The sequence below is a fragment of the Paenibacillus sp. 79R4 genome, from assembly GCF_013393165.1.
GTDB lineage: Bacteria > Bacillota > Bacilli > Paenibacillales > Paenibacillaceae > Fontibacillus.
On record NZ_QJOT01000003.1, the window covers coordinates 345,293 to 402,963 of the forward strand.

40 protein-coding genes (1 of these 40 cut by a window edge) are annotated in these 57,671 nt (G+C 48.1%); 9 read left to right on the top strand and 31 right to left on the bottom strand.

Features of this window, described 5'->3' with window-relative positions; translation table 11 throughout:
* The first annotated feature begins 522 nt into the window (after positions 1–522).
* The 4 genes from DMN77_RS05575 (at position 523) to DMN77_RS05590 (ending at position 4,503) form a co-directional block, all read left to right on the top strand.
* Positions 523–1,803, top strand: coding sequence for a glycoside hydrolase family 125 protein (locus tag DMN77_RS05575; protein WP_179013904.1), 1,281 nt, complete (start codon positions 523–525; stop codon positions 1,801–1,803).
* A 204-nt stretch (positions 1,804–2,007) separates the two neighbouring features.
* Positions 2,008–3,189 (top strand): oxalate decarboxylase family bicupin, encoded by a 1,182-nt coding sequence (locus DMN77_RS05580; RefSeq protein ID WP_068782285.1) that lies wholly within the window; start codon positions 2,008–2,010, stop codon positions 3,187–3,189.
* Positions 3,190–3,361: 172 nt separating this feature from the next.
* Positions 3,362–3,958, top strand: coding sequence for a bifunctional transcriptional activator/DNA repair enzyme AdaA (locus tag DMN77_RS05585; protein ID WP_068782550.1), 597 nt, complete (start codon positions 3,362–3,364; stop codon positions 3,956–3,958).
* Positions 3,955–4,503 carry a methylated-DNA--[protein]-cysteine S-methyltransferase gene (locus tag DMN77_RS05590; protein WP_179013906.1) on the top strand — a complete coding sequence of 183 codons (549 nt, stop codon included), beginning with the start codon at positions 3,955–3,957 and terminating at the stop codon, positions 4,501–4,503. The genes DMN77_RS05585 and DMN77_RS05590 overlap by 4 nt, the downstream gene beginning before the upstream one ends.
* A gap of 62 nt (positions 4,504–4,565) precedes the next feature.
* Here the strand turns inward: DMN77_RS05590 and DMN77_RS05595 are convergent, their stop codons facing one another.
* Complete coding sequence (locus tag DMN77_RS05595; protein ID WP_068782287.1) at positions 4,566–4,967, bottom strand: DUF2871 domain-containing protein; 402 nt, start codon at positions 4,965–4,967, stop codon at positions 4,566–4,568.
* A gap of 170 nt (positions 4,968–5,137) precedes the next feature.
* Between DMN77_RS05595 and DMN77_RS05600 the strand changes: the two genes are divergently transcribed.
* Positions 5,138–6,061, top strand: a complete 924-nt coding sequence (locus tag DMN77_RS05600) for a YusW family protein (RefSeq protein WP_179013907.1) — start codon at positions 5,138–5,140, stop codon at positions 6,059–6,061.
* A 58-nt stretch (positions 6,062–6,119) separates the two neighbouring features.
* Here the strand turns inward: DMN77_RS05600 and DMN77_RS05605 are convergent, their stop codons facing one another.
* Together DMN77_RS05605 and DMN77_RS05610 are read right to left on the bottom strand one after the other, a co-directional pair.
* Positions 6,120–6,806, bottom strand: a complete 687-nt coding sequence (locus tag DMN77_RS05605) for a DNA alkylation repair protein (RefSeq protein ID WP_179013909.1) — start codon at positions 6,804–6,806, stop codon at positions 6,120–6,122.
* Between the two features lie 508 nt (positions 6,807–7,314).
* Positions 7,315–8,394 (bottom strand): Gfo/Idh/MocA family protein, encoded by a 1,080-nt coding sequence (locus tag DMN77_RS05610; protein ID WP_179013910.1) that lies wholly within the window; start codon positions 8,392–8,394, stop codon positions 7,315–7,317.
* A 369-nt stretch (positions 8,395–8,763) separates the two neighbouring features.
* On the opposite strand from DMN77_RS05610, the gene DMN77_RS05615 reads away from it, so the two are divergent.
* Entirely contained in the window at positions 8,764–9,573 is an 810-nt protein-coding gene (locus tag DMN77_RS05615) for a lipase family protein (protein WP_068782291.1), read from the top strand.
* 542 nt (positions 9,574–10,115) lie between these two features.
* On the opposite strand, the gene sigK is transcribed toward DMN77_RS05615, so the two are convergent.
* From sigK to DMN77_RS05700, 17 genes are all read right to left on the bottom strand, one after another.
* A complete protein-coding gene (sigK, locus tag DMN77_RS05620) occupies positions 10,116–10,814 on the bottom strand; it encodes an RNA polymerase sporulation sigma factor SigK (RefSeq protein WP_068782292.1) in 699 nt (232 codons plus the stop codon).
* 172 nt (positions 10,815–10,986) lie between these two features.
* Positions 10,987–11,505 carry a VanZ family protein gene (locus DMN77_RS05625; RefSeq protein WP_179013912.1) on the bottom strand — a complete coding sequence of 173 codons (519 nt, stop codon included), beginning with the start codon at positions 11,503–11,505 and terminating at the stop codon, positions 10,987–10,989.
* A gap of 149 nt (positions 11,506–11,654) precedes the next feature.
* Positions 11,655–13,082, bottom strand: a complete 1,428-nt coding sequence (locus DMN77_RS05630) for an amino acid permease (protein ID WP_068782294.1) — start codon at positions 13,080–13,082, stop codon at positions 11,655–11,657.
* A 651-nt stretch (positions 13,083–13,733) separates the two neighbouring features.
* Positions 13,734–15,401: a glycerol-3-phosphate dehydrogenase/oxidase gene (locus DMN77_RS05635; protein ID WP_218652863.1), complete on the bottom strand. Its 1,668-nt coding sequence runs from the start codon at positions 15,399–15,401 to the stop codon at positions 13,734–13,736.
* A gap of 164 nt (positions 15,402–15,565) precedes the next feature.
* Positions 15,566–17,056 carry a glycerol kinase GlpK gene (gene glpK, locus DMN77_RS05640; RefSeq protein ID WP_068782297.1) on the bottom strand — a complete coding sequence of 497 codons (1,491 nt, stop codon included), beginning with the start codon at positions 17,054–17,056 and terminating at the stop codon, positions 15,566–15,568.
* A gap of 78 nt (positions 17,057–17,134) precedes the next feature.
* Positions 17,135–17,947 carry an MIP/aquaporin family protein gene (locus tag DMN77_RS05645; RefSeq protein ID WP_068782298.1) on the bottom strand — a complete coding sequence of 271 codons (813 nt, stop codon included), beginning with the start codon at positions 17,945–17,947 and terminating at the stop codon, positions 17,135–17,137.
* A 138-nt stretch (positions 17,948–18,085) separates the two neighbouring features.
* A complete protein-coding gene (locus DMN77_RS05650; RefSeq protein ID WP_068782299.1) occupies positions 18,086–18,679 on the bottom strand; it encodes a glycerol-3-phosphate responsive antiterminator in 594 nt (197 codons plus the stop codon).
* 197 nt (positions 18,680–18,876) lie between these two features.
* Positions 18,877–19,278 (bottom strand): NUDIX domain-containing protein, encoded by a 402-nt coding sequence (locus DMN77_RS05655; RefSeq protein WP_068782300.1) that lies wholly within the window; start codon positions 19,276–19,278, stop codon positions 18,877–18,879.
* 77 nt (positions 19,279–19,355) lie between these two features.
* Complete coding sequence (locus DMN77_RS05660) at positions 19,356–20,153, bottom strand: carbohydrate-binding protein (RefSeq protein ID WP_179013914.1); 798 nt, start codon at positions 20,151–20,153, stop codon at positions 19,356–19,358.
* 215 nt (positions 20,154–20,368) lie between these two features.
* On the bottom strand, positions 20,369–25,039 hold the full coding sequence (locus DMN77_RS05665; protein ID WP_179013915.1) for a CBM96 family carbohydrate-binding protein: 4,671 nt from the start codon (positions 25,037–25,039) through the stop codon (positions 20,369–20,371).
* A 93-nt stretch (positions 25,040–25,132) separates the two neighbouring features.
* Positions 25,133–26,869: a hypothetical protein gene (locus DMN77_RS05670; RefSeq protein WP_179013917.1), complete on the bottom strand. Its 1,737-nt coding sequence runs from the start codon at positions 26,867–26,869 to the stop codon at positions 25,133–25,135.
* 85 nt (positions 26,870–26,954) lie between these two features.
* The gene (locus DMN77_RS05675; RefSeq protein WP_256872254.1) at positions 26,955–28,553 is read right to left on the bottom strand and encodes an extracellular solute-binding protein; all 1,599 of its coding nucleotides are present in this window, start codon (positions 28,551–28,553) and stop codon (positions 26,955–26,957) included.
* Between the two features lie 64 nt (positions 28,554–28,617).
* Positions 28,618–29,499 carry a carbohydrate ABC transporter permease gene (locus DMN77_RS05680; protein ID WP_179013919.1) on the bottom strand — a complete coding sequence of 294 codons (882 nt, stop codon included), beginning with the start codon at positions 29,497–29,499 and terminating at the stop codon, positions 28,618–28,620.
* A gap of 4 nt (positions 29,500–29,503) precedes the next feature.
* Positions 29,504–30,418: an ABC transporter permease gene (locus tag DMN77_RS05685; protein WP_068782306.1), complete on the bottom strand. Its 915-nt coding sequence runs from the start codon at positions 30,416–30,418 to the stop codon at positions 29,504–29,506.
* 202 nt (positions 30,419–30,620) lie between these two features.
* Positions 30,621–32,933, bottom strand: coding sequence for a helix-turn-helix domain-containing protein (locus DMN77_RS05690; RefSeq protein WP_179013920.1), 2,313 nt, complete (start codon positions 32,931–32,933; stop codon positions 30,621–30,623).
* A 183-nt stretch (positions 32,934–33,116) separates the two neighbouring features.
* Positions 33,117–33,917, bottom strand: coding sequence for a polysaccharide deacetylase family protein (locus DMN77_RS05695; protein ID WP_068782308.1), 801 nt, complete (start codon positions 33,915–33,917; stop codon positions 33,117–33,119).
* Positions 33,914–34,969 (bottom strand): glycoside hydrolase family 88/105 protein, encoded by a 1,056-nt coding sequence (locus DMN77_RS05700; protein ID WP_229521091.1) that lies wholly within the window; start codon positions 34,967–34,969, stop codon positions 33,914–33,916. Before DMN77_RS05700 ends, DMN77_RS05695 begins: the two co-directional genes overlap by 4 nt.
* A 229-nt stretch (positions 34,970–35,198) precedes the next feature.
* Between DMN77_RS05700 and DMN77_RS05705 the strand changes: the two genes are divergently transcribed.
* Complete coding sequence (locus tag DMN77_RS05705; RefSeq protein WP_068782309.1) at positions 35,199–36,089, top strand: helix-turn-helix domain-containing protein; 891 nt, start codon at positions 35,199–35,201, stop codon at positions 36,087–36,089.
* Positions 36,090–36,170: 81 nt separating this feature from the next.
* Here the strand turns inward: DMN77_RS05705 and DMN77_RS05710 are convergent, their stop codons facing one another.
* The 10 genes from DMN77_RS05710 to DMN77_RS05755 all read right to left on the bottom strand — a co-directional run bounded on the left by DMN77_RS05710 (position 36,171) and on the right by DMN77_RS05755 (position 54,579).
* On the bottom strand, positions 36,171–41,120 hold the full coding sequence (locus DMN77_RS05710; protein ID WP_179013922.1) for a sugar-binding protein: 4,950 nt from the start codon (positions 41,118–41,120) through the stop codon (positions 36,171–36,173).
* 53 nt (positions 41,121–41,173) lie between these two features.
* The gene (locus DMN77_RS05715) at positions 41,174–42,274 is read right to left on the bottom strand and encodes a TolB family protein (protein ID WP_179013924.1); all 1,101 of its coding nucleotides are present in this window, start codon (positions 42,272–42,274) and stop codon (positions 41,174–41,176) included.
* A gap of 94 nt (positions 42,275–42,368) precedes the next feature.
* Positions 42,369–43,787 carry an ABC transporter substrate-binding protein gene (locus DMN77_RS05720; protein WP_372775434.1) on the bottom strand — a complete coding sequence of 473 codons (1,419 nt, stop codon included), beginning with the start codon at positions 43,785–43,787 and terminating at the stop codon, positions 42,369–42,371.
* Between the two features lie 116 nt (positions 43,788–43,903).
* Positions 43,904–44,776, bottom strand: a complete 873-nt coding sequence (locus DMN77_RS05725; protein WP_068782313.1) for a carbohydrate ABC transporter permease — start codon at positions 44,774–44,776, stop codon at positions 43,904–43,906.
* Positions 44,773–45,690 carry a carbohydrate ABC transporter permease gene (locus DMN77_RS05730; protein ID WP_229521092.1) on the bottom strand — a complete coding sequence of 306 codons (918 nt, stop codon included), beginning with the start codon at positions 45,688–45,690 and terminating at the stop codon, positions 44,773–44,775. Before DMN77_RS05730 ends, DMN77_RS05725 begins: the two co-directional genes overlap by 4 nt.
* Before the next feature lie 131 nt (positions 45,691–45,821).
* Positions 45,822–47,597: a cache domain-containing sensor histidine kinase gene (locus DMN77_RS05735; protein ID WP_179013925.1), complete on the bottom strand. Its 1,776-nt coding sequence runs from the start codon at positions 47,595–47,597 to the stop codon at positions 45,822–45,824.
* A gap of 7 nt (positions 47,598–47,604) precedes the next feature.
* Positions 47,605–49,236: a response regulator gene (locus DMN77_RS05740; protein WP_179013927.1), complete on the bottom strand. Its 1,632-nt coding sequence runs from the start codon at positions 49,234–49,236 to the stop codon at positions 47,605–47,607.
* Positions 49,237–49,465: 229 nt separating this feature from the next.
* Positions 49,466–51,742, bottom strand: coding sequence for a beta-glucosidase family protein (locus DMN77_RS05745; protein ID WP_179013928.1), 2,277 nt, complete (start codon positions 51,740–51,742; stop codon positions 49,466–49,468).
* A gap of 41 nt (positions 51,743–51,783) precedes the next feature.
* Positions 51,784–53,154 (bottom strand): MFS transporter, encoded by a 1,371-nt coding sequence (locus DMN77_RS05750; RefSeq protein WP_372775437.1) that lies wholly within the window; start codon positions 53,152–53,154, stop codon positions 51,784–51,786.
* An 87-nt stretch (positions 53,155–53,241) separates the two neighbouring features.
* On the bottom strand, positions 53,242–54,579 hold the full coding sequence (locus tag DMN77_RS05755; protein ID WP_179013931.1) for a glycoside hydrolase family 30 protein: 1,338 nt from the start codon (positions 54,577–54,579) through the stop codon (positions 53,242–53,244).
* 124 nt (positions 54,580–54,703) lie between these two features.
* On the opposite strand from DMN77_RS05755, the gene DMN77_RS05760 reads away from it, so the two are divergent.
* Entirely contained in the window at positions 54,704–55,633 is a 930-nt protein-coding gene (locus tag DMN77_RS05760; protein WP_068782319.1) for a helix-turn-helix domain-containing protein, read from the top strand.
* 149 nt (positions 55,634–55,782) lie between these two features.
* Positions 55,783–56,655 carry a YitT family protein gene (locus DMN77_RS05765; protein WP_082790183.1) on the top strand — a complete coding sequence of 291 codons (873 nt, stop codon included), beginning with the start codon at positions 55,783–55,785 and terminating at the stop codon, positions 56,653–56,655.
* Positions 56,656–56,756: 101 nt separating this feature from the next.
* Here the strand turns inward: DMN77_RS05765 and DMN77_RS05770 are convergent, their stop codons facing one another.
* Positions 56,757–57,671, bottom strand: the 3' portion of a protein-coding gene (locus DMN77_RS05770; protein ID WP_068782320.1) for an ABC transporter substrate-binding protein. It continues 621 nt past the right edge of the window; 915 of the gene's 1,536 nt are visible here — the last part of the coding sequence; its start codon lies off the right edge, out of view; it ends in the stop codon at positions 56,757–56,759.

Here is a 57,671-nt window from a genome sequence, read left to right on the forward strand (position 1 = left end):
CTGAGCGTGAGATCCCTTGCTGGATAAGGATTTATGAGTTTTTTACATCCTGAGGTTGGCAGTGGTAAGCTGTCGCTGGAATTCATCACTATGTATTTTTTTCAGGTGGAGCTATGTCGTTTTTTCAGAGGCTGGCACTTGCAAATCACACATATTGTGAATTCTATGAAGTTATGTGAATCTGTCTAAAGAAGTCGCAATGTCGGTTAGCTTGCCTCAACCAGATAATATTTTGTACGCGCATACATTTATTGCATCAATTAAGAAGAATGCACTGACATTGCCCAGCTGTTGATATAGGAGGCTATGATTATGATCCAAAAAACTGCTCATTGATCTCGTATTGTCACCAGGATCGTGAGTGGTATATGCCCTAAGGACAATTTGCTGGATACCCTGGGACGAATAATCCCACGCAAAATTACTTCCATTGGAGGGTCAGATGCTGAATCGGTGGATAGTCAAATGCTGGACCGGGGCAGAAAACCCCAACAATTATAAAATTCAGGAGGAGTCCGACTTATGAAATTACCCGCTTCGATATCGCAATTTCTGGATGAAGCCGAGAAGAAACTGGCGTATAATCCTAAACTGCAGCAACTGTTCAGAAACACCTTCCCGAATACGCTGGAAACGACGACAAAACTGCTTGATGACGGCACGACATTCGTGTTTACTGGAGATATTCCAGCTATGTGGCTGCGAGATTCTACAGAGCAGGTGCGTCACTACATTCCTTTTGCCAAACATGACAAAGAACTACAGCGCATCATCGGCGGACTCATCTCCCGCCAAATGTTCTATATCAATATAGATCCGTATACGAATGCGTTTAATGAGACAGCTAATGATAGGCACTACAGAGATTCAGACGACTGCGATTTAAATCCGTGGATGTGGGAGCGCAAATATGAGCTCGACTCCCTCTGTTTCCCGGTGCAGCTTCTCTACTCTTATTGGAAAGAAACCGGGATGACAGATGTGTTCACAAATGAGGTGTATCAGGCACTCACTTCTATTGTAAATGTGATGATTACGGAACAGCATCATGACCAAAGATCGCTGTATCACTTCACCCGGCAAACGAAGCAGCATACAGAAACACTTCAGAACAATGGCCGTGGACTTCCGTCCAACTATACCGGGATGACCTGGTCCGGTTTCCGGCCAAGCGATGATGCCAATTTGTACGGATATAACATTCCCGGGAATATGTTCGCAGTAGTGATCCTCGGTCATATCATGGAGATCGCAACCGAAATTTATAGCGATGTCCGTCTTGCCGCTCGCGCCGAGAAGCTGCGCAATGAAATTGGCTTCGGCATTCAAACCTACGGGATCGTGGATCATCCCAAATATGGAAGGATCTATGCATACGAGACCGATGGCTATGGCAACTACTGCCTGATGGACGATGCTGGCACACCCGGATTAATGACGATTCCTTATATCGGTTACACCGATATCAGCAACCCGATTTATCAAAATACCCGTCGATTTGCGCTTAGCTTCGATAATCCGTATTACTTTGAAGGCAAATATGCCAAAGGAATCGGCAGCCCGCATACGCCGGGTGGCTATGTATGGCATATGGCATTATCCGTACAAGCATTGACTTCCAACAATCCTGAGGAGATCAAAGAGCTCATCCAGACCTTGATTGATACCGATGCCGATACAGGTTATATGCACGAAGGCTTCCATCCGGATGATCCAAGCGATTTCAGCCGCCCTTGGTTCGCGTGGTCCAATAGCCTGTTCGCAACCTTGATTTGTAAAGCTATGGACGAAGGCCTTATCTAATTGCATCTTGAATCAGCCTCATTCCTTAAAATAAACAATTATAACTACGCTTCTCCAAACGAGTTTACACCGGCCGTTTGTGAGGGGCGTTTTCTTTATTGCATAGCTGACCTCGATGAATAATACTATTATCCAAGCTCTAACTCATAGACATATTTTGAATGGGCGTAGATGATGCCCGAGTTCAAGGAGGGATATCATTGAATGGCAAATTCAGAACAAAGCAACTGTGAACCTCCGCACATCCCCCAACCGATACGCAGCGATGGGGCGGGCGGGCCCGATTATGGACCGCGGGATGTGATGAGAGACCGGGAGAACCCTGATATGCTGGTGCCTCCGGTCACCGATTCCGGGCTAATGCCAAATCTGGTTATGTCCTACTCGGACACCCATATGCAGCTTAATGAGGGCGGATGGTCAAGAGAAATTACCGTACGGGATCTGCCGATCGCAAAAACTCTGGCAGGCGTTAACATGAGTCTGGTGCCGGGCGGGGTACGCGAGTTACATTGGCATCAGCAGGCGGAATGGGCTTATATGCTGCTTGGCAGTGCCAGAATCACCGCGGTAGATCAGAATGGGCGCAATTTTATCGCAGATATTGAGGCGGGAGATCTATGGTATTTTCCAGCAGGTATCCCTCACTCTATTCAAGCGCTTGAGAACGGATGTGAGTTTCTGCTCGTCTTTGATGACGGCAATTTCTCAGATTTGAATACACTCTCCATCTCGGACTGGTTCGCCCATACGCCCAAAGAGGTGCTAGCCGCCAACTTCGGAGTAGATGAAGCGGCTTTCGAGGGTATCCCCGATAAGCAGCTATATATTTTTCCAGACAAGGTCCCAGGATCATTAGCTAGTCAGGAGGTTCCATCTCCCTACGGTGCCGTTCCCGTTAGCTTCAAGCATAAGCTGCTGGCGCAGACCCCTCTGAAGACACCGGGCGGGAGCGTCCGCATCGCTGATTCCAGCAACTTCCCCATCTCCAAGACGGTTGCGGCTGCACTGGTCGAGATTAAACCGGGCGCAATGCGCGAGCTGCACTGGCATCCCAACAATGATGAGTGGCAATATTACTTGACGGGTCAAGGTCGAATGACTGTATTCGGCGGCAACGGAGTCGCACGCACCTTTAATGTCCGAGCGGGAGATGTCGGTTACGTCCCCTTCGCCTTCGGGCACTATATTCAGAACACCGGGGATGACACCCTCTGGTTCCTGGAAATGTTCAAGAGCGACCGCTTTGCAGACGTCTCCTTAAATCAATGGATGGCCCTTACGCCGCGTGAGCTGGTGCAAGCTAACCTCAATGCGACCCCTGAATTGCTGGACGCTCTGCGTAAAGAGAAATGGCCCGTTGTCAAATACGACCATCTCAAATAACCCCTTCCCCATCATTTCGTTATCTTGCTATTACAGCTTAAAAAGCGTACGATAATCCCAATTTAGGAGTATATTAATATACGAAGCCGATACGAAACCAGGGGGATTACACTTGATGAAGCCAGCTAAGTCTGAAACTGCAGCAATTAACGAGCCATTCCATCACGAGCAGATGCCTAAGAATCTTCATCCAACCGAACTGACCCAGGAGCGGTGGAACGCTATCGTTAACAATGACCCCGCCTATGATGGTAAGTTCTTCTATGCCGTCAAGACCACGGGCATCTTCTGCCGACCATCTTGCAAATCCAGGCCGCCGAAAATGGAGAATATTCGCCTGTTCGAAAACGCCGAGCAGGCCTTATCCGAGCATTTCCGCCCCTGCAAGCGCTGCAGGCCAACCGGTCAGCGCTTGCCTGATGATGAATGGATTGATCTTGTCACAGACTACATTGACAATAATTACTCTGCTTCACTTACCCTCCAGGCCCTAGCTGAGGTCAGTCACGGGAGCCCCTACCACCTTCATCGGACTTTTAAAAAAATCAAAGGTGTAACGCCGGTCGAGTACATCCAGCATATACGGATTGCTAAAGCCAAACAGCGGCTGCTCCATTCCGGGCTTGGGGTCGCCAAAGTAGGAGCCTGCGTTGGAATAGCGAATACGGCTTATTTTATCACCCTATTCAAGAAACGGACCGGATTCACGCCGGCACAATATCGCAAAGAACACGCAAGCATTCCGTATGAAGGAGACGATTCACTATGAAGCAAAATTCGCACAGAACGGTGTACTGGTCTAAAATGTCCCAGGAAGACTGGAGTATTTACTTGGCTGCTACCGAGCAAGGACTCTGCTACGTTGGATCTCAGAATAGGGATTTTGAAGAGCTAAGCAAATGGGTGGCGAAGCACTATAAAGCGTACGAGCTGATGGAAAACGATGAGATCCTCCGCCCCTATATCGTTGAACTGAGTGAATATCTGCATGGACAACGACAGCAGTTCTCGCTTCCAACCGCGCTGGAGGGAACTTCATTTCAAAAGGAAGTATGGGACGCTCTTTGTGCGATCCCTTATGGGCAAACATGCTCTTATTCGGATATTGCCATTCATATCAAGAGACCAGCGGCGGTTCGTGCGGTAGGTACTGCAATCGGAGCGAACCCCCTTCTGATTACCGTTCCCTGTCATCGGGTGATCGGCAAGAACGGAACATTAACCGGCTATCGCGGTGGACTTGAGATGAAGACAAAATTGCTGGAGCTGGAGCGAAGCAGATCAAACCTGCTATGGACCGGATTTAATTATTAAAGGCATGGTCCCCCAGAGTTAACCTTGGGGGCCATGCCTTTTTGCTGGATCGTGCCATTATATTATTGTTGGTTGTACGCTTTGTTCAATAGCAGCATATACCAGATCAAAGCGATGCCGATGATCGAATGAGATAGCCCTGCCATATGACTCAGGCCTGCCATATCGTTGCCATTCACCTGCAATACGCCGCGCACCGTCATGGAACCGATCGTCAGAACCAGACCGATATTATAGACGATAAACCAGGCATTAAAAGATTGGGTCTGATGAACGGAAAACAGCTTCGATAGAATCAGACTGATCAGGAAGAACAGGAAACCGAGAATAAGAACGTGGGTATGCAGAACATTTAATACCGTATCCCCGTCAAAGCCTTGTACTTTCGTAAATTCCCTCGCAAATACACCGAATCCCAACCCGATTAATAGATAGATAAATGCGGCTATATATGATTTTCTCATCAATAACCCTCCATTATTTACGTTTCAGCCCTTATTGTAAATAACTTAAGCCGGGATTGTAATCCATATCATCGCTTGTTAAAAGATTGTTCACAATTTATAATCTTGAGAGACCGGGTTCTATGTTAAAGTGTCCTAGAGATAAATGTCACACAGAAAGGAATGAGTTTATGAATAGGAAAACTACAAAAATCGTTGCCCGCAGTGCGATTGTCGCTATTGTGGGAGCCCTGATTCTGATTCCTAGTCTGAAATCCAATCCGTTGGAATCGGTAAAAGCCTCCGCCCCTTCCGAGACAGATTCGATTGCGACAGGGAACACCCATGAAAAAGATGCAGTCAAGCCTTCTGCTTCGAAGGATAATGCTACCGATACCGATACCACAATGACCACCATATACAAAGACAATTACAAGACGGTTGTCCTATTCAATCAGGCTCAGATTGAAGCATTAACCGGACAATCGCTTGATTCTGCTCAGATCAAAGATGTACTGGCCGAGCTCCAGAAGGAAGCCACCTGGACCGCCCAGAATTTCTCGGCCTCTGAAGCCAAACTGATCGCCGATGCCGCTAAAGAGAAGTCGGAAAAGCTGCCCTCGATTCTCACCAAAGTCGCACAAAATAAAGTGTCCGATCTGAAGCTAATCATCGTGCACAACAAGCATCATAGCGATGCTAATTTTGGCGCTAGTCATCGGGAGCAGACGAACCAGAATGGCAGCAAGGATAATGTAAATAAAGAGACAACTGTTGAGAAGCAAACTACCAGTATTGACAATTTCCTCGAATTCGAACTGGAAGTGGAATATGCCAAAGGTCAATATGAGGTGGACTTCAATTCCAATTACGGCAAGATAAAGGCTGAGATTGAAGATGAACGAAGCAACACGAGTAAGAAGATGCAAGGAGCTGCTGCATTGGAGCAGCTTGAGAAGATTTTGCCTAAGCTTGACATAACCAATGATACGTCGAAGAAGGAAGCGATCTCCCGTACTTTGGAGGCCTTTCAATTGGCTGACAACTATAAGGAGTTTGAGCTGGAAATCCGTCTGCCTGACGGGGGGCAGCTCACGTTCAAATCTATGAAATAATTGAAATGAAGCAAAACCCACCGTTAGGCTCTTAGCCTTTAGCGGTGGGTTTTTGAGATTAGGCTTTGCGTTTCATACTGCGAATCATCTGCTTGGTCGCTTGATCTACACGGTAGGATTCCGTAATTTTCTGCAAGGCCTTATTGTAAGTAAACAGATCGAGCGTACTATGCTGTAAATAGGCCAATGTTGGCTCAGGCAGCTTAATATAGCAAATCGAGACCGCCCAGGCGACGGCCATTTTGACATAATAGCCCTCATGTCTGATCCCGTCCAAAATTTGCAGCACCCGATCGATATAATCCTCCAGCACATAATATTCCAATAGCATGACAGCCCCGAAGCGAAGATCGTACTCCTGATCGGATTGCAGATAAGGCTGCAGAAAATCCCATACCTTGTCCAGATGCGATCTGGTAAGCTTTAATCCGCCGCAGAAGCTGTCGCATACCGACCAATTATTTATTTTGGGAACAAACCGCGCTATATATTCCAGCATCTCATCGATATCCTTCACCGCATACCCGATAACCATGCCCTGCAGCATCGTCTCCTCGAAATAATCGTCCTCGGCTTCAGCCAAATAGGAACGCCAATCGGAACGGGCGATTCTCTGTGCAATCTTCCGTAGAGCAGGCAAGCGTACGCCGGTGATATTATCGATATTTGGAATCAGCTTCGAGCTAAACAAACGATATTCCTCTTCAGCCAATTCCATGATCTGTTCCTTGATCGTCTTCTCCACCGCTCAACCTCCAATCAAATTCAGGTGACATCGGACAGAAAAAGCCTAACGGGTTCAGTCCTGTCACCTCCCGTCAGGCTTCATTCCTTATTTATAGATTTATTAAGAAAGTTCAAAAGTCCGCTTTTGATAAAAAACGATCGATGTAATCCAAAGATAAGCGACCGAGGATTCCAAGATTGGTTTTCTATCGATATAGAATTTTATCAGCATAGCAAGATAGCGAATTTAATTCTATATCTTACACGAAGTCCATCAGAAGTACCTCCACATCGAACCTTGAATACACCCGGGTCTAAGCAGATGCCTACCTAGCTTTGTTTTCTAAGGAAATATCTTAGAGGCTCATAGGCTCATGTACGCTAAGCAAATGCTTCCGGGGACCGTTTTCTGCGAAAACTGTAGCTTCGCTTCTCAGACCAAAGCTTTATCCAACTGCAGCGTTTTGAAAAAACGTACATCGGGGCATAGGCTTCGGTACGGAAAACCGACCTTTTGAACACATATATTACTTGCTCGCAGGCTCGTAAGTATCAAAATCCTTCACGACTTCATTGGTCTCTCCAGCCTTGAATATCGCTTCAATCAGATTTAATACACGCAATACTTCGGCATTTTTCACAATCGGGTCAGCTTTACCCTCAAGCACATCTGCGAAATTATCGTAGAAGCTGCTCGAACGCTGGAAAGGTTCCGGAAGAACCCCGGTAATCGTTGCTTCTTCAGATGGCGGGGCCATCGTCTTCGTTAATCCAACGCCAGCCCGGATCGGCTTAGGCTCAATTTTGCCCACTTCATTATTCCGCGTTACGGTTCTTCCGGTCAAGGACCAGTCTTCAATCACCGCAGCACCTTCGGTACCTTTTACATACCATCTTGGCAACGTAATATAGTTGGTTGTTCCTACCTCTACCAGAGCGGTAACCCCATTCTCGAATTGCAAAACCGCCTCGAATCCATCGTCAACCTCATCGCCAAGAATGAAGCTAAGCCGGCTTCTAACGCTAGTCATTTTGCTGTCAATCATTTCAACCATCTGATCCAGCAAATGAACGCCCCAATCCAGCAGCATACCGCCGCCATATTGCTTGATATGACGCCAGTCGCCTGGAATTCCGTTTGCCCCATGTACTCTGGACTCGATTTGGAATAAGTCGCCAATTGTTCTCTCGTTATACATTTGCTTAACAATCAAGAAATCCTCATCCCAACGGCGATTCTGGTGGACCATCAGGACCTTGCCAGCCTGATCAGCTACCGCGACCATATCTTTGAAATCGCTCACCGACATCGTAACCGGCTTCTCGCAAATGACATGCTTGCCAGCCTGCAAAGCTTGAATAGCCAGATCCTTATGCACATCATTTGGCGTTGCAATTAATACAACCTCAACTGAAGAATCGTTCAACACCGCTTCAAAGCTGTCGTAAGCAGGATAGCCCGCTTGCTTCGAAGCTTCCCGACGCTCCTCAAGCACATCATAAGTACCTTTGACCTCTACTCTTCCATTTTCTGTAATCAAGTGACCGTGATAGCTTCCCATTCCACCGTAGCCAACGATAACTACGGAATGCTTAGTATTGCTCATGAATGTTGTCTCCCTTCCCTTATGCAACACAGTATGGTTTATTTCATCCCTCAAGCAGAGCCATAGCAACTGAGTTAAGAACCCACCATTATGAACTTCTGTTATGAGGAGGATTGACTCACTTTTCTAGTTTATTCTCTAACAATCAAGATGTAAATGCAAGCGGATTCAGAGATTTCGACATAATTCTTACTTTTCCCAGCCTGCCTTCTATTTCTATAATTCTAACATGCTTCATTCTATCAGCAATTGAACAATCCAGCTATCGTCACTTCTCGGGAAATTACCGTGATCTCGGAAAATCTTCCACGATATAGGCATCTCCCTACGCCGCCCCTAATATATTGTAGGAGAAAGGCGGAGATACTTGTGAGGACAATCGATGAACAAGCGCAGCGGGCCATCTTTTTGGCCGCCATCTGTGGACAGACTTATGAGCAATTCTCAAATAAGGACGGCTCATTTATCGTCCCCTTAACTTATTCGGTCAAGGATACGATCGAAGCGAAATCGATTATCAATGTATGGGAAACTTTTGGGTTTATTCTCGAGTCCCCCCAGGAAATTATTGTGGCCTTTCGCGGGACCAGCTCCACGACTAATTGGATATCCGACATCATCGCTTCCCAGAAAAAATTCAAATATGTAAAAGAGGACTGCCTCACGCATCGCGGCTTCACAGATATCTATTCTTCTGCTCGCAATCGAATTATGTCCGCACTGTCCAATCTGCCCTCTGACAAGCCCTTGTTTGTTACCGGGCACAGCCTTGGCGCCGCACTGGCGACACTGTGTGCGATTGATATTGCCGCCAATACCGAATTCAACTCACCGTACCTGTTCACATATGGCGGGCCTCGCGTGGGCGACCCGGCCTTTTCAAAAGCTTTTACAAAATATGTACGAGGAAGCTATCGTATCGCTAATGAATTTGACGTTGTTACCCATGCTCCCCCATCGATCTACAAGCTGCCTAAGCGTGAAAAGAAATACTATTATAGCCATGTCCCAACCTTCTCTTCCCTGAACTTCCAAAATGGCTCATTCGGCGGCAATCACATCATAAGCAGCTATTTTACCGAACTCTCCAAGCTCCAGCCACAATACGCCCAACTGCTCTGCTCAGCGAACCCGGGATTCTGTCCAAATCCAACCGCCGAATCGAAAGAAGAAGCATAGGTGGCGTAAGCGGCAGGTGCTGGTGTGGTTACTGGTGTGGTTACTGGTGTGGTTACTGCTGTGGTGAAAATGCGGTGCAAGTGCGGTTGCAGGTTTGGTTGCAGGTTTGGTGCAAATGCGGTTTCCACCTGAGGTTCGTGCGGTTTGTTTTATGTGTGGTTGCAGGTTGGGTGCAAGTGCGTCAGAATAAAGTGGAATATACTTTCGGCGTCCCTCGAAGAGGGACTTAATGCGGTAGGATTGGGCCAAATCCTTTCTAACGAAACTAGGTATCACTATTTGAGCCAAAAGTGACTTTTGAAAAATCTAACGAAACTGGATATCGCTATTGAGGTCAAATTAGGGGTTAAGGGCCCTTTTCCTCCCTAATAACGATATGGAGTTTCGTTAAAATTAATTGCCCGCTATTTTTTAGAGAATAGCGTTCTGTAGTTTCGTTAGAACTAAGAATTTGATAATGAGAACCCTACAATTGTTCTGATAATCTTCATACAACAAAGAAAGCAGGCGTCCATCATCCGGACGCCTGCTTTCTTTGTTGCTCATCGTTTCGATTTGTAAAACTCATGATATAGCTTCATCAGAGCCCGCTTCTCGATTCGGGACACATAGCTGCGGCTGATCCCCAGCTCTCTGGCGATTTCACGCTGCGTTCGCTCCTCGCCTCCATGCTCGAGTCCAAACCTTCCTTTGATGACTTCCTGTTCCCTGGAATCCAGAATATCCAGGTTCTGATATATTTTACTCTTCTCCATCTTAAGCTGAACCCGATCAACAACATCATCCTCTTCTGTTCCAAGAATGTCAATTAATGTAATTTCATTCCCCTCTTTGTCAGTTCCTATGGGATCATGCAGGGAGACGTCCTTACGGGTTTTCTTCAGCGACCGGAGATGCATCAGTATCTCATTTTCTATACATCTTGCCGCAAAGGTTGCCAGCTTCGTGCCTTTGTTCGGGCGGAAACTTTCGATTGCCTTGATCAGGCCAATGGTACCAATTGAGATCAGATCCTCCAGATCTTCACCCGTGTTATCGAATTTCTTCACGATATGCGCCACAAGCCGCAGATTATGCTCAATCAGCAAATTGCGGGATATCGCGTCGCCTTCAGCCATTCGCTGAAGGTGCTTCGTTTCCTCTTCTTCCGTCAGCGGCTGGGGAAAGGCATTATTCTTTACATATGAGACTAACAAGGTCAACTGCTTAATAAACAGCGCAATCGCGGACACCAACTCCATGAACAGCACCTCCACGTCGATTAGCTGAAGAGGCAAGCACATCCTAGTACACCACTTCAGCACACAATGAAGTTCAGTTGTACATTGTATGTGGGCTGCGGCCCAGATGTGCCTGTTCGAAGGGAAATGATTCCGGAGGATAAGTGATTTTACCTATTCCGCCACTTTCCAATTAAAAGCGTATATATGGACGGGATTTGCGCTTACGATAATGAATGAAACCTCCCGCTATTGCATAGCAAAGCACGACTATGGCAATCCCGACGCTATCGATCCCGACATCGATGGCCTGACCTGTGCGATTCACGACGAAGGTCTGATGCCACTCATCGGATATCGCATACAGCAGCGCAACGATAGCTCCCCCTGTCATGGCTGACGCACGCTTCCACTTTAAGGCAAGCAGGGTTTGAATGGACAGGAATGTCAGCACAGCGAAGATACTGACGTGCGCTCCTTTGCGAATAAAAAATTCGATAAAGTCATAAGGCATCGCCGAAGTCACTAACTGACCGTTATAATAAAACTCGATATCAGGCAGACTATGCACCAGTTTATGGGGAATATGTTCGGACAACGAGGGCCTGAGATCCTGCTCATAGTAAGGCTGGGAGGATTTATAGAAAATAAACGCCATACAGATGATCACTAGTAGAAGCCAAACCAGAAATTTTTTGCGCTGATAGGTCATATTCGCGAGCTCCTCCTTCTTGATATTTTCTTATTTTATCTATTGTTGATCCAAAAAGAAAGAGACCGAAGCCTTGTGGCCCGGTCTATAGACGCTGCTCAGAACATACCCGCCTGGAGCATTTAGCATCTGGCAAATCCATATTGCATTTAAGTCCTGCGATTTCTTCTGGCGAGCAAAGGCAGGATCAAACCAAGTCCCAGCAAAATGAACGGAGTCGCGATGTTTAAGGTTAGCTGGAAGTACCATTCACCCGTGAGCGGTTCGATTTTGGGAAACATGCCCATCAAGCAAGCGAAGGCGGTAAACAAGAAGCACCATAAACCAATAACAAAGCCGAATTTATTGTTCTTCACAAACTGATAAGTCGTCTCAAATTTTTGCGACATAAGCATCAACGCCATAAAGGCAGCGAATACCCATAGGTATCGAAGCGGCATGACGATCGAGTTCAGATCGAGCAGCCAGTTGAATAAGGAGTTCATATTGCCAATCCCTAAGGCTGGGACGATGATCAAGATGCCCACCAGGATGGCGGTCATAATATAGCCATTGACCGGCGTACCGCGCTCATTAATCCTGAGCAGCGACTTAGGAACGTAGGTTTCATCGGAATCCGACAATAGCACGCGCAGCGGTGCATCGATGGAAAAAGCGAGAGCTGATATTTGTGCCAGTACGTTGGCGAGCGCATAGATAATCATAATCCAGTTGCCAAATCCGTAATACTCCCCTAGGATCTGAAAGGCATAATATTGTCCGTTCATCTTCAAGTCTGCGGGAATATTATTGGAATTGAACATGAGTCCCATAGCGTAAGATCCCAACAGCGCGCAGATTGCAACCATAATCGCTAACGTAAGCATTCCCCGTGGGAACTCCCTTGACGGATTATACGTGTTGTTTACGTATGGCGATATTTTCTCCGCACCACCCACCGCAAATACAAGCATGGATATCGTTGTAAAATAGGCGAAGTTAAAGTCAGGGATAAACGTCTTAAACGTAATATTCGGCGTTGCCACTTCAACTCCCCGCAGCGAAGGTGCGGCAATCGCCAGTACAATGTAGAGTATCGACATCACAAACACGGACATCCCCGCGATCGTACCGATTCTCCGGAGGGAGGTAACCCCACGCGAAGCCATCCACAGAAAGAGCAAAAATATGACCAAGGATAACGACTGAACCAGCAGAGTGGACAACTCTTTGATAAACATGCCATTCTGCTTTACCGCCCATCCCAATGCGATCAATATTGCCTGCGGCTTCTGCGCCAAGTAAGGAACATGAACGACCCAGTAAGTCCATGCTGCCAAATAAGCGATCCTGGCACCCATCGTTTCTTTGATCCAGCTGCTTACCCCGCCCTTGCCATGCCGGAACGTTGAACCTAACTGGCCAACCATCAAAGAGTACGGTACAAAATACAAAGCGATAATGAGAATCCACGAGGTGATTACCGTTAGCCCTTGGTTGGCGTAGTTGTTGACTACATTTCCAAAACCCCAGACGGAAACAAAAGCCATCAGCGCGACATTATACCATCGCAGCTTTTTGATATCGTTGTCATCCATAATGCTCAATCTCCCCTTCTGCATGGGTGCATGGATTGGAAGTGCTTCTAGTACCGCCCACTTCCTAGTGCTGGAATATTCTAGGCTTTCATGCTAGCTATAACTTTGCCTGTAATACGCCACTTCATGCATCATGCAAAAGATTGAAAAGAGGCTTGCCCAACCTGGGAACGTAGGGAAGCTTTCGCACCGTGAGCAGCTCCCAGCGCGCGGTGCCTTGCTGCATGACGGCGGTCGGCAGGCTCTTATGTTCTTGAACGTCGCTCGTCCATAATATATTGCTGATCGGCAGGCAGGGCTTGATTGATTGAGATTGACCCCACCCAGTGAGAATCATTTGAAACTCCCTTGGCCCCTGTAACGAAACAAGGTATCGTTATTTGAGCTAAAAGAAGCTGTTCCAAACAGTAACGAAACAAGGTATCGCTATTCCGGCAAAAAACTGTCCTTTATACTGAATTTTTCGCAAATAGCGATACAGTGTTTCGTTAAACTTAAATCCCTGTCATTTTGGGAGCAATAACGATATGGTGTTTCGTTAGAGAATTTTCACAGGCACAACCGCCTGACGCAAGGCGGTGTCCAGTTCCTCCGTGTACTCGGCTCGTCGGCTCGCTGTTCATTTTAGGGGCATAGCGATACAGTGTTGCGTTAGAGAGTTCCCACAGGCACAACTGCCTGACGCAAGGCGGTGTCCAGTTCCTCCGTGTACTCGGCTCGCTGTTCAGGCGTCCAGCCAAGGACAGCAGCCATATACTCAATCGCCGGCGCTTTCCAATCCCGCACCCACTGAATATTGAAGAAGAGCGCTCCGGTACGTCGGATGAAGAAGTCAACCGGCTTCACCGTCATTTCCTCCTCAATGGCATAGACGAGTGGAACAAGCACTTCGAGCGGCAGTCCGCTTGCCTCCACCTGCCCACGGCAGCGTTCCGCAAGCTCGAAGAGCCGGTCTGCATTAGAGCCGTAATGGCGCGCCCACGTCTTAGCGAGCGCCGCCTCCACGCCTCGCTGTGCACCTTCCTCTGTTTTCTTCTGAACAAAATCCGGAAATGCGTCGGAACCCCCCACATGCCCGCCCGAGATCGGCAGCTTCTTCGTCATCGTCGGGACGAACGCACGCCCCTCTTCCTGGCTTAGCAGCTTCATCACCAGATCCACAATCGTCTCGGCCATTTTGCGATAGCCGGTAAGCTTGCCGCCGGCAATCGTAATCAGCCCGGAGGGAGACTGCCAGATCTCATCATGGCGGGAAATTTCCGACGCGCTCTTTCCCTCCTCGTAGATGAGCGGACGAACGCCCGCCCAGCTGGATTCGATATCCTCCACACGAAGCTGGAGCGTCGGAAACATATAATCAATCGCCGCCATAATATAGTCGCGATCCTCCTCCGTCATGACGGGCCGGAGCGGATCTCCTCCATAGAATGTATCCGTAGTGCCTACATAGGTCTTGCCATCACGCGGGATTGCAAATACCATCCGGCCGTCTGGCGTATCGAAGTAGACCGCTTGCTTTAGCGGGAAACTGGATTGGTCGATAACCAGATGAACGCCTTTTGACAATTGCAGATGCTTGCCCGTCTTGGAATGGTCCTTGTCACGAAGTTCATCTACCCATGGTCCTGCCGCGTTAATAATCTTCCGTGCCCGGTACTCCAACCTTGCCCCATCCAGTTGATCCATCACCTGCACACCCACGATCTTGTCGTTCTCATAAATGAAGGAATCCACCTTCATATAATTGATGGCCATCGCCCCATTACGTACCGCTTCCTTCATCACCTCGATCGTCAGACGGGCGTCATCGGTGCGGTATTCTACATAATAACCCCCGCCAAGCAGCCCTTCCCGCTTAAGCAGCGGTTCACGGGTCTTCGTCTCTTGCTCCGACAGCATCCGTCGCCGTTCATGATGCTTAACCCCGGCCAGAAAATCATAGACACGAAGTCCGATCCCTGTGCTGAATCTGCCGAATGTTCCGCCGCGATGCAGCGGCAGCAGCATCCATTCAGGCGTCGTCACATGCGGCCCGTTCTCATAGACGATGGCGCGCTCCTTGCCAACCTCGGATACCGTTTTGATATCAAATTGCTTCAAATAACGAAGTCCCCCATGCACCAGCTTGGTTGAACGGCTGGACGTTCCTGCCGCAAAATCCTGCATTTCGAATACGGCTGTACGCAGTCCGCGCGTTACCGCATCCAGGGCAATCCCTGCGCCGGTAATTCCTCCACCTACTACAATCAGATCAAGCGGCCCCTGTCTCATCGCTTCTGCCATCGCTTTACGTCCTGATGCGGAAAATGCAACTGTCATCCCATTAGCCTCCCTCGTCCTAAAGACGGTATATTGAAGTGGGTCATTGTAACAAAAAAACCGCAACAACACTAAAGTCATGGACTCAAGTGCAATTGCGGCTTCTCTATTCTCCAACCGAATTTAAATATTAACTTATTAAAAATTGTAGCATATTCGTGTAGTTATTTAAATACTTTTGTCGCCTCTATCGCTTTGCCCCAGCCAGCATAAAGTTCCTTGCGGCGCTCTTCCGACATCGACGGTGTAAAGATGCGATCGATGCTCCACTGCGCCGCGATCTCATCCCGGCTTCCCCAGTATCCGACGGCCAGGCCAGCCAGGTACGCCGCACCAAGAGCTGTCGTCTCGAATACCTGCGGACACTCTACCGGCACGCCAAGCATGTCGCTCTGGAATTGCATCAGGAAGTTGTTCTGAATCGCCCCTCCGTCGACGCGCAGTGTAGTAAGACCAATCGAGGAATCCGCCTCCATGGCGTTCAATACATCCTTGCTCTGATAGGCCAGCGATTCCAGGGTGGCACGGATGAAATGCTCTTTACTCGTCCCCCGCGTCAGACCGAAGATAGCCCCCTTCACCTCGCTGTCCCAGTATGGCGTGCCCAGTCCAACAAAGGCTGGCACCACATATACGCCATCCGTGGAGTCCACCCTGCTCGCGTATTGCTCGCTATCCTTTGATTCCTTAAGCATACGCAGGCCATCACGCAGCCATTGAACTGCGGAGCCCGCCACAAAAACGCTGCCTTCCAAAGCATATTCCACCTTGCCGTCGATTCCCCAGGCAATGGTGGTAAGCAGGCCATGTGAGGATTGAACCGCTTGCTCTCCGGTATTCATCAGCATGAAGCATCCGGTGCCATAAGTGTTCTTGGCCATGCCTTTCTGGAAGCACGCTTGCCCGAACAGGGCAGCCTGTTGATCGCCGGCAACGCCGGCAATCGGCACTTCCTCGCCGAAGAAATGATAATTCACCGTGTTGCCATAAATCTCGGAGGAGGAACGCACTTCCGGCAGCATCTGCTTCGGAATCGTCAACAGCTCCAGCAATTCATCGTCCCATTTCAAATCATAAATATTGTACATGAGCGTTCGCGAAGCGTTGCTGTAGTCAGTCACATGCACCTTACCGCCGGTCAGCTTCCAGATCAGCCAGGTATCGATGGTGCCGAACAATAGTTCACCCCGTTCCGCCTTTTCCCGCGCCCCGGGAACATGGTCCAGAATCCACTTCACCTTCGTGCCAGAGAAATAGGAATCGATCAACAGCCCTGTCTTGGAGCGGAATAATTGCTCGTAACCTGCAGCCTTCAATTCATCACAGATAGATTTCGTCTGTCTCGATTGCCATACGATCGCATTATAGACCGGGCGGCCCGACTCCTTATCCCATACGACGGCGGTCTCACGCTGGTTCGTTATGCCAATCCCGGCAATCTGCGCTGGCTTCACGCCAGATTCAATCAGACAGGTAGCGATCACAGCGAGAATCGTACCCCAGATCTCCTGAGCATTATGCTCCACCCAACCCGGCTCCGGGAAAATCTGAGTAAATTCCTTCTGAGAGACGTGTACGATCTGGCCCGCTTTATCAAATAAAATAGCTCTGGAACTCGTTGTCCCTTGATCAAGAGACAGAATGTATTTTTCCATGCGAATTTCCCCCGTTCATAAGTATGATTTAATGAATCGACAGCACCGTGCCAAAAGTTATGAAGTGTTTTTACATCCTTACATCGATACGCTTCGCTTTGCGTTTTTGCCGAAGAGGAGCAGAGAGAGGAGAAGAATAACGGCGGCTATTCCTATCACGATCCAGATGGTACCATCCACGCGGCCCAGGAACATATTTTTGTAAAATAGCGCTCCGAACGAGCCCCCCAGCAGTGGGCCTACAACAGGAATCCAGGCGTACCTCCAATTTGAGCTGCCCTTCCCGGGAATCGGGAGCAGCATATGGGCAATTCTCGGTCCCAGATCCCGCGCCGGGTTAATGGCATACCCGGTCGCCCCGCCTAACGAAAGTCCGATGCTGACAATCAGAAAGCCAACGATAAGCGGATTAAGTCCATCCGTGAACTGATTCGCCCCAATGGCAAGAATGCCAAGGACGAGGACAAAAGTTCCGATGATCTCACTCATCAGATTCGAGAACGGGTGATACACGGCTGGACTTGTCGCGAACACACTTAATTTCGCGCCAGGATCATCCGTTACCTTCCAATGCGGCAAATAATGCAGAAACACGATGATCGCACCAACGATGGCGCCCAGCATTTGAGCGGCCATATACAAGGGGACGTCAGACCAAGGAAAATCCCCGATGAGCGCAAGCCCCAACGTAAGGGCGGGGTTCAGATGAGCTCCGCTTATCGTACCTACGGAATAAGCTCCGATAGCCACTGCCAATCCCCAACCCATCGTGATGACAATCCAGCCTGAATTTGCCGCATACGATCTTTTCAGCGATACTCCTGCACAGACGCCTCCGCCCAGTACAATCAGTATCATGGTCCCGATAAACTCTCCCCAAAATGCCGACATTATAATGTCCCCTCCCATGAGTTATGACTGTTAGAACACAAAGAGACCTACATCAAGTTAGCACCCCATCCCCAACATACAGGGAAGGCGATGCATTGAATGTAGATCTCCAAGTCTCCATAACATTATTAACTTGATTCAAATTTTATTTAAAATTGTAAACGTTGTCAAATCTTTTTTTTCATAGTCTGTCCATAATTGCTTGCTGGAAGTAGTCACCGCCTCCGCCCCTGCCTCTAGCGCAAGCTTCACATCCTCACTCGTAGAGATGAATCCTCCGGCCAGAATCGGCAGGTTCGTTCTCTCCTTCACCTTGCGAATAATGCTTGGCATCCCCCCAGGCAATACTTCAATCACATCCGGCTGTGTGTTTTCAATCAGCTTGCAGCTTTTCTCCAAAGCACTGTTATCAATCAGAAAAATCCGCTGGACGGCCAGAACGCCCTTTTGCTTCGCTTTTTGAATGACACTCGACTTCGTGGACAATATCCCGTATGGCCGATACTCCTGGCAGAGATATTCGGTCGCATGCGCATCGCTTTGCAGCCCCTGAATCAGGTCGAGGTGCAAGAACAGCTTCTTGTTCGCTTGTTGCACCATGTTGCAGGCATGCTTCAACTGGGAAATATGAACGTCGAGCAACACAAGATATTCATAGGATGATGCAACGGCCTTCTCCAAATCTTTCATCTGCCTTGATGCGGGTAGAATCCGCTGTTCATAGAATTTCATAGCCTCTGGCTCCTTTGATCAGATATTCCAATTCGTGTGAAATTCCTACTTTCTTTCATTGTACACATCCCATGGTCATTGTGGATCAGATCATACGCAAGCCTTGTATCATTCTATTCAACCTAAATCGGCGAATGACAAGCATTTATTAACGTCGCCATCAGTTCATATCATTCTATTCCTACGAATCGTCTTCCCTACAAGTGTTTCAGCGCATACGCTGTCGTCACTGTAATTTTGTCGGGCATGCTGTTGATGGGGAACCATTGCACATCTCCCAGCGCATGAGGCTCTCGATTTTCTACCCGTCCGGCAGCAATATGAGCTAGAAAAGTTGGCGCTACATAGTGTGTATCCTCCTCGGGGAGGATGTGATTCGTGACACAGAGCAGCCCATCAATCATAATTTCAATGCCTAATTCTTCTCTGATCTCGCGTCTTATTGCCTCTTCAATTGTCTCCATGTAATCGACCTTGCCCCCGGGCAGACTCCAATGTCCCGCTTCAGGCGCTCTTTTGCGAAGCACGAGCAGTATACGGTCCAGATCATCTTTAATTACAGCTCCAACGCCTACCCTTGGTGTTTTCTCGATATTCATCCCTCTTCCCCCTCTTCTATTGCAAAAAAACAGGGCCTCTCTCTTGTTCAGAAGATGGCCCTTAACATTATATCAAATTATTTAGCCGCTTCACGGCCATAAACTTCGATTTGGCTTAGCGCCGGGAATGGGGACGGATCATTCGACTTGATCAGCTCTTTGAGCGTAACCCATTTCACTTGGCGCGGCGCAAGCTTGAACGTTTGCTTCAGATGCGTTTTTACCAGATTCAAAGTTTCTTGGCTGCCATCCGAGAACGCTAATGTAACACGCTCCCAGTGGCTATCATGCGGGAAGTCGGCACGAATCGTCAAGACCACCTTATCCACCTCAACAGTACGACCAAAATCTACGGTCATCTCCGCATCGGGATTTTGGTTGATTCCCCAGGATTCAAACGGCCATTTGCCATGTGAGTAATTCACATTGTTGCCATTGATCGCATTTCGGGCTGCAAATACGGATTCCCCGCGAGTCTCCACATTAGCGAACGCATGAGGATAGCTGGTGCTATTCTCATGCTGATCATATACATTAAGCGCCAGATTTTTATAGGAATGAATCTCCTCGTCTGTAGCCAGACGCGCAGTAAGCGTATGCAAATCACCTACAAATGTCTTCGGGGAATATGAAATCTTCTTCTCATCAAAAGGAATAATAAAGCGGATCTCCTGCCCCGCTAAATATACAAATGCCGGGTCCATCGCATCCTCTAGCTGAATCACCAAATACACATTTACATTTTCACTTGTCAGAACAATTTGATCCCCAGGTTCATAGTTTTTATCATAAACCAGATGAGCCTGGCCATGGTCCGAAGCGGACGCCAAAACAGCGCCGGTCGCGCTTTGTATTTCAAGCTTCAGTTGTGTCACGCCGCATTCTCCTATTCTAGTATTAAATTAGACGATATCTACATCTTATCCTATTGCCCCGGGACAGACCAGTCTCGCAGCCAAAAGGTATAGAAAGTGCACATCTCGCGCCAAAAAGGTCAAACATTGGCACAAATCCGACTCGTCTCTGCAACATCGGCCAGATAAAACAGCATCACCCTAAACCTACATAAGGTCAGGGCGATGCCGCACGCTTATTTAACGATTACTGTTATTTTCCCGCTAGACACCGTTCCGGCATCATTGATAAGCTCGCACCAGTATACATACGTGCCCGCCGATTTTTCGCGGATTTCGGTAATGGCAGATTGAGCTTGCGGTGTCTTGTTAATTAACGTCTGGGTATCGATCAACACATCATTTTCGTACAGCCGATAGGTTGAGCCATTCGTTCCCCACCACATATTCATGCTGACTTTATAGCTTCCATCCCCATCCCAATGATCATGAGAAAGTACAGGCTGACCCGGTGTCGCTTCATTTACAGTCACTACTAGAACATCGCTGCGCGTTGTACCAAACGCATTCGTTAATTCGGCGACATATTCATAGGTTCCATTGGGCTTATTGAACACAGCTGTAACTGCGGATTGAGCATTAGGCGAATCGTCTTTTAAGGCTTGCCTATCTATCGGAACGCCATTTTCATATAATATATAATCCGTTCCGTTATTCCCCCACCACAGGTTCATCGATATCCGGTAGCTGCCGTCCATAATTCCGGTATCATAGCCGTTATCAGAGGACAGCTTGGGTTGGCCCGGCACGCCTGTAGCGGCTGCAATGATATTGCCTGCAACGGCGGTCGCCGACCCTTCATGTCCGGCAGCATCGATGAACTCAAAGGTGAAGCTTCCATTCTGCGAGAAGGTATAGCTGTCGTTCCCATCATTGTTGGTAATCGTCACTGGTTCGCTGGGGATCATGGTGGCAGTAACCGGCTCTCTCGTTGGCTCCGTAGTACTATAACGAATGGAAGCTGTCGGCGCAGTCCTGTCAATTCGGAAAATAACTTCTTGTGTCTCCTCTATATTCCCGGCCCGATCCGTTGATCTGTAAGTAAGGGTATATGTGCCATCCTCTGTAAACGTCAAAGGCTCTATATAAGACAGCCATGTCTTTCCATTGTCCAGACTGTAGACCGTTTCCGCTACGCCGGAGGTTTCGTCCGCTGCCTTTAGCACCGCCCTCACTTCGCTGATATACCAGCCATTTCGCTCCGTTCCTTCCATGTTAAGCGACGTTTCCGGCGGAACCATATCTTCTGCTAAAGCCATCCACTGCATAGAGCGAAATTTCGAAGATAGCTTTCCATCCCCGATTCCCCCTCCCCATTCAATAAAACCTTTTCTACCCGCGCCGTCATTATCGTTAACAAGCATCGAGAAGCTGATGACTCCATGGTTTTCTGCTCTCACTGGCTCGATTTCCGACCAGGGCAACGCCAATTCATAAATTGTATATTTCAGCTCTTCATCCCTTGTGATAGCAAGCTGACTATCGATCAGCGGTCCTTTGTCCACGCCGGGAGGCGCCATCCATCTGTAGCTTTGCGGTCCTTCAGGGGTCTGCGAAATTCCGATCTCATGCCAATATGCCTTTTCGCCGGGAAGACCGTCCGAAATTGCAAATTGAAGGCTGTCATTATTCCAGATATCGGCCCCAGCCATTGAAGCCGTGTGCGTATCATCTTTTATTCTGGCCGACAGATACAAGTGATCCGCATCATAACTTAGCCAGACCTGGCCGCTTAGATCCCCTGCGCCTTGATATCCGCTCATTTTTACCGTGCCCTTCGACAAATCGATCGTAGATGCGCTGTTTAGGGTCTCCGGGTCAAGCGTCCCGTCTACAGTCACCGATCTGGCAGGCACGGGATTAAATTCGGCCGTTCCTTCATACGTATACGGCTCCAAGCCATCGATATAGACCGTCACCTTCAGGCTGCTGGTTATACCGATGCTCATGGAGGCAAGCGGGATATCGACTATCGCAGAGGATCCGGCGGCAATCTCTTCATTCATGATTTCAGTCCCCGACTGGGTTCCGAACCGCCAATCTACCTTTTGAAGCTGCATCGCCTTGGACTTTGACTCATTGTTGACAGCGACTCTAAGCGTTTGATTTAAATCCGGTTCTTCCATCATAGGGCGAATCTGGACAGTATAGGGCGGTAACGTTGATGTCCCGCTTCTCAGCAGACCGACCCTATCATTCCCCTTCAACAATACCGCTGTTACAAGACGGCTTCCGGGCTCAATTCCACTTGCCACCTCAATCGTCTGCACAGCTTGTTGGCCGCTTGGGGTCACTACAGGATGGATCTGGTCTTCCACAGCCAATTGAAAAGCAAAATCATCCGAATCGGTATTATTCGTTTCCAAAGTGAAAACCAGCGAATCGCCAATCCGCGCTTCTTCCCCGCTCAGGACAAAGGTCGAATCCCGTTCAATTCCATTCACTTCCCCAACCACAAAAAACGGCTCATTGCTTAATGTCACGAAAACGTTCCCGTTATAAGGCGTATACGTGCTCGTATTTCCCATCATATCTGTAATTTGTATCGGCGTGCTTGTATGGATAGCAGCCGGGATCGAGGAGTCTGCTGTTGACCAGATCACGCGAACATTGCCGCCAGTCTTCTGAAATACGTAGCTTCGAATATCGCTGTCTGTTGCATCCCGACTTGCAAACATAGCCGCATTCAGCATTTGTGTCATGGTGGCATAAGCTGTATATGCCGGCTTGGGGGTCAAGCTTCCCAGCTTATCATCCGGATTTCGCAGCAGACCGAAATTGTCCTCATTAATATTTTGAATACCGTCATTAATCATATCGTACCAGACGATTTTCTCCACTCCGTTAGCGAGCGCAACCACATTGGCCCGAATCAGATAATTCGCTTGTGTCTTCTCATCTACGCCCCGTGCATCACGCTCTGTGGGCCACCCTGTTTCATTAATCCAGATCGGTTTCAAATTCCCGTTATTATATTCACGGATTAAATCCTTCAAATTGAGGATGAGATCCTCGTAGCCTTCCGGCGCACCAGGATATAAATAGGGATGGATAGAAAAGCCGTCCATGTATTGCATCCCGCCGAGCTTGAACACAGCTTCGATCCATTTCAGATCCCCGACCGTCGATGTGCCAAGTACCGGTAAATCAGGATGCGAAGCCTTCAGCGTTTCATACGTTTTCTTTAATAGGGGATAGTAGTATTCCGGCTTGGAATCAGCAGGCCCATTGCCGCGGTCTCCAAAGCTGCCGTAAAATTCGTTATATACTTCTACAACGTCCAATTGGTCCTGATAATGATCAACGTAGGCTTTCATAAAGTTGGCGAAGCCTTCACGCCCGGCATCTGTGTATGGAGTACTGTCATTGTCGTAAAAAGGATTGGTATATCCCGAGACAAACAAGAAATCAAAATCATCTTTATTCAGCATATTCATGTAATAATCGGGCTGGGGGGTAAACGTATAGCTGCCCTGCTGTTTTTCAATCCCCCGCCATTCATAGCCGCCTCGCACCGTTCGGATGCCGGCCGCCTTAATCAGATCCACGATATTGGAGGTCAAATTTTGCGGAAGGCGGTGCAAATGAGTGGAAACTCCAAACGGTGATGCTTCATTTGTTGGCTCATCCCGGGGGGCAAGCACGGCAAACGGCGTTTTGAGCAGAACCGGGTCGCTTCCGTCCAAGTCCGCCCGTACCTGCAGCGTAAAATACCCATGCTTCAAATGGGGAACAGTCCAGGCGGCTTCGTTCTGAACGGTTGCTGCCGTTCCCTCCTGCGCCAGCGCTCCCTGATAATCATAAACCGCCCAGGATACGGCGGGCCTCGCCGTTTGAACTTTGAACCGGACAGCTTCGCCGTTGGTATATATATTGCCTGGGCGAAGCTGGATCAGCTCCGTCGTCGGCGTCCTCACCGTCACAAAGGGGCCGTCGCTGCTCCAGCTATTCTGGGCGTTGCCAGCTTCCACTTTAAACGTATACTTTTGGCCGACAGTAAGCCCTGTTACCGTATAGGAAGTGATACCTCCGCTTACTTTCCCCAATAAGACGCCATTCTGGTATACGGCATAACCTGTCACGCCAACGGTATCGCTAGCCGCATCCCAATCCAACTGTAAACCATTTTCGGTTATATTCGTCGCTTGAAGGCTCGCGCCAACAGACCAGCTTGGCGCGCTTTCCTCCGCCCTGTCAACAGATATCTCCAGATAGGGATGGTTATCGGTATGCTCTTTACTGTTGAGGGAAACAGAATGACCTTTGGCAGCCTGCTGAATAAGGGCAATGCTGACAATGTCACCCTTTGCCAATTGCTGTTTAACAAAACTGGTAACATCCCATTCATGCCAGCCTGCTATTTTTCCGACGTTCTCCGAGCTCAGATAATGATCAATCTCCGGTTTGTTGTTCCAGGTTACCGTATCCTCCTGCCAGGAGCTATCCTCCATCCCGTAGGCCTGTACTGCAATCGTCGAATTTTCATTATCGACAGCATACGCCTTCAATTTAACCGATCCGATCTCACCGGTGATGGAGCTAAGATCGAACTTCATGTACGCCTGCCTGTTCAAATTAACATCCGCCTCAAAATTTTTGACGATCAGCAGATTGGAAGAACCGAAATTTTTCCCCGCATTCCCGCCCGCATTGACATAAGTATCCTCCACCGGTTCGAGCTGCACAGGCAAGGAACCACCTGTCGAAGCTAACGCAGCTTCTGCTGCGGCAGCCGCGAGTCCCGGCGTCGCTCCATGCCAGGTCAGCAGAGAACCTTGGAGAATGACTACGGCCAAGAATACACTCATCAGACGAATAGGCGCTTTCGCGCGTTTTATTTTTAACACCCTTCTCACCCCGATCATTTTATTAGCAGGCACGACTTCACTCTTAATAAGTTATCGTGATGAATTTCAGCGATGGGGCTTGCGCATCTCTAACTAAGCATGAAAGAGGACAGCCCTGTCCGCCGGCTTCTTCGCAAGAGTCAGTGTTATTGGCTGTTCAGGTGCTTCCAGCAAGGCCCGCACGGAATCGTCCGAGGGGGTAACGGCAGTTGTCATTTCAGGCTTTTCATTCGGGCCCGAGAACTTTAATGCAAACATGAATAACGCTTCTTCCATCGTGTGAAAATCGATCTCGGCGGGCTCTCCCTCATACAAAATATAATCGAGCCCCACGGTATCGTCATCCTGAACAAGGTTCCAGCGAAAATTGCCAAATCCGCCCATAACACCATATAGAACCTGAACCAACAACCTGGTCTCTCCTAACTGGGCAAGGAACCGATCTTCGCCGCACTTTTCCCATACCGGCAGCTCTCCCGTGCTGCCAATTTCAATCCTGATTCGCAGATCAGAGGCTCTTATCCGCCCATGAATCGGATCCAGATTGACATGGGTATCTCCGCCGTCAAGCGCGAACTGAATGCCATACAGCACTAAATCATACTTCTGTTCACTGGTAAATATCGCTGAACAGAAGTCATATCCGTCATGCAATACCCGGAGATGCACATAGCTGTGCCCCTGATCAGCGTTTTGAACATATCCCAGCAAATTCCGACACTGCTTCCACATCACGTTATGATTAAATGTGCCCAGCGAATATTCAGGCGTCATATACGTGTAAGCCTTGCGCGTTCGGAACTCAGGATAGGCAGGCAAATCCTGCCTTAACTCCCGCACGCCAATACCGGTAAACAGCCCATACAAGCGCTGCGGACAGATGACGCCATGGCCATACCATTCAGAGCTGTAGCTAAATTGCTCCTCGCTCACAAACTGCACCTGCCCTCTACAGGCCATTTGCAAAAACGACAGATGCAGAGGAGCCAGAAATGTCCGGTATGATCTTGCATGTGGACCGGACCATTCCTTCAGCAGCGGATGGAAATGCTCGGCTACCATCAGCCAGGTCGTATCCAGCAGTTCATTGGCAAGCTGCCTGGCTTCTTCTGTACATGTATAGGTCGCAAGAGCGGACAGTTCCAGAATCGCTACTGTACTGTACGCCGGGCTATTGTATTCCAGAAAGGCCCCGGTTTGCATCGAGTAATCATATAATCGTCTCAGCCGTTGCAAACCATAATTAAGGAACTTAGAGTTTTCCAGCCATTCTCCGGCTATCAATGTTACAAATGACCCCATGATGGCAATATTCGTATAGTCCGGACCCACATTGCGTTTAATAATCGCTTCACAGCTGTTGCAAATGGCCTGCTGTGTTAATTGCCGCAGATCGGCCGGCAGGTTATTGCCGTGACGAATAAGAACAAGCAGCAGCCGCTTGCCGATGAAATCCGCCCAATTCCAATCGGGCGGCGACATTTGATCAAGAGGTTCGTCGTAATACCAGGACCAGATGCCAAATGTCGGCGAATCGGCTTCCTGATCCTGGAGCGACAGAACGGTACGCAGAATATCCAGCGCGCGGCCCCTATACCGCTCCTCATCGCTATCCAAAATCGCTAGCGCATAATCCAGTGATTCACGAATCGGGTACACATACTCCACATGCCGCAGCGTCGTATGGTAACCCGGAGATGTAAACGGCGTGCGCAGCAGCCTGATTTGTTCATTGTAGTTCCCATGATTTTGTTGAAGTGTTTCTTGCAGAAAAGGCAGCCAGCGGCTCTCTTCCTCCAGCAGAACACTGCTCCATATCCTGTTTGACATGTGTTTACCTCCGTATCTTCCGGCGGATAGGTGCCTTCGGCCCTTTACAGGATTCGGAAAGCACCCCGCCATATTAGTCATTGAATCACTTCAGATTGTCTTTGTTCGCTTCATACCACTCCTGTGCCAGCTTTTCTACATTTTCGCCGCCTAGCCGCTTCCACTCTTTCCTCAGCTCATTCAATCCATCCGCAGGCGACATGGAGCCGCCCCCTGTAATCACTTTGGCTTCAATCTGCTGGGCGATCGGGGAGAATGTCGCGATCAACTGGCTCAATTCAGGAAAGTCCGGATTGTAAGCAATATCTCTGCGATATTTATTTTTCATAGCGATTTCAAGAGATTTTCCCTTTTCCTTGGCATAACTCTGAGAAACTTCGTCCTTAGCGGCCATCGCCAGGAACATTTCCGGCTTCAATTCATTATCCATCACAATGGCGTATTCCGATGCGTAAGCCACTTCCCGCTGAAACTGCTCAGGATCCGTCTTTTGCCGTACTCCGTCCACCATCGTGTAATGTACATTTTCTTCCCCGTATCTGAGCGGCACCCAGCCGTCTTTAAGCATCCAGTCAATGAACTCAATCGCCGCCTTGATCTCTTCTTCCTTCATCTTGCTGTTAAATGCGGTAAAAATACTCGGAGGGGCCTCTTGATACAACCCGTTCTTACCGTACTTGCTGCTGACGGACTCAAGCGGCACCAGTTTGGCATTGGGATCGTTCTTAACTAGGTTTCCGTTTAATTCCTCAATGTCCCAGTTTCCAAAATAGATGCCTGCCTTGCCTGTGGTCAGAAACTGTGCGGAACGCTGAAAATTCGTATCCGTAATATATTCCCGATCGATTAACCCCTCATCGAAGAGCTGCTTCTGGAAGGCCAGCGTATCCGCATGCCGATCCAATGTCCGGCCAAATTGCATTTTACCGTCCTCGATATACCATTGATTCTCGCTTGTAAAGAACAGAGCCTGGTCAATCGAGTTGGCGCTGTTGCTCATTGCAATGGGAACAGTATCTGCCTGGCCGTTGCCATCCGGATCCTCTTCCTTGAATTTGCGGGCTACATCAATAAGCTCTTCTACCGTAGCAGGCGCCTTTAGCCCCAGCTTATCGAGCCAATCCTGTCGAATCCACATGCCATGATTGGCAAGCGTCTCTCTGACGAACGACACCGCATATACTTCACCATTGAATTTCAAATAAGGCTCAAGCTCAGGGTGCTTTCCCAAATAAGATTTATAGGTCGTACTGTATTTCTGGATATAGTCGCCGATCGGCTGGATCGCGCCTTGATTGGCTAATTGACTAATGTAGTTCCGATCATATTCCCAGATCAGATCAGGCGCTTCACCGGCTGCAATCAATGCATTCAGCTTGGCCTGCGCCTGGCTCCGCGTCACCGGAACCCACTTTACATTTACCGGTGACTGCTCATTGATCCACCGGGTCCAGCGATTATCCTCATACGTCCCTTCCTCTGTCGGCACCTTGCCGCGATCAAACATTGAGATGCTGATTTCTGGCTTCGGGCCATCTTCAGCCTGTTCCGATGTCGCTGCAGCACCGCCCGGCTTGTCTCCGGAAGTTCCCTTCGAACCACAGGCCGCCAATAGCAGCATCAACAGCAGCAAGGTCATCACCAAGGCAAAGGTTGATTTCCCTGCAAATTTCATTTTTTTCATCGTTCCATCCCCCTATAGGTTTCATGAAAAAGTTGACTACGCTAGCCTATATAACCGGACACCTTCAGCCCTTGACTGACCCGATCAGCACGCCTTTGACAAAATGCTTCTGCAGAAACGGATACACGCATAAAATCGGTGTCACAACAATGACGACGGCGGCGGCCTTGAGCGCCTCAGGTGTCAATAGCACCTGTTCCAGCCCTTCGTTGCCATTCATACTGTTCAACAGATTGCTATCTACCGCGCTTACCATCTGATAGAGCTTGACCATAACCGTCAGCTTCGTCGATTTTGTAATATACAACATCACATTGAAATAGCTGTTCCACCAGCCCACCGCATAAAATAGAGATAGTGCGGCCAGAATCGGCTTGCAAAGCGGCAGATAGATTTGCAGCAGGATTCGCCAGTCGCCAGCGCCGTCAATGGATGCGGACTCCTCGATCTCGCCGGGCAGCCCCTCCATAAACGTCTTCATAACAAACATGTTATACGTGCTGATCAGCCCCGGCAGCCAAACGGCCCAATACGAATTCATTAGCCCCAATGACTTGATCAGAATAAAATTCGGAATCAGGCCGGCCACAAATAGCATCGTAAACGTAATGAGCATCAAGAGCCAGCTGCGACCAGCCAGTCGCTTCCGTGAGAGCGGATAGGCCGCCAGAATCGTCATCACCATGTTGAACAAGGTTCCAGCCACCGTAACGAGTACGGTATTTCCCATCGCCATAATCAACTGTCCGTCATCGAACAACCGCTGATAAGCAACCGTATTAAACTCAATCGGCCACAGGAACACTTCCCCTGATGTAATCGCTCTGCTGCTGCTGAAGGAGGCCACGATTCCATACCAGAAAGGAAATAACGTCAGCAGCGACACAAAGCCGAGAAATACGTAAGCGCTTACGATTCCGAGCTTGCTTACAGGATCTGTCTTCATTGAACTACCACAACCCCCGTTCCCCGAAGAGTCGGATAGACCGGTTAACGGTCAGAACAAGAATCACGCTTACGACCGATTGAAAGAGTCCAATCGCCGTCGTATAGCTATAGTTCATATTTTGCAGCCCCACCCGGTATACATACGTACTGATCACATCGGCGACATCCAATACGGAGTTGTTCTGCAGCACCAGGGTTTGCTCCAATCCGACATCCATCATTTGCCCCATTCTGAGAATCAGCAGAATCGCAATTGTACCGCGGATACCGGGCAGTGTCACATGCCACATCTGCCGCAGCTTCGAGGCTCCATCGATTTTAGCTGCCTCATACAGCTGGGGATCGATCGAGGCCATCGCCGCCAGGTACAGGATCGTCCCCCATCCCGCTTCACGCCAAATGCCCGAGATCGTATAGGCGATTGGCCACCAGAATGAATCTGCCATAAAATAGATCGTCTCGCCTCCGGTCAGCCTCTTCAGCAGAAGATTCACAATCCCCGTGCTTGGCGATAACGCGGCCACGACAATGGTACCGAGCACAGCCCAGGACATGAAATGCGGGATATACAGCATGTTTTGCACAATACGTTTATACCAGTTCCGCCGAACCTCATTGAGAAGCAGCGCCAGTATAATCGGAACAGGAAAGCCGAATACAAGACTGTACAAATTCAGAACGAGCGTGTTTCTGAGTATTCTCCAGAAATCCGAGCTTTGGAATATCATTTGAAAATGCTTGAATCCAACCCACTCGCTTCCGAATATACCGTCTGCAAACCTGTAATTCTTAAAAGCAATAATCTCTCCGACCACCGGAACGTATTTAAATAGAAAATAAAACAGGATCACAGGCAACAGCATCAAATATAAATGCTTATCCCGAATCACCCGACCCCAAACTGACTGCCCGCTCATACTTTCTCTTCCTCTCGCCACATAAAGTCTCACCCTTTCGCAACATGACATGCAAATTGATCCGCAGCTACAATTCTGATTGTATGAAGGGCCGGGGGAGCCGAAAAGAGACGGGTTTTATATTTAGTGACTTTTCTTATTCATGGGCAGGTCGCATTTTTTATGGTCCGTTCATTTTTTTATGATTCAAGCGCAACAAACCCTATTCCAAGGCGATTTTGGTCGTTGAATTCTGCAGTAGCTCACGCTGCTCGGAAGGCGTCATACCTGTATATTTCTTAAATGCCCGCAGGAAGCTGCGCGTATTGATATAACCGACCTCTTCGGCAATATCATTAATTTTACGATTTTTGTCCGTCAACAGCTCAAGCGCTGCATGAATCCGGGTCTCTATTAAATAATCGATGAAATTCTTCTCCGTATGCTCTTTAAACAATTTACTGATATAGGTCGGACTGAGCCCAAACGTTTCCGCCAGATGTGCCAAAGAAAATTCGCTTTCCCGGAAGTGTTCTTCAATATATGCCAGCATTTCCAAGATCAATTTATTGCTGCCGCGCTGCTTGCGTCTCTCTTCAACCCTGCCCGCCATTTGCACAAGAATATTCAGCACCATTTGCTCCAGCTCCTGCCAGTTGCGGCTGCGATAGATGCGCGTGTGAATCCTGCCCATATTATCCATGATTTCATCCACATCAACGCCAGTGGCCGCAACAGCCTGCAGCGATTTCATCACCAATTCATAGGAGAAGTGGCGTATCAGCTCCGGAGACAAGCCATGTTCAATTGCATCCTGATATAAGCGGGAAACCTGATGCGCTATCTTCTCCATCTCGGTTTGTCTCAAGGCTTCAATAATGTGATCCGTCATCTTCAGAATGCGGTAAAAGTCCTGATGCTCCGAGCCGCTTAGATCCTCAAAGGAAATAACAGTTTGGCTGCCCAGGATCAGCCGGTATTCCAGCGCCTTTTGTGCTTCGGCATAAGAGGTTGTAATATCGCGTATATCTCCATAACATCTGCCTACTCCGACAGTCACCAACAGTCCGAACTGCTGCTTCATAATATCCAGCACCAGCTCCAGAATGGCCAATGCGCGAAGATGGTTCTGCTCGGCATCTCCCTCGGCGAAGCTGATAATCATCGCGGCCCGCCCTGAACCGGTATCTATCGCTACACCCGCGGTCTCCATATTGATCAATTCCTCAGCGACATTACAGAGCATGTAGGTGTACAGGGTTTCATCCTTGGCGCTCATACCGCTGTCTTTGCCGATTTCTGCCGCACAGACAATGAACATTTGCGGGAATAGCGGAAAGCCCGAATATTCCAATTGCCGATTGACGGATTCAAATTCAGTGCGATAACCCGTTAACACATCCATCACCATTCTCCACTTCACGATCGGCTTGGAATCCCGTACCTGCTGTTCCAATTGCTTGCGGTCAACATGCATTTGGTCAAATACCTTCTCCAGATAATCCAGCTTCACAGTGTAACCCGGTTTGCCCTGCCTGAAGGCTCCCGTCATTTTAACGGCTAACCGGTCAAGGGGCTTGAAGGTGCGCCGATTCACGTAAAACAGGACGGACAGCGCCAACACAAGCATGATGATGACAATCGCGACCATCAGATTGCGGAGCGATTCCAGCGGCTGATATAACTCCGCTTCAGGAATTACACTGACGATTCTCCAACCTGTATAATTGGACGTGATATAAAAGACCGATTGCTTGCCTCCGTTTGCTTCGGCCGTGAATTGTCCGCTCTCTGTTTTATCCAGAACCTGCTTCATATAAGGAATGTCCGTCACATTTTTGTATAGCTGCGTTTTATCGTCATGAGTCACGATATTCCCTTTGTCGTCAATAATAAAGGTATGTACTCCGTCCTGGCCGCCTTCAAATACATCGCTAACCATCCGGTAGAGTACATCCTCATTGATATTTACAGCGACCAGCCCTTTACGGTAGCCCGGATTGCTGATCAATGGATAAGGACGGATCAGTGTAATGACATCCTGCAATTTCTCCCCATCCCGCACCTTATGCGTACCGATCCATTTCGAGTAGCCTTCCATTTCGATATAGCTTTGCAGCCAGTTGTCCTCGAATTCATTGTTCTTGATTAACGCCTTGTCGGTCATCATATCGCCGCTCGTATCCGAATAGACAAAAACAGAAGATAATTGCTCATTGGCGTGAACCAGGGTTTGCAATTTATTAGATAAGCCGAAGGAATTGGCATATTTTTGGGAGGGATCTTCATAGCTGTCATACATAAAATATACGTATTCAAGCTCCTGCGACAGATTAAGCAGATCCTTTTCAGTTGCCCGAAACACAAGCTCGATTCTGTTATCGATTTGCTTGAGCAATGCAATGTGCGTCTCCTTCAAATCACGCTGCAGACGTCCCACCATGCCAAAATAAGACAAGCTAAAGGCCAGGATGATAATGACAATGCAAATGGAACCATAGATGATCATGACCTTTCCGGAAATACTTAATCGCATGCAAGTCCCCCCTATTTGCCTGTAAGATTGAATTAATCCACTCCATTTTGAAATTAATATATCATTCTATAATTGCCCTGAATATCTGCTGATAGAAAAAAAACCTTCTGAATCTATGATTATCCAAAAAAGAGCATCACAGTTCAAAAGGGATAATAGAGTAGCGGCGAATATCTTGCTAAGCTAGAGCAGTTGCGTCCGGCTGCCGCCTTTGGCTTCAATAATCGTTCCGCCGGCATCAAGCCATACGGAGTCAGCGGAAGGATTATATACAAACTCCATAGAAGCTGCAAAACGAAGATGTTGGTAACAATTCAGGTAATCCGTGATCTCGATGTTGGTGGCATACCAGATGTCATCACGACGACCGACCGATTCACAGAAGCTTTCGATTAACTCCCAATTGTTGTCCTGGTCGAATTCATAGCTATGTCCCCATACATACATCAAATATAGATACTGTCTCCGGTCAAGCTGCTTGAATGGCTCTGTCAGGGCAAGCAAATTCTGATTATGATGGCAGGTTGGATTCCACTCCATCAGATCATCCGGCATGTGGAAAGCGCCATGGCTTGCCACCGTACGCGCATAATCAATGCCCAGAGCCGGCAATAATTCTTTGATTTGACGGTTCAGCGATCCATTGGGATAGGAAAATCCGCGGACCGGATAACCCGTTATTTTCTCCAAAACTCTCCGGTCTTCAATAATTTCGCTGACGATCTGCTCTCTTGCACATCTGGCGAGCGTAGGGTGATTCACCGTATGCGCTGCAATTTCGTGGTCCCGGTAGAGTTCTGCAGCTTGATCCAACGGGATTCTATCCCCCTCTCCCGCAAGTCCCGAGTTCAGATGAAAGGTCGCTTTGATCCCATAGTCATTCAGCAGACGAACCAGCCGTCGGTCCGCCGTTCTACCGTCATCATAACTGAGTGTCAGCACCTTATGCTTCCCTTCGGGGAAAGCGAGCAGAACATTGTTCATAGGGATTCCCCCGTCTCCGTATATGCTAGTGATAACAGGATAAGTACCAGTCCCTGACCATATAAAGTTGGATAACACGGGATTTGATGATAGGACGGGATATCCGGCATCACCGGCGTCCCTCCGGAGACGCCTTCTACGGTTCCGTCCGGCGCAATGAATTCCTCTACACCTTGCAGCGCCTTCTCGGCCGCTTCTTTGTACACAGCATCCAGCCAGCCTATGCGCACTCCGGCTAACCATCCTGCTGCAATCCCTGCACTTCCGGATGTTTCCTCGACAAACCCGGACTGATCCAACACCGTGCTCCATAAGCCGCTGTCTCTTTGATACTGCCGCAGGCCTGCCGCCAGCTGCTGATAGCGTTTCACAATTTCATCAGATAACGGAATCAAGTCCCGGATTTCTGCGGCAATCCAGGGTGCCGCCAGAATAACCCAAGCATTAGCGCGGGCCCAACGGGCGGCGGACATATGATGGCCTTCGCTGCCATTCCATCCGTGAAACAGCACGCCTGTCTCCGGATCCTGCAGCAGCCGTAAATGGACTAGCAATTGGAATTCCGCTTCTTTCGCATACTTGCTGTCCCCGGTCAGCCTTGCAAGTCTCGCCAAGAAGACCACCGCCATAAATAACGTGTCCGCCCATGCTTGATCGGAGAATTGAGCATCCTCCGTAACCGTATGTTCAAAAGCGCCATCGCGAGTACGGGGCGCTTCCGTCAGCATCCAATCCCCAATTTTCGTCGCGGTGTCCAAGTACCACTGTTCCCCGGTCATCCGATACAATGCCGGAAAAATCGCATACGGCGCCATTGAATTAATGACTTTTACCTGCTCGCTTTTATGTTTATTGCGTTCCGTCCACCGCTGTAAGTATTCAATCGCTGTGGCGTCGCCTGTCAATTGCCCATATTCCAGAATTGAAATGACTCCGACCCCCGGTACCCAATCCCAGCTTTCAATATTCATTCCCCAGTCATCCGCCGGAACATCAATCATACGATGAAAGACATGCTCAGCCCGTTGCTTGAATTTAGACTTCTTATCCATCTGTCCACTTCCTAATCCTCATTGAATTGGTTGGCGCCTGCTTTAACTGTAAAGGATTTAATAATACTCCGCTTGGTCTCTTGTACAAAAATTATGGGGATTTTTCCGGAATTCCAGAGAACGCTTTCACAAAACATGCTAAAATCTACTTAAGTCCCAATGTTTGAAATTGGAGCTATATGATTTCAAATCATACGCTTAACATCTTCCTTTGGAACGGAGACTTCATATGATGGATGCAAGTTATATCTCTGCCGACTATCAAGTAGATAACGAGACGAATCGCTTTCTGGATGATTTTCCGGTCCATTGTTTTTTTCGCGATGGAATAATCGGCCAAAATAAGATGCATGCCCATCGGGGATACGAGTTCTATATTTGCCTGGAAGGGGAAGGACAACTGTTGATCGCAGACCGCATGTACCCGCTGCTTCCAGGAACAGTGGCCATCATCAAGCCATATGTGCTGCACCGCTCTTCGGTCGTCGGTACAAAACCTCTGCACCGGATCGTGCTGGCACTGGATGAACGTTATGTACAAACTTTGTCCCAGGCCCCCGATATGAAGCGCTGTATCGACATGCTGCTTGCCGAACCTAAGCTGCAGCCCATCTGGCAATTATCAGACAGCAAGATGGCTAAGCTTCAGACGATACTCCAGCAGCTTGCCCGCGAGGTTACTGAACATCCGGATTTCTACGAGACGGCGATGCATGCGCTGCTTGCTGAACTGTTCGTTATGCTGGCAAGAGAACAGCATTCTGACCCGGGTGCTGATGATCATGAGCAGAGCGCATTTCATTTAGCAGAGCGCCTTTTAAGCTACTTGTCTGCGTATTATGCCGAGCCGATTGAGGTTAGTCGCCTTCATGAACAATTTAATGTCTCCCGTTCACATATGTACGAGCAATTCAAACAGGCCACCGGACATTCCTTAAACCGCTATTTGACGTTATATCGGATCAATCAGGCCAAAAGACTGCTCAGGGATACACCGCTCTCTGTGACTGAGATCGCTTCCGCCGTCGGTTTTGGCGATCTCTCGCATTTCTTCCATACGTTCAAAACCGAAACGGGTGTAACGCCGAACGCATTTCGCAAGCAAAACCGGAATGATTAAGGCCTGCTAGCTTAACAATGAATGTTGGATCAAAAAAACAAAGCCCCTCACGTATTAAACATGAGGGACCGTCAGATTAAATCATTTCGTGATTACAACGATCATTTTCTCGCTGGATGTTGCACCGGAATCATTAGCAAGCTCGCATCGATATTCGTACGTGCCAACAGGTTTGTCATGAATAACCGTAATAGTAGTTTGTGCATTTGGCGTTCTATCATTAAGCACTTGCGTATCGATGAGAATCCCATTCTCGTATAAACGGTAAGTCGTACCGTTTGTTCCCCACCACATATTCATACTGACTTTAAAGTTCCCATTACCATCCCAGTTATCATGGGATAGAATGGGTACAGCCGGAGCCGCTTCTGTAACGGTTACCGTATGAACATCACTTCTCGTCGTGCCTGATGTATTGGTAAGCTCCGCATAGTAACGATAAGTTCCGTTTTTTCGATGCAGATTGGATGTGACGGCAGTTTGCGCATTTGGCGAATGATCCGTGAGGGACTGCGTATCGATCAGTACGTCATTCTCATACAATTTATAGGTGGTACCGTTATTTCCCCACCACATGTTCATGGCTATCGCATACGTCCCGTCCTTTATTCCTGTATTGTATCCTTGATTGTCCGAGAGAACCGGTTTGCCAGGGATACCTTTCGGATCGGGCCTTGGCGATGGATTCACTTTCAACTGTCCGGTTCCCTCGCTGCCCAAGAGATATGCCGCATCATTTTGGCTGTAGAAAGCTTGAAGCGGGTAAATAGTCTCTTGATTCGGGTCGGCTTGTATTTGGATCTTGTAATTCAACATTGCAATCCCATCCGCATCGGTTACTGCCTCTCCAACAGGCTCCCCCCCGTACACAGCAAAGGATACATTTTCCCCGGAGATTGCTTGACCGTTCTTATCATGCAGCTTAGCTTGCAGCAGCACCGTGTCATTGGCCCCTCCCTCAACGTCTGAAGTCTCCAGTATCGTGCTATGGTATAGCTTGAACGTCAATTTTTGCTCGGTTATTATTCCTGCCGGATCACCCGCTTGCACGACCAAGAGGTGCTCCCCTTTAACGGTGATTGGTGTACCGGACGTCCATGGTTCTCCATCCAACAGAATCCGAGCTTCTAGAGCTTGACCTTCCTCCGTTTCCACCGTCACAACCGGAATGACCTCATCTGCATAACTTTCTCCTTCTGCAACACCTTGAACCGTGATGATTGGAGAAGCTGCATCATGGATCCATTGCGCAGTTCTGAATTTCTTGGAATCTTTGACCTCCCCGATTCCGGAACCCCATTCGATATACCCTTTCCGCCCCGGCCCATCATTATCGTTCACAAGGAAAGAGATACTTAGGGCTTCATTCGTACTCGGTTTGACCTGTGAAATCTCTGACCAAGGAAGTGCCATTTCATAGATCGTAAGCTTTTGCACTTCATCTCTTATTACCTGCGAGGAGCCATTCGTTACAAGTCCTTTAGCACCGGAATCCGGTGACAGCCAACGAAAGATTTGCGGTCCTTGCGGCGTATCGGAAATTCCCAGCTCATAATAGCCCCTATTCTCTCCTGGAATCCCAGCCATCATAGCAAACTGGATGCTGTCGTTCTTCCAGATTTCCTCTCCACTTGCAGGAGCGGAATGAACATCATCCTTTATTTTTGCCGTCAAATAGAAACTATCCGAATCCCAGTTCGCCCATATGCTGCCGTCCAAATCGGCCGGACCGGTATAATTCTGCATTTTGACCGTTCCCTTGGATAGCTCGACGATCGGGGTTTGTGCGATGACGCCGGGGTCAACGGTACCGTCCACCTCAACCGTACCGCGAATGATCGGATTGAAGTCAAAGTTTCCTTCATAAACAAAAGGTTCTTTTCCGTCAAGATATATAGTGACTTGGACCGGATAGCTAGCTCCAAAGTCAAAACCATGGAGCGGAATATCTATTGTATCTATAGTATCCGGCGGGATTACCAAGTCTATGGCTTGATTGCCGGATTGATTACCGAACTTCCAATCTATTTGTTGAACGCTGAGCCCTTGCGCCTTTGAATGGTTATTGATTTGCACCTTCAAGCCTTCATTCTTCGAACTCATCTCTGTAATCGTAGGAGTGACCCGGACACTATATGATGGAGCAGCCTGAATGATATGCTTTAAATGACCGATTTTCCTTCCATTCGCGGTCAAATCCACTTTGAGATATCGGGTACCTTCTTCTCTCCATCCAGGTAGAGTAAAAGTCTGCGAAGCTTTCTGGCCTGCTTCCGCGCTCAATGGGTACGATTCCCCTTCAACCGTAAACGAAACGGAGAGCGCTTTGCTTGAAGCATTATTCATCTCCATTTTAAGTGCGATAGGCTCGCCAACTACCGCCTCATCTCCTGTTAGGTTGAAGGTTGTGTCCATAGCAATGTCATCAATATCGCTTTTGATGTAAATCGGCTCTTCAGTAAGCGTCAAATACACTTTGCCTTCCATCGGTGTGTACGTCTCGGTATTCCCCATAATATCCATGATTTGAATCTGAGAATTCGTATTGATCACCGTTTGTACGGGGGTATTGGCCCAGATGACCCGCAAGTTCTGACCGTCCTTGTTAAACTTATAGCTCGATATATTCGCATCGAAGGATTCCCGATCAACGAATTGGGCACCGATAAGCTCTCTAGTCATCGCCGCATAAGCCGCATATGCAGGCTTCGGCGTAAATGCTCCTTTCGGGTCATTCGCATTCCGCAAGATGCCGAAGTTATCTTCATGGTAACCGCTATCCATGCCATCGTTCATCAAGTCGTACCAGAACACTTTTTCAACACCCTCTGCAAGTGCCTGGACATGAGTGCGCACGAGATAATCGGCTTGTGTATTTTCGCTAATGCCAATGCCGCCAATAGACGTCGGCCATCCAACCTCGGTGAACCAAATCGGCTTCAATTGCCCTTGATTATACTGACGAATCAGGTCCTGCGTGCTGCGCACGTTATCAACAATGCCATCCGGAGAGCGCTGGCTTTGGTATGGGTGAATGGAGACAGCATCCATATACTGCAGCCCTCCAAGCTTGAACACCTCCTCCATCCAGCTGAGTGGCGTACCGGCAGTAGCCATCCCAACCACCGTGACATCGGGTCTGGCAGCTTTTACCGTTTCATAGGTTTTCTTTAGCAGCTGGAAGTAATAATCCGGGCGAGAGTCAGCGGGACCGTTGCCACGGTCACCGAATCCGCCGTTAAATTCGTTATAAACTTCGACCCAAGGGATTTGATCTCCATACAGATTCAACAGGGCTTTCCCGTAATCGGCGAATCCTTGACGGCCTTGATCCGTATATGGCGTACTGTTCTGATCATAGAATGGATGGGTATAGTCAAGGATGATGAATGGTTTGAGACCATCCTGTTGTGTTCTTTGCATGTAAGCATCGCGATTAGCAGGCTTGCGGTACTTCCCTTTTTCGTATTCGACTGCATCCCAAGGTATCTCATCTCGAAAGTTTTTGACGCCAGCCCGGGTCAGCAATTCGCTTAACTCAGGAGTCCATCCTTGAGGGGTTTCCCATGCAAGGTGTGTCGACATGCCAAACGGAGAACTGTCCGTTACAGTTGGATCCGTATTGGATAGACGAGCCAAAGATATCTCCGAGCTTTTGATCATCTGGCCATTCTTCACTGCGTCGATCGATAATTTAAAATAACCCAGCTGCTGTAAAGGAATGGATAGATTCAATTGCCCTCCCTGTACCCCTTCAATTCCCTCCAACACCTTATGATCCAAATGATCGTACATCCTCCAACTCACAGCATCTCCTTGCGTTGTGATTTGGAAGGCGACAGGTTCATTTTCCAAGAAAATATTTCCCATTCTGCTCTGTTGGATTGACAGATCGGGATAAGGCGCTGTTAACACAACATTATCCAATAGGATCTCTCCACTTGATTTGCCACTGTTCAACCCGAACTTTTCCAATAAAAATTCAATTTGCTGGATGGGACCATGCCATTTGCCATCGTTCGCTCCACCGAAATGCAGATAATTTTGACCGCTGTCAAATTTATAAATTTCGATTTTCTGCCAGTTTATCGTTGGTTTTAACGAGAGTTTTTGCTGATGTACTTGTCCGGTTGCATCCTTCAAGCGCAGTGAGATCGAAGACGCATCCGCCGTTTTTATCCAGAATGCAATCTTTTGTATCGAAAGCGGTGATAAGCTCTTACCGAGCGTAATATATTTGCCGCCAGCAGTGAAATCTCCCTGTAGTTTAGCCGCATATAATCCCGATTTGGGTTCAAGCGCATCTCGAACATATCGGCCGCTTGCTCCTGGAAAATCGGTGCCAAGACCCAGTTTCCATATATCAAAACCGTCCTCGAAAGTTCCGATCTTGTTTTCCCATAGAGGAGCTTGCTGGGGAGCGATAGCAGATACCGCATCAATCCACACGTCTCCGCTCGACTGATTACTGCTCAATCCGGCTTTCTCCAGCAGAATCCCGATCCCCTGCGCAGGTCCGTGCCACACGCCATCGTTAGCTCCATTGAAGTGGAGGTAACTTGCTCCACCGTTGAAGTTCGTAATTTCGATCTTCTGCCAAACTGCAGCTAAAGGTATGGATATTTTCTGCTGATGCACCTGACCGGTTGAATCCGTTACTCGCAGTACGATCGCTGTTGCATCGGCAGATTTAACCCAAAATTCAAGCTTCTGCATATCTAACGGAGTGAAATTTCTGCCTATCGCTACGTATTTTCCGCCACCGCTAAAATCCCCATGCAGCTTACCAGCGTACACACCCGATTGGGACACCGTTGAATCCCGTATATATTCGCCTTTCGCTCCGGGGAACTCAGTTCCCAAGCTAAGATTCCACACCTCTTCATCGCTTTCAAAATTGCCAATGACTATGCTCTGTAAAGATTCATCTGCATATGCTGCCAACTTGCTATTGAATAGGAGTCCGTTCATAGGCCAGGTCAATAATAGCAAAACCAACATGGAGCTTAACATCCACTTTTTTATTGCCATATCCTTTTACCTCCCTCTGCAGTATCATTTCAACCCCCGAATAGTAAGCGTTTTCATTTATTGCAATTGCATAGATCCATAATGCCAACCCAAAGCACGTCACTCACATCGGAGAACGTAAAGGTAATCTTCCGACTGTCCGGACTGAACGATGGATGCGGATGCCCCGGATGGACCCCACGGCAAGGCAGCTCGCACAGAAGTTTGGAACGCCTTGTCTCTATATCGATGAGCACGATCTTGGACATGCCTGGCTCCTGTGTATCCGCAACCGCGTATCGGCCATCGGGGCTAATGCCAACATGCCAATACCTGTAGTCTCCATTGATGAATTCATGCCGCTCTCCATGCTGATCCACGAATAAAATGCCCGAAGGTTGGTCCGGGCTATGAGGATACTTCACGAAGTATAAGCCGCTGCCGTCGAAAGCCCAAATTTCATGTCCCACGTATTCCACATGCTGACCGTATTCATCTTTTTTTTGCGAAAAAATATTGCGAGCGACTCCCGTTCTGGCATCTACAGTCCATAACCGATCCGGGATGTGTTCCGTTGCGCCTTCATGGGAGTAAAACAATAAATCCGGATCAACCGGATTAATCATGGCATGATTGGCTACAGGGTAGGGTTCTGCAAAATTCGGTCTAATGACCTCACGAATTTCCCCGCTTTCGGTATCCACCGTGCCGATGATCCAATACGTTTCTCTTAATGCAGGTTCAGAGGATATCAATCGCTGATTCTCTTGCCAATAAACACCCAATACCTTGCCGTTATTCGTAATCGATAAGGGTCCCAGAAATGTGCAATTGGATTCAAGCAGGCCAATTGTTCGGCGTTCACCGCTCCAGGCATCCATAGCGTAAAGTTCATTTTTGTCGAACAAATATAAAACATCATCGCAAGAAACGACGCCACGTCCCCAAGTCAACCCTTCCTCCAGCACCTGTACATCTCCCGTTTCCGAATCGACGCGAGCAACATTTCCCGTCAATGTTTGCCGATCGATATCCGTATGAACGATCAGATGCCGGCTATCCGAGAGCCAGGTCATAGCCGTCATATAATGATGCGCTGTATCATGTCCTTCACACCCGATTGCAAGGATCGGCAGTCCCGAAGTTGGGTCTGTGAATGATCTTCTCTTAAGCATGAAGCTCCCTCCTGTCTTGTAAGCCCCCCTCTCTTCGAACATCTTGAACGAAAATACGCGTGAAGAGAAGCGGGGCTATTAAAAATTATGACAGCTATTTGATAACGACCTTGGAAAGCACTTCCTCGTCGATCTTCTTTGCTGCCGCAGCGAGCAAGGCCTTTACATCCGCATCTTTGTTTGAAAATACCTCCTGCAGGACGTTCGTCAATTCCGCATACGACTCTTGACCATTGTACGAAGGCTCCGGAACGCCTTTCATTAATTGGGTAACCTCAGGATCATACCTAAACACGTTATCCGGATATTGATTGACCAGTTCTTCAACTTTTTTGCCATATTCCGAGTCCGGTTTATAGTAAGCAGGTGCTCCATACATGTAGACTTGACCTTTAGCTTTCCGGTCTTCCAGGACCAGCTTCAGCTCATCAAGCCCGCTGTCTTTGAACAAATCGAAAGTGACATAATTAAAGGCCATTTGCTGTGTTTCCGCCGGTTCTTGCGGATTAATCACATCATAATTTCCACCGAGCACACCGGTGTGATCGCCGCCTTTTTCCATCGACGGGATTGGCAGAATAATCAGTTCTTCTTTCTTCATGCCGCCGTTATTGATCGCATCTTCGATGCGGTCGCCCAGCACCATCGCTGCCCGGCCTTGCTTGAATAAATTATAGACGTCACCGTAGTTCAAAGCCCAGTTTTGCGGAAGCGCATTGCCCTCCCACCTTAGTTGCTTCATGAACTCCATCGCCTTCACGCCCGCTTCGGAGTTGAAGGCCGAAGAAACCTTGCCATCGGCTACAACTTGCGTGGTGCCCCCTGCGCTGTACAAGAAATTAGTCCAGTTCCATCCGCCCTCATTGCCTTTGGCCATCATCGCAAATCCGGCAATGCCTTTAGCAGGGTCGGCCGTTGCTTTTGCCGCCGCATAGAAATCATCCCAGGTCCAGTCCGGCGTTGGCAGTGGAACATTCTTCTCTTCGAATAATTTTTTATTGATCATAACCGCCATGATATAACCATTGGCTGGGATGGCGTGTATCTTCCCATCAATCATAAATGGGCTTGCCAATTTCTCGTTGAAATCATTGGCATGCTCATAATTAGCCAGGAACGGCGTTAAATCTGTCAGCCATTGATGCTCTAGCAATACCTTTCCTTCGGTTGCAGGTACCCGGAAAAAAGAGGGGGCTTGATGAGCTGCCATTTTAATACCGATTTCATCCGGCGAATATTGCCAATCATTCTTTTTTAACGTTACATTAGGATACTGCTCCTGGAACCGATCGAGCCTTTTGTTAATAATCTCAATCCCTGCCAGATTATCCGCCTTTGGAAACTGAACCGTCATCGTAACTGGCGCCGCTTTGGTTTCCTTATTAGAGTCGGCAGACGATTCTCCGGAAGCCCCATGTTCTTTACTGCCGTTATTCCCGCTGCCACAAGCGCTTACGACCACCGAAAAAGCAAGCAGTGCAATGAAAAGCAGATTCTTTTTATTGGTTTTCACTCGTTTTTCCCCTTTCTGAATTGCAATAAGGTAGGTTGCACCTCCATCATACTTGGACGCTATTTTCGAATCGATGATGGATCCACGGATTGTGATGATAGATTCACGGAACTCTGTTACCCCTTGACGCCTGACAGGTTCAGACCATGCATAATATTTTTCTGAAAGAACAGAAAGAAGAGCAGCGGCGGTATCATAATTACCGTCAGCACACTGAACTTCACATTCCAGGTCATGACGAAAGACTGAATAACATCGCGGTACACCACGGTCGCAAGCGGATATTTCTCGGGCGAGGTCAAGACAAGCGACGGCCAGAACCAATCATTCCATGTCGATGTGAATGCAAAGATAAGCAAAGTCGAGAAGACCGGAACAGACATCGGTATGGCAAGCCGGAAAAAACAGCGAAGTTCGGATGCCCCATCCAGGCGGCCCGCTTCGAATAATTCCTTGTTAATGCCATCGAAAAAGCTTCTTAACAGCATAATGTTAAATGCGCTCGCCCCTGCCGGCAACCAGAATGCCCAATAGGAGTCGATCAATCCAAGGCTTTGCAGGTTTAAAAAGTTAGGAATCATATACGTCGCGCTTGGGATCATGAGCGTGCTCATAATAAAGATCGTGATTCCCTTGCGAAACGGAAGCTTCATCTGGGAGAGACTAAACGCTGCGAGACTAACGATCATTAAAGAAACAACGGCATTTCCGCCAAAAAGAAGCAGCGTATTTATAAAAGGCCGGATTATATCCACATATTTGAATCCCTCAATATAATTGCTCCATTGAAATTGATGCGGGAATAGGCTGGGTGGAAACGTAAATATTTCCTGATTCGTCTTAAAAGAAGAGAAGACCGTCGTTGCAAATGGATACAGCATGGTCACGGCAAGTGCAAGAAGCACAAGCAGCATAAGCGCATACCCGATCTGAACCGTCCTTTTTTTGAAATCAAACGAAGACATAATACTGCGTTCCCGATTGCTCATGCTTCTTTGCTCCTTCCTTGAATGTAATAAAGTACCATCGAGAGCGAGGTAAGCACCAGAAACATCAGCACTCCCATCGCCGAAGCTCTTCCGTAATTCAAATTCGTAAATGCTTCATTAATGATCTGGTACATATACGTAAGTGTTGAGTTGTTCGGACCGCCACCGGTGAGAGCCATATGAGTCATAAAACCTTGTGACGTGCTGATCAACTGCATGATGAACATTAAGACATAAATGTGGCGAATGCCAGGAATCGTAATATGGCGGATTCGCTGCAGGACTCCCGCTCCATCGATTTCGGCTGCCTCGTACAAATCTTTGGGGATGCCTACAATAGCTGCCAAATAGATCAGCGTCGTTCCACCAAATCCTTGCCACGTTTCTGCGATCACAATGGAGAGCATAGCTATGCTTTTATCGGTTAACCACATAAATTGATGACTACCAAGCCAGGCTGCGATTTGATTCACCGGTCCTAGTGGATCGTACAGCCATTGCCACATGCCATAAAGCACGACAGCTGGAACGATATGCGGCAAATACACAATTAACCGCATCCCCCCTTGAAACCGGCGCAGCTCGGAGATTGCCATGGCAACGATACTGGGGACCCAGAAGCCAAGCAGTACGCAAAGCAGCATATAATAAAGCGTATTTCTGATCGAAATTAGAAGGGTACTATTCGCCAAAACCTCACGGTAATTGTTCAGACCAATAAATTCATTGCCGCCAACGAAGTCTACCCGCATAAAGCTGTATATTACCCCTTTAACAATCGGTGTCCAAAGAAACAAACAAAAGACGATAAGTGCCGGCAGCAGGAATAGAATCCCCCACATGTAATCTTTGCTTTTTTTGATAAGCGGGTGTACCAAGTCTCTTTGCTCAACCCTGTCGAATTGCGAGAACACCCCCCCACATCCTTTCTATGTTGGTATACCACTTATTTTATAGAAAGGCGGATACGCTTCCCATGACGGCTCCTCTCAACTCCATGACGGATTCTATCCAAAAAAACCGCCCTTCCCCGGGCGGTTCCAAATCAGGCGATATAGACGGCGAGTTCTTGCTCGGACTGGATTACGGGAAGCTTGATCAATGCTCTTGTTCCGCCCTCTTCCCGTGCGAAATAAGTCAGTCCATATTCCTCTCCGAACCTTAACTGAATTCGTTTATGTACATTGCGGATGCCAAAACCTTTATCTGGATCAGCCGTGCCTGACAGAATCGCCTCAACTTTCTCCAAATCAAGGGGACGAAAACCGTTATCCTCAACGGATATAAACAAGGAGTCTCCGGAAACACTTATGCCGATCCAGACTTCCCCCTCCCCATCCATTTTGCCGATTCCATGGAGAATGCTATTTTCGACGATGGGTTGCATGATGACTTTTGGCAGCAAACAGTGTTCCGTTCCTTCTTCCGTATGGATGTGGAAGCGGAAGGAGTGATTGTAACGCTTTTCCTGCAGATGCAGATAGGCCTCGACGTGGCTCAACTCTTCCCGAATCGTAATGATTTCTTTGCCCCGGCTTAGGCCGATCCGCAGCATCGTGGACAAATCCCTGACCATGTCCGCGACCTCTGGTACGCCCCCGCGAAGCCCGTACCAATAGACGGAATCTAGCGTATTGTACAGCAAATGCGGCGTGATTTGGGAATGCATCAAGTTTAGTTCGGACTCTTTATGCTTGATTTCCATCACGTATTTTTCTTTGACCAATTGGTTCAATCGTTCTGTCATCAAATAAAATGAACGGTATGAAGTGCCAATTTCATCCTTGCGGTCTTCTTCCGCATATCTTTTCATTTCTTTACCTGGTTCATAGGAACGGGAGAGACTGGCCAATCTCGCCAACGGTCTTAGAACTGACTTGCCTAAATAGAATAAGAAGAACAAAAGAACGATGAAATAACATACCGCGATGATCCGTATAATCCCTTGTACTTCATTATAGGAACCTAATAATGAGCGGAGCGGAATCTCATAAATAAGCCGATTGGCATACGAAACACTGTCATGGTAGACGTACATATGACTTTCCGTAACCCATACGCCGGGCAAAAGCTCTTTACCATTCTCAGGTATGGTGAAGGTTGGTCCCACAGCATCTAGGCCTACCAATACCGTTCCTTTCCTATCTGTTAGATATACTCTTGTATCTACCGGGAGGGTAATAGAGTTTATTTCCGTCATCAGCAATTTTTCGATTTCTGTGGCTGCTATAACACTGATCGGTTTCCCGCCATGAGAAAGGTCTATAACAGCCCTTATTAGGGCTATCGTTTTGTGCGAATCCTGATTGAAGCCAAATTGCTCAATATGCTCTATCAGGACCTCTCCATCCATCTCTACCGCTTTTCGAATCCAAGCTTTTTCATCCAGACTCTCGATAAAGAAGACACCTGCGCCGGATACATGAGTAGAAGGTGCAAACTCATAGTTTCCAGGGTGCTTGGTCAGCACGAACAAAGAATAGTTCACATTAGTCGAATAATTGCTAAGTACATTCTCCGTTGCGATGTATTTGTGCAAGCTTCGGTCAACACCGGATTGGCTGTCGTCTCTCCATTGCTGGATTGTATCGGAGCTCATGATGGTTACCAGCTTCTGATCTACAGCATCCATGACGCGATCCATCGTCGCATGATTTTGTTTGTTCAATTCGGACAAGGCTTCCCCCACCTGCATTTTGATCGAAAGTGAGGCGCGATTGGAAGCAAACCAGAAAATGAGAAGCATGGGAGTGAAGATAAATACGATGACAAAAAGTACAGCCTTCTTCGTTAATCGTTGTGATTGCAGGCTTCTAAACAATGTAGTTTCACTCCGATCGGACGGAATTAGGGCTCTCCCCATAATATCTTTTGAACACACGGCTAAAATGCTCGGGTGATTCATAACCGACTTCATCCGCAATTTCATAGCGTTTTTTTGGCGTGCTGACGAGCAGGTATCTGGCTTCCTCCAGTCGCAGCCTGGTCACGAATTCCCATACCGTCTCACCGACAATTTGCTTGAATAAATAACTCAGATAGTTTGGACTCAAATGCACAGAATCAGCAATATCCTGTATTTTCAGCCCCTTATTTCGGAAATTCAAGCGGATATATCCAACCGATTGCTGAACGATCGCCTGATCACGATCCGCCAATGATGCAAGGATAAGCTCGGCAGCCTCCGCTAAAAAGGCACAGAGCCGATCCTTGATCTCTGAGCCTGTAAGCGGAAACCGAAAGTACAGGATGGGATCAAGCTCTCTATATTTTTCACCTATCGTCTCTTTCATTTCCAATAAAACGGTGTAAACTCTGTAAGCAATGCTTAACGGGATGCCCGCAGTCGAGTCATTGCTATCAAAAACAGGGGAAATCTCCGAGATAAAACATTGAATATCCTCCTGTACCCCCTCCAGTTTTTTTCCGGTTCTTATCCTTTGCGCCAATTGTTCTGTTTTTTCTTGCCAATTCACCTGACCCGACGCTTCCTTCAAAGAAAAATCCTCGGCGTAAAAAACATTATGATTATCATATAACGCATGCCATTTGACAGCTTTGACCGAATCACGATAGCTTTCTGGGAGTGTGTGCAGTCCAGGCCTTATAGAGCTAATGCCAACAACCGCCTTTAAATGCAAGTAGGATTGAATATGCGTAACGATCTTTTTCCCGATCAAATTCATTTTCGCTACATGCTCCTGATCCCGCTCTTTATGATCCGCCTCGCTAAACTGCATGATGGTAATGATTTGATTGCCTTGGCCATAAAAAGCTACCGCATTCCAGTCCGCCAATGTCTCCTCGATAATATTAACTGTCGCATACTTCAGCAAATTGCGGTCCCTCAGCTTCTGGATAACCTCCTCCTCGGCTCCGAAGCGCCCCCATGAGAGCTCGGTAACAAGCAGCAGGTAATAAGGACCTTCAAATTTTAGACCAATTTGTTCAAAAATAAATAGATAATCATCGGATTTTTCCAATGATCCGGCAATCACTTCATTTAAAATATAGGATCGCAAAGATAACATTCCCGTCATCGAGAATTTAAGCTTTAATGATTCTTCCAATAGCCGCTTATATTTTTTATCGCGGTTTGACAGCTCGGCGCCAACCACCTTGGTCAATTGTGACAACTGAACAGGTTTGATTAAATAATCCCTTGCCCCTAGCCGTATACATTGCTGCGCATATTCAAATTCATCATGTGCCGATATGACAACAACGGGAATATCCGGTTTTTCGGATAAAATAGATTCCATCAACTCGATCCCGTTCATCCCATCCATCTGAATATCTGTCAGCACGAGATCAATAGACTCCATCCGCAAATAATCCAAGGCTTCGTAACCGTTGGAGGCAATCAAAACCTGCGTGATGCTTAAATCGGATATCTCCAGAAATTCCTTGATGCCTTGGCATACAATCGCCTCATCATCTACTACCAATATAGTGTACATTCCTGTCAGTCCCCTCCTTGACGCGATGGAACGATTCTCCCATAAATTATAGGTGCAATGGGTTACTATTTTTCATTATGCAATCCGCATTCGGGTCTTGTCGATGATCAATTCTTTGGGGAGTATGATATTTTCCATGCTTATAGCAAAAAGGCGATAGCTAAAAAGCTATCGCCTTACAATGAAGTCTGCAAGTTCATTTTACGTAAAAAGAGAGCGCTGCCGCTTGCTAGCCACGATTAAGCCTGGCGATCATCTCATTCATTATCTCTTCTGTGAAGGAGCCGCCGCTAAATGTGCTCAAGGCCCGGAGCGGCAGGTTATTGATCATCGCCTCCATCATTCCGCTGAATTCTTTATCTTCCTGCAATTTTGCAAACGGATGGGTTAATAGAATATGATCTAGCTCCTGCCGTGCTTTACTACCCACAGACGGATCGGCCAATAAATCGCAGATCAGGGTATTACGATCAATCCGAAGCGGCAAAGCTGCCGTCGATCTGACCATGACCTTTTGAGCCAGTTCAATCTCCGCGGATGACTTGCCAATCAGTATTTCGAATTCCCCGGTCTCTACATGCCAGCTGTTCATGTCCACGTTGTAGTAGGAGAACGCGCGATGATCCAGATGGAAAGTGACAGCGCGGGATGCTCCCGGTTCCAGGAAAATCTTCTGGAAGCCCTTCAGCTCCTTCTCCGGACGCAAGACGGTGCTTTGCACATCCCTTACATACAATTGTACAATCTCCTGTCCCGGCCGATTCCCGGCATTATGGACAGTGACGGTAACCGTCAGTTCCTCATTATCCTGGATATCGTCCGCATGGATCTCCAAATCCTGGTACGTAAATGCAGTGTAGCTCAACCCAAACCCAAACGGGAATAACGGCTGAATCTTTTTGGCTTCGTAGTGGCGGTAGCCTACAAAGATCCCCTCCCGATAATCAACGCGATCTCCTTCGCCCGGGAAATTCAAATAACTCGGATTGTCTTCAAGCCGTAGCGGGAAAGTCTCCGCTAATTTACCTGAAGGGTTGGCCTCGCCAAATAACAATGCGGCGATTGCGCTTCCGGATGCCTGTCCGCCCAAATAAGCTTCGAAAAGTCCTTTGACCTTGCCGAGCCAAGGCATCTCAACGGGGGCTCCATTGCTTAACACCGCTACCACATTCGGCTGAACCTCTGCGATCGCTTCAATCAAAGCAATCTGATTGTACGGTATTCTCAGATGTTCGCGATCGTATCCCTCAGACTCGCAACGATCGGGAAGACCGATAAACAAGATGGCTGCATCGCTCTGCTTCGCTGCCTCCTGCGCATCCCGGATAAGCTCCTCCACCACTTCGTCATGCTCAAGCGCATAACCCGGTTCATATCGCACCTTCGTACTGCCAACCAGGTGGGTAATTTCCTCAAGCGCATAATCCAGACGGGTAGGGTGGATATGCGAACTGCCTCCTCCTTGATAGCGCGGCGTTTGAGCTAACGCCCCAATGACCGCCACTTGGCTCGCCCTGGATAAGGGCAGAATCTGCCCCTCGTTCTTCAACAGAACGGTGCTCTCGACCGCGGCTTCCTTAGCCAACTCATGATGCTTCATCTTGTCGTAAACCGCATTTTCCTTCTTGCCGTCTATCGCTTTAAAGATAATTCGAAGCAGCCGCTCAACCGCCTGATCCAACCGTTTCTCCGACAGTTCCCCCTTTCGGACAGCGGCGATGATTTTGGCTTCCCCGCCGCCGTTGCTCGTCGGCATTTCGAGCTCAAGCCCTGCTTGCAAGGCGTCGACACGCTCATTGACAGCTCCCCAATCAGATACGACAAATCCTTGAAAATTCCACTCGTCTCTCAAAATATCGCTAAGCAAGCGCTTATTCTCGGAGGCAAATTCCCCATTGACCTTGTTATATGCGCACATGACCGTCCACGGCTGCGATCGCTTGACCGCATTTTCGAAGCTGGCCAGATAGATTTCTCTTAATGTCCGCTCATCTACTGTTACATCGGTTGACATTCTCCGATATTCCTGATTATTAGCGGCAAAATGCTTCAATGAAGTCCCGACGCCCTGGCTCTGCACACCTTGAATATGGCTAGCGGCCATCTCCGAAGACAAATACGGATCCTCAGAGAAGTATTCAAAATTTCTGCCGCAGAGCGGTGAGCGTTTAATATTAGCACCTGGCCCTAGTAAAATCGCCAAATCCTCAGCCTGGCATTCTTCCCCAAGCGCCGTTCCAACCCGTTCGAGCAGCTCCCGGTTCCAACTGCTCGCTAACCCTGCTGCAGAGGGAAAGCAGGTAGCCGGCACACTTTGGTTAAACCCCAGATGGTCCGCTGTGCCAATCTGTTTACGAAGCCCGTGCGGTCCATCGGTTACCATGATCGAAGGAATCCCCAGACGCTCAATGCCCTTCAGATTCCAGAAGTCGGCCCCCGAACACATCGCTGCTTTCTCCTGCAGCGTCATCTGCCGAATAATCGATTGAATATCTCTTGTCGTCATTTTATATAACCTCCCATACAGATACAGAAATTTGAATATCATTATTGGTTTTGAGTCATTTCCTTCAGTTCTTGAATAATAGCTGGGAATTTCTTATCCAACTGATAGACATAAAGAATCAGGATTGCCAAAATGCTGATAACCAGCGGAGCGTACAGGTACACCATCTTGATCACCTCAATGGCTTGCCCGGATTGATTGGCCAGCGTTCCGTCATATCCGCCAAACGCCAGCGACCAGCCTACGGCCGCTCCTCCCAGACCGCTCCCGACCTTGGTTCCGAAGCTGCCCGCGCTGTAGACCAATCCCTCGGAGCGAATGCCTGTCTTCCATTCCCCATACTCAATCGTGTCCGCCAGCATCGCGAACATCGTTCCTACCAGCGGAGCCATGAATAACGCCTTGACTACAGTTCCAATCAGAATAACGTTGAAATTGTACGGGTCGATCATAATGATCGCAATGCCTATCATTCCAAGCACACTGGCGGATAAAGCCGTGTTGCGTTTACCGAAGCGCTTGACCAGCGGTGCAGTAAGCGGGATACCGATCAGCATGGGCAGCAGACTCGCCAGCCCCAATGGGCCTACCAGATCGGGATTCTCCAAGATATACTTGGCGTAATAGGCATTCAGCCCGCTGGTCAAAGCGCTGCCTATATAGACAACCAGACAAAATGCCACCATAAGCAGCCAGTATTTATTGCGGAACAAGGCGGGCAGCGCTCTCTTCAAAGGCACCTTTTTAGCGGCAACAACAGGCTTAACCCGCTCCTTCGTCGCCTTAAACGTAATTAGATACATAAACGGCGCAAGCGCTCCAATAATCAGAAAAGTAAGGAACCAGCCCGTCTTGCCTCCGCCGAAATGATTCACCATAGGCATCGTAACGAAAGTAATTAATGCCGCTCCGGCCATAGCCAGCGTCATTCTGAAAATATTCAGCAGAGAACGCTGGTATGGATCCTGGGTAATCAGCGCATTCAGCGTACCGTAAGGGATATTAATCGCTGTATAGATCAAATTTACCAGCAAATAAGTTGCGTAAGCGTATACAATTGCTCCGGTCGGTCCAAGCTCAGGCGCATAAAACAAAAGGATCAAGCTTCCTCCGAACGGCACGCTCATCCATAGCAGCCAAGGCCGCGCTTTGCCATGCTTGCTGTCTGTCCGGTCTACGATAGCGCCCATTACGATATCCGCACCGCCGTCAATAACTCGAACCAAAAGCATCATAGTCCCGATCACGGCCGGCGCTATTCCAATAATGTCAGTATAAAAAATGCTTAGAAAAGTACCAATTACGGTAAACACAAGGCTGGTCGTAAAATCACCAATGCCATAACCAAGCTTCTCTCTAAAGGAAACAGGAACATATCCTGCTTCATTGTACTTATTTTCACTTGCATCCACTCTCATATCCCCCTGTTCATGCTGTCAGGACTATCGCACTCTCCGCGGCAAAATCCACAGAGAGTGCAATAAATATCCGCTTTGAGGCTATTTTTTAATGACAATTGTATTAAAGGATCCCGCTTCCAGTTCAAAGCTGAGCGTCTGATCGCCCGCGTTCAAATTCAAACGGCGCGCTTCCTTGAACGGATTATTAATGACCACGACGATTTCTCCATCCGGATTGCAGAAAGCGACGGATTTGCCGGTCCAGGCCCCCTGAAGCCCTATTCTGCGTGAGCCGGGAGCAATAAAATAGGCAAAATGCTTCATCACATAGTACTCCGGATTAAACGTATACTGCTTCGTCTGCGGATCTACCGTTATCATGGAATTTTGCTCCCATCCCCAGGTGCTCCGTCCCCGCGGCTCCAGGACCATATTCCAGTAGATATAAGCATTAACCCCATGGGAGAAGTAATGCTGGTACAGATTATAGACATATCTGGCATAGTCCCAGGAGTTTTCACCATCACCGCACTCGTTCTCCGTCTGCATATAACGCAGCTCGGGATAGCTGTCAACCGTCCGCTTAATTGCATTTTTACCTGCCCACTGGTAACCGACTCCTTTAATATAGGAATACGCTTTCGGATCGCTCAGCACAATTCCGGCATAATCGTCAAAATCGGTTGTCCGCTTCTTTAACAGTTCCTCCCATGGGTCAGGGGCATTGATCGTTCCCAGCCAGATTTCTGTATTGAGACCATACTGTTCAAAGGCCGGTCCGAGATAATCAGCGATAAATTCGCGCAGCTGCTCGCCAGTCCATACACAGGAAGGAAACTTCTGATCGGCAATCACTTCATTTTGTACGTGAATTTGATGAATAGGGATTCCCTGCTCTTCGTAGGCTTGTACAAATTTTACGAAATACAGCGCATACGCTTCCAAAATTTCTTTCTCCCAGCGCAAAGTCCCGTAATTGTAGGCCTTCGGGTACTTCATCCATGTCGGCGGACTCCAGGGAGAAGCGAAAAATTTCAAATCCGGATTATAGGATTGCGCCTCTTTGATGTACGGTATAAGATACTTGAAATCTCGCTCGATGGAAAAGTACTTCATCTCCAGATCCCCGTCTGTCTCATTATGGCTGTACCATTTCTCAGCATAGTCACTTGCCCCGATCGGAAGCCGGCAAATCGTAAATTTATGGTCGCCGTCCGGGTGAAATAAGGAATAGAAGATCTCATGACGCTGTTCCTCGCTCAGATGCTGCAGCGCTATATAACCCAGCTCGTTGAAGCATCCGCCAAAACCTTCCACCAACTGATGCAGCTCGCCGTTCAACGACAGGTTAGCGCTTTCTTCTGTATAAGAGAATGACTTCTTCTCTGCCCAAGCCTCCTGCGTTGAGGTTGAATACCATTCCACGGGATAACTCATTATTCATTTCCTCCTTGCTTGAATTAGAGCATTCTTTACTGTACATTCATTATGACAAATCGCAATCGAAATGAAGATACGCAAATCCCTGTGAAATTTGCCCTAATCCAAGGTGGTGCTGAACATGATTATTCCTGAGCCCTATCGCTCCTATGTATCTTCACATTCAAAATGGCTTCCTGCCATCGACTGGAACGTCAAATTATTTGGCGCCCATATGCAGAAGGTAGAGAACGGATGGAGTGTACCCGAGGAGGCCCATCCTGCTTTTGAGCTGATTCTGATCCTTGAAGGAATTCAGATAACCCTGTTGGAGAACTTGAAATATGAGCTGCATCAGGGGGATATTTTGCTGATTCCGCCAGGCTTCAAGCATATTAACCGATGTACCGATGAAGGCGGATTAACCTATTTCATTGCCCATTTTAATGTGGATGAACCGCTCTTCCGTCAGGAGATGAGCCTGAACGCCAAGCTGTTCTACCCCTGCGGCTCCGAGGACAATGAACGGCTGAGGGCAGGCATGATGAACTGGGTCCATCTGGCCCAGCGCGAAGGCGAATATACCGTCGCCGATCTGTTCCGCATCCAGGCCGGCCTGTTCGAAATCTTCAGCGTGCTGGCCCAGCGGATGTCCGCGAATTCTGAGGAAACCGTACCGCCTACAGCCGCCCACTATGCCAGACTCATTGCCGAATCGCTAAAATCCAATTTCAATCATGAGAATATGAAAAATGAGGGGCTTCGGGAGAGGGAAATTCATATTGAGGATATCGCGGTTTCTCTTAAAATAAGCCCTGGCTATGCGCTTGAAGTCTTCCAGAAGGTCTATGGCATCTCCCCGCGTAAATATCTTTCGGAGCTTAAGCTGCACGAGGCCAAGCAGCTTATTCACCAGCCTGACCTGGATATCTCGCAGATCGCATCGATGCTAGGCTATTCCAGCCTCGCTCATTTCAGCCGGCAGTTCAAACGCTGGACAGGCATGAGTCCGCGCCAGTACCGACAAACGCTCGGCGGCATCGTGTTCTTTGATCAAGGTTCCAAATCCTGAGCTCAGTTAACTAAACTATGGCAAAATGTAAACTCTGTATGTATTTCAAACTTTGTGATTCATTTCATAGTTTTGTGCCTTGATAAAAAACATAATTTAGTGTGATAATAATAATCTATGACTATACACCGAGAAAAGAAGGCTCGAAAATGAACCTGGGCAAATACCCTACCTTTATTGAAAAACCAATCAAAGCAACATTGAAACCGATGCATGAAGTACTTATCACTTTACTGTCAGCCTTTCTGGTCGCCGTCGGAACAAACCTGTTCCTCGTCCCACATCATCTTCTGTCCGGCGGGATTACCGGCGTCGCTTCCATTATCGGCTATATGACGGGCTGGAACATCTCACTGCTATATTTCGTTCTTAATTTACCGTTAATCGTATGGGGCTGGAAAGCGGTTGGCAGACGTTATATTCTTCTAAGCTGCCTGTCCGTTGTCAGTACAACCTGGTTCATGGCCGTCATTCCACAATATCAGATGACAAAAGACCCGATTCTAGGTGCCATCTTCGGCGGGGTTGTCTCCGCCATCGGCATCGGCTTGTCATTGCGTGTTGGCGGGTCTACCGGCGGCTTTGATATCGTTGGCTCCATCGTTACATACAAGCATGACTTGGCTATGGGAAATATTCTGTTAATATTAAACGGGATCGTCATTCTCGTCCTGGGCTTCTATAAGAGCTGGGATCTGGCGCTTTATTCCATGCTATCAACCTATATTAAGGGAAAAGTGGTCGATATGATTCACGTAGATCATGTTAAAGTGACCTGCTTCATCGTCACGAAGAAGAAGGACGAGATGCTTTCCCAATTGCGCAAGCTGCATCATGGGATCACCTGCCTCCATTCCGAAGGCGGCTATACTGAGGAAGACAACTATATGCTGATGACCGTGACCACCCGTTACGAGGTGCCTTCCGTTCGCAAGACAGTCATGACAACAGATCCCAAAGCATTTATGAATGTCGTGCAATCCACAGAAATTATAGGCCGCTTCAAAAGGCCAAGAAGATAGAAGCTCATCATCTCTTCCACCTATAAATCAAGCCAGCTCGGCAGCCATCTGATGATGGAGCTGAACTGGCTTTTGTATGTCTGTATGTGGAATCTAAAGCCTCACTTTCTATTGTGCTCGGCACGCCAGTCGTCAAGCTGCTTCTGAACCTCCGCTCGCACTTCATCGATCCCCGCCTGTTTGAGCTCATCATTGAACTTGGGCAGCTCGGCATCGACATCCAGGCTTCCTGTCATCAGGCTGGGGTAATACTTCTCCCAGACCATCTCGATATTCTTCCGCTGAATCGGCATGCGCGATAAATCCGGCGTGAATCCCAGCAAGCTGGATTTAAGGGCCTGGCTGTTCGAGCTGCGAAACTGCTCCCATTTGTCCAGAGGATCCGGAACATCCCCGCCCATCGTATTCAGGATAAACCAGTTGCCTTGAGTATATTGTACTCCCGAGTAGTCCGGCGGTGCATCCGGTATAGGGTCCCCGTTGCTGTCCTTGGGTCTTATCAGAACGATCTGACCATTGGAATCGAGATTGTAATGCACCCCCTCAATCCCGTAATTGAACAGATTGCGAACCTCGGGATCAGTATTCAGCACATTTAGAAATTTCATGCACTCTACTGGATGCTTCGTATCTGCACTAACGGACATAATTCCTCCCCGTACCGACTCCGTTGTAACCAGCAAAGGGGTTACCGGATGAGCGATTAATTTATAACCGCGATCCTTGCTCCAGCTATTCTCCGATAGCGGGCCCCCTCCGGCAGCTTTCCAGAAGACCCGTTCATTGCGCTTCAGCCCCTGGGTCTCCCGTAAAGCGGCATCCTCATTAATATACCCCGCCGTATAATATCGTCTAAGCGTATCCAGCACCTGTCTTGCTTCCTTCGTCTCAAAAATATTGACGACCGGAGCATCCGGATCCTGGGACAGGACCATGAGGGGAAGCTTTTTGTCGAGAATATATTCATAACCATCCAATGCAAAAAAGTTATTAGAATCCTTATCCAGCTCCATGGG

Coding starts and splice junctions, on each gene's coding strand:
- DMN77_RS05575 (WP_179013904.1), top strand. CDS start 523: ATGAAATTACCCGCTTCGATATCGCAATTTCTGGATGAAGCCGAGAAG.
- DMN77_RS05580 (WP_068782285.1), top strand. CDS start 2,008: ATGGCAAATTCAGAACAAAGCAACTGTGAACCTCCGCACATCCCCCAA.
- DMN77_RS05585 (WP_068782550.1), top strand. CDS start 3,362: ATGCCTAAGAATCTTCATCCAACCGAACTGACCCAGGAGCGGTGGAAC.
- DMN77_RS05590 (WP_179013906.1), top strand. CDS start 3,955: ATGAAGCAAAATTCGCACAGAACGGTGTACTGGTCTAAAATGTCCCAG.
- DMN77_RS05595 (WP_068782287.1), bottom strand. CDS start 4,967: ATGAGAAAATCATATATAGCCGCATTTATCTATCTATTAATCGGGTTG.
- DMN77_RS05600 (WP_179013907.1), top strand. CDS start 5,138: ATGAATAGGAAAACTACAAAAATCGTTGCCCGCAGTGCGATTGTCGCT.
- DMN77_RS05610 (WP_179013910.1), bottom strand. CDS start 8,394: ATGAGCAATACTAAGCATTCCGTAGTTATCGTTGGCTACGGTGGAATG.
- sigK (WP_068782292.1), bottom strand. CDS start 10,814: ATGGAGTTGGTGTCCGCGATTGCGCTGTTTATTAAGCAGTTGACCTTG.
- DMN77_RS05625 (WP_179013912.1), bottom strand. CDS start 11,505: ATGACCTATCAGCGCAAAAAATTTCTGGTTTGGCTTCTACTAGTGATC.
- DMN77_RS05630 (WP_068782294.1), bottom strand. CDS start 13,082: ATGGATGACAACGATATCAAAAAGCTGCGATGGTATAATGTCGCGCTG.
- DMN77_RS05635 (WP_218652863.1), bottom strand. CDS start 15,401: ATGACAGTTGCATTTTCCGCATCAGGACGTAAAGCGATGGCAGAAGCG.
- glpK (WP_068782297.1), bottom strand. CDS start 17,056: ATGGAAAAATACATTCTGTCTCTTGATCAAGGGACAACGAGTTCCAGA.
- DMN77_RS05645 (WP_068782298.1), bottom strand. CDS start 17,947: ATGTCGGCATTTTGGGGAGAGTTTATCGGGACCATGATACTGATTGTA.
- DMN77_RS05650 (WP_068782299.1), bottom strand. CDS start 18,679: ATGAAATTCTATGAACAGCGGATTCTACCCGCATCAAGGCAGATGAAA.
- DMN77_RS05655 (WP_068782300.1), bottom strand. CDS start 19,278: ATGAATATCGAGAAAACACCAAGGGTAGGCGTTGGAGCTGTAATTAAA.
- DMN77_RS05670 (WP_179013917.1), bottom strand. CDS start 26,869: ATGTCAAACAGGATATGGAGCAGTGTTCTGCTGGAGGAAGAGAGCCGC.
- DMN77_RS05675 (WP_256872254.1), bottom strand. CDS start 28,553: ATGAAAAAAATGAAATTTGCAGGGAAATCAACCTTTGCCTTGGTGATG.
- DMN77_RS05680 (WP_179013919.1), bottom strand. CDS start 29,499: ATGAAGACAGATCCTGTAAGCAAGCTCGGAATCGTAAGCGCTTACGTA.
- DMN77_RS05685 (WP_068782306.1), bottom strand. CDS start 30,418: ATGAGCGGGCAGTCAGTTTGGGGTCGGGTGATTCGGGATAAGCATTTA.
- DMN77_RS05690 (WP_179013920.1), bottom strand. CDS start 32,933: ATGCGATTAAGTATTTCCGGAAAGGTCATGATCATCTATGGTTCCATT.
- DMN77_RS05695 (WP_068782308.1), bottom strand. CDS start 33,917: ATGAACAATGTTCTGCTCGCTTTCCCCGAAGGGAAGCATAAGGTGCTG.
- DMN77_RS05700 (WP_229521091.1), bottom strand. CDS start 34,969: ATGGATAAGAAGTCTAAATTCAAGCAACGGGCTGAGCATGTCTTTCAT.
- DMN77_RS05705 (WP_068782309.1), top strand. CDS start 35,199: ATGATGGATGCAAGTTATATCTCTGCCGACTATCAAGTAGATAACGAG.
- DMN77_RS05710 (WP_179013922.1), bottom strand. CDS start 41,120: ATGGCAATAAAAAAGTGGATGTTAAGCTCCATGTTGGTTTTGCTATTA.
- DMN77_RS05715 (WP_179013924.1), bottom strand. CDS start 42,274: ATGCTTAAGAGAAGATCATTCACAGACCCAACTTCGGGACTGCCGATC.
- DMN77_RS05725 (WP_068782313.1), bottom strand. CDS start 44,776: ATGAGCAATCGGGAACGCAGTATTATGTCTTCGTTTGATTTCAAAAAA.
- DMN77_RS05740 (WP_179013927.1), bottom strand. CDS start 49,236: ATGTACACTATATTGGTAGTAGATGATGAGGCGATTGTATGCCAAGGC.
- DMN77_RS05745 (WP_179013928.1), bottom strand. CDS start 51,742: ATGACGACAAGAGATATTCAATCGATTATTCGGCAGATGACGCTGCAG.
- DMN77_RS05755 (WP_179013931.1), bottom strand. CDS start 54,579: ATGAGTTATCCCGTGGAATGGTATTCAACCTCAACGCAGGAGGCTTGG.
- DMN77_RS05760 (WP_068782319.1), top strand. CDS start 54,704: ATGATTATTCCTGAGCCCTATCGCTCCTATGTATCTTCACATTCAAAA.
- DMN77_RS05765 (WP_082790183.1), top strand. CDS start 55,783: ATGAACCTGGGCAAATACCCTACCTTTATTGAAAAACCAATCAAAGCA.